At 62.8% G+C, this 57,671-nt stretch carries 53 protein-coding genes (2 of these 53 only partly in view); 37 read left to right on the top strand and 16 right to left on the bottom strand.

What is annotated here, in order from left to right; translation table 11 throughout:
* The 4 genes in view from K3A85_RS16750 to K3A85_RS16735 are tightly spaced (at most 47 nt apart) and all read left to right on the top strand, a layout consistent with a single transcriptional unit that may run on beyond the window.
* A protein-coding gene (locus tag K3A85_RS16750; protein ID WP_058455249.1) for a molybdopterin-dependent oxidoreductase crosses the window boundary here: on the top strand, positions 1-317 show its 3' portion. Its footprint begins 922 nt before the window's first position; only the last 317 of its 1,239 coding nucleotides appear in the window; the start codon falls outside the window, past its left edge; its stop codon occupies positions 315-317.
* Between the two features lie 11 nt (positions 318-328).
* Positions 329-802 carry a c-type cytochrome gene (locus tag K3A85_RS16745; RefSeq protein WP_058455250.1) on the top strand — a complete coding sequence of 158 codons (474 nt, stop codon included), beginning with the start codon at positions 329-331 and terminating at the stop codon, positions 800-802.
* Positions 803-849: 47 nt separating this feature from the next.
* A complete protein-coding gene (locus K3A85_RS16740) occupies positions 850-1,509 on the top strand; it encodes an MBL fold metallo-hydrolase (protein ID WP_058455251.1) in 660 nt (219 codons plus the stop codon).
* The gene (locus tag K3A85_RS16735; protein WP_058455252.1) at positions 1,506-1,955 is read left to right on the top strand and encodes a DUF202 domain-containing protein; all 450 of its coding nucleotides are present in this window, start codon (positions 1,506-1,508) and stop codon (positions 1,953-1,955) included. Before K3A85_RS16740 ends, K3A85_RS16735 begins: the two co-directional genes overlap by 4 nt.
* A gap of 98 nt (positions 1,956-2,053) precedes the next feature.
* On the opposite strand, the gene K3A85_RS16730 is transcribed toward K3A85_RS16735, so the two are convergent.
* From K3A85_RS16730 to K3A85_RS16705, 6 genes are all read right to left on the bottom strand, one after another.
* Positions 2,054-2,827 carry an alpha/beta fold hydrolase gene (locus K3A85_RS16730; protein WP_150426738.1) on the bottom strand — a complete coding sequence of 258 codons (774 nt, stop codon included), beginning with the start codon at positions 2,825-2,827 and terminating at the stop codon, positions 2,054-2,056.
* A gap of 432 nt (positions 2,828-3,259) precedes the next feature.
* On the bottom strand, positions 3,260-4,189 hold the full coding sequence (locus K3A85_RS16725; protein ID WP_225207650.1) for an ArdC family protein: 930 nt from the start codon (positions 4,187-4,189) through the stop codon (positions 3,260-3,262).
* A 132-nt stretch (positions 4,190-4,321) separates the two neighbouring features.
* Positions 4,322-6,385, bottom strand: coding sequence for a ParB/RepB/Spo0J family partition protein (locus K3A85_RS16720; protein WP_225207649.1), 2,064 nt, complete (start codon positions 6,383-6,385; stop codon positions 4,322-4,324).
* 123 nt (positions 6,386-6,508) lie between these two features.
* Positions 6,509-10,726 (bottom strand): strawberry notch-like NTP hydrolase domain-containing protein, encoded by a 4,218-nt coding sequence (locus K3A85_RS16715; protein ID WP_225207648.1) that lies wholly within the window; start codon positions 10,724-10,726, stop codon positions 6,509-6,511.
* A 69-nt stretch (positions 10,727-10,795) separates the two neighbouring features.
* Entirely contained in the window at positions 10,796-11,695 is a 900-nt protein-coding gene (locus tag K3A85_RS16710) for a DUF7146 domain-containing protein (RefSeq protein ID WP_225207647.1), read from the bottom strand.
* A gap of 80 nt (positions 11,696-11,775) precedes the next feature.
* Positions 11,776-12,096, bottom strand: a complete 321-nt coding sequence (locus K3A85_RS16705; RefSeq protein ID WP_225207646.1) for a single-stranded DNA-binding protein — start codon at positions 12,094-12,096, stop codon at positions 11,776-11,778.
* A gap of 748 nt (positions 12,097-12,844) precedes the next feature.
* Between K3A85_RS16705 and K3A85_RS16700 the strand changes: the two genes are divergently transcribed.
* From K3A85_RS16700 to K3A85_RS16690, 3 genes are all read left to right on the top strand, one after another.
* The gene (locus tag K3A85_RS16700; protein ID WP_225207658.1) at positions 12,845-13,939 is read left to right on the top strand and encodes a replication initiation protein; all 1,095 of its coding nucleotides are present in this window, start codon (positions 12,845-12,847) and stop codon (positions 13,937-13,939) included.
* Positions 13,940-14,117: 178 nt separating this feature from the next.
* The gene (locus tag K3A85_RS16695) at positions 14,118-15,320 is read left to right on the top strand and encodes an AAA family ATPase (RefSeq protein ID WP_150426733.1); all 1,203 of its coding nucleotides are present in this window, start codon (positions 14,118-14,120) and stop codon (positions 15,318-15,320) included.
* Positions 15,321-15,366: 46 nt separating this feature from the next.
* A complete protein-coding gene (locus K3A85_RS16690) occupies positions 15,367-16,383 on the top strand; it encodes a ParB/RepB/Spo0J family partition protein (protein ID WP_225207645.1) in 1,017 nt (338 codons plus the stop codon).
* A gap of 7 nt (positions 16,384-16,390) precedes the next feature.
* Here K3A85_RS16690 and K3A85_RS16685 read toward each other — a convergent pair whose 3' ends face one another.
* Positions 16,391-17,311, bottom strand: coding sequence for a hypothetical protein (locus K3A85_RS16685; RefSeq protein WP_225207644.1), 921 nt, complete (start codon positions 17,309-17,311; stop codon positions 16,391-16,393).
* 398 nt (positions 17,312-17,709) lie between these two features.
* On the opposite strand from K3A85_RS16685, the gene K3A85_RS16680 reads away from it, so the two are divergent.
* The 7 genes from K3A85_RS16680 (at position 17,710) to K3A85_RS16650 (ending at position 27,469) form a co-directional block, all read left to right on the top strand.
* A complete protein-coding gene (locus K3A85_RS16680) occupies positions 17,710-18,600 on the top strand; it encodes a recombinase family protein (RefSeq protein WP_225207643.1) in 891 nt (296 codons plus the stop codon).
* A gap of 130 nt (positions 18,601-18,730) precedes the next feature.
* Positions 18,731-19,405, top strand: a complete 675-nt coding sequence (locus K3A85_RS16675; RefSeq protein ID WP_225207642.1) for a response regulator transcription factor — start codon at positions 18,731-18,733, stop codon at positions 19,403-19,405.
* Entirely contained in the window at positions 19,402-20,751 is a 1,350-nt protein-coding gene (locus K3A85_RS16670; RefSeq protein ID WP_225207641.1) for a HAMP domain-containing sensor histidine kinase, read from the top strand. Before K3A85_RS16675 ends, K3A85_RS16670 begins: the two co-directional genes overlap by 4 nt.
* Complete coding sequence (locus K3A85_RS16665; protein WP_225207640.1) at positions 20,748-22,169, top strand: TolC family protein; 1,422 nt, start codon at positions 20,748-20,750, stop codon at positions 22,167-22,169. The genes K3A85_RS16670 and K3A85_RS16665 overlap by 4 nt, the downstream gene beginning before the upstream one ends.
* Complete coding sequence (locus K3A85_RS16660; protein WP_225207639.1) at positions 22,166-23,155, top strand: efflux RND transporter periplasmic adaptor subunit; 990 nt, start codon at positions 22,166-22,168, stop codon at positions 23,153-23,155. The genes K3A85_RS16665 and K3A85_RS16660 overlap by 4 nt, the downstream gene beginning before the upstream one ends.
* A 4-nt stretch (positions 23,156-23,159) precedes the next feature.
* Positions 23,160-26,267 carry an efflux RND transporter permease subunit gene (locus tag K3A85_RS16655; RefSeq protein ID WP_225207638.1) on the top strand — a complete coding sequence of 1,036 codons (3,108 nt, stop codon included), beginning with the start codon at positions 23,160-23,162 and terminating at the stop codon, positions 26,265-26,267.
* Positions 26,264-27,469, top strand: coding sequence for an MFS transporter (locus K3A85_RS16650; RefSeq protein ID WP_318248098.1), 1,206 nt, complete (start codon positions 26,264-26,266; stop codon positions 27,467-27,469). The genes K3A85_RS16655 and K3A85_RS16650 overlap by 4 nt, the downstream gene beginning before the upstream one ends.
* Here the strand turns inward: K3A85_RS16650 and K3A85_RS16645 are convergent.
* The 4 genes from K3A85_RS16645 to K3A85_RS16630 form a co-directional block, all read right to left on the bottom strand.
* Complete coding sequence (locus tag K3A85_RS16645; RefSeq protein ID WP_225207636.1) at positions 27,459-28,067, bottom strand: cation diffusion facilitator family transporter; 609 nt, start codon at positions 28,065-28,067, stop codon at positions 27,459-27,461. The two genes, K3A85_RS16650 and K3A85_RS16645, sit on opposite strands and share 11 nt — an antisense overlap.
* A gap of 138 nt (positions 28,068-28,205) precedes the next feature.
* Positions 28,206-29,393 carry a TniQ family protein gene (locus K3A85_RS16640; RefSeq protein WP_225207635.1) on the bottom strand — a complete coding sequence of 396 codons (1,188 nt, stop codon included), beginning with the start codon at positions 29,391-29,393 and terminating at the stop codon, positions 28,206-28,208.
* On the bottom strand, positions 29,390-30,313 hold the full coding sequence (locus tag K3A85_RS16635; RefSeq protein WP_225207634.1) for a TniB family NTP-binding protein: 924 nt from the start codon (positions 30,311-30,313) through the stop codon (positions 29,390-29,392). Before K3A85_RS16635 ends, K3A85_RS16640 begins: the two co-directional genes overlap by 4 nt.
* The gene (locus tag K3A85_RS16630) at positions 30,310-31,965 is read right to left on the bottom strand and encodes a Mu transposase C-terminal domain-containing protein (protein ID WP_225207633.1); all 1,656 of its coding nucleotides are present in this window, start codon (positions 31,963-31,965) and stop codon (positions 30,310-30,312) included. The genes K3A85_RS16635 and K3A85_RS16630 overlap by 4 nt, the downstream gene beginning before the upstream one ends.
* 184 nt (positions 31,966-32,149) lie before the next feature.
* Here K3A85_RS16630 and K3A85_RS16625 point away from each other — a divergent pair, with 184 nt between their 5' ends.
* The 5 genes from K3A85_RS16625 (at position 32,150) to K3A85_RS16605 (ending at position 36,119) form a co-directional block, all read left to right on the top strand.
* Positions 32,150-33,400 carry a hypothetical protein gene (locus K3A85_RS16625; protein WP_107394499.1) on the top strand — a complete coding sequence of 417 codons (1,251 nt, stop codon included), beginning with the start codon at positions 32,150-32,152 and terminating at the stop codon, positions 33,398-33,400.
* Positions 33,401-33,402: 2 nt separating this feature from the next.
* Positions 33,403-34,614, top strand: a complete 1,212-nt coding sequence (locus tag K3A85_RS16620) for a tyrosine-type recombinase/integrase (RefSeq protein WP_225207632.1) — start codon at positions 33,403-33,405, stop codon at positions 34,612-34,614.
* A 102-nt stretch (positions 34,615-34,716) separates the two neighbouring features.
* A complete protein-coding gene (locus tag K3A85_RS16615) occupies positions 34,717-34,992 on the top strand; it encodes a metal/formaldehyde-sensitive transcriptional repressor (RefSeq protein ID WP_021243461.1) in 276 nt (91 codons plus the stop codon).
* 10 nt (positions 34,993-35,002) lie between these two features.
* Positions 35,003-35,926 (top strand): CDF family Co(II)/Ni(II) efflux transporter DmeF, encoded by a 924-nt coding sequence (gene dmeF / locus K3A85_RS16610; RefSeq protein WP_225207631.1) that lies wholly within the window; start codon positions 35,003-35,005, stop codon positions 35,924-35,926.
* 25 nt (positions 35,927-35,951) lie between these two features.
* Positions 35,952-36,119, top strand: a complete 168-nt coding sequence (locus tag K3A85_RS16605) for a DUF1289 domain-containing protein (RefSeq protein WP_081659631.1) — start codon at positions 35,952-35,954, stop codon at positions 36,117-36,119.
* Positions 36,120-36,147: 28 nt separating this feature from the next.
* On the opposite strand, the gene cueR is transcribed toward K3A85_RS16605, so the two are convergent.
* The 3 genes from cueR to K3A85_RS16590 all read right to left on the bottom strand — a co-directional run bounded on the left by cueR (position 36,148) and on the right by K3A85_RS16590 (position 39,891).
* Positions 36,148-36,534, bottom strand: coding sequence for a Cu(I)-responsive transcriptional regulator (gene cueR, locus K3A85_RS16600; protein WP_021243459.1), 387 nt, complete (start codon positions 36,532-36,534; stop codon positions 36,148-36,150).
* The gene (locus tag K3A85_RS16595) at positions 36,531-38,825 is read right to left on the bottom strand and encodes a heavy metal translocating P-type ATPase (protein ID WP_404822971.1); all 2,295 of its coding nucleotides are present in this window, start codon (positions 38,823-38,825) and stop codon (positions 36,531-36,533) included. Before K3A85_RS16595 ends, cueR begins: the two co-directional genes overlap by 4 nt.
* Positions 38,826-39,003: 178 nt before the next feature.
* Positions 39,004-39,891, bottom strand: coding sequence for an NAD(P)/FAD-dependent oxidoreductase (locus K3A85_RS16590; RefSeq protein ID WP_225207629.1), 888 nt, complete (start codon positions 39,889-39,891; stop codon positions 39,004-39,006).
* A gap of 313 nt (positions 39,892-40,204) precedes the next feature.
* Here K3A85_RS16590 and K3A85_RS16585 point away from each other — a divergent pair, with 313 nt between their 5' ends.
* Together K3A85_RS16585 and K3A85_RS16580 are read left to right on the top strand one after the other, a co-directional pair.
* Positions 40,205-40,477 carry a flagellar biosynthetic protein FliQ gene (locus K3A85_RS16585; protein ID WP_225207628.1) on the top strand — a complete coding sequence of 91 codons (273 nt, stop codon included), beginning with the start codon at positions 40,205-40,207 and terminating at the stop codon, positions 40,475-40,477.
* Positions 40,478-40,576: 99 nt separating this feature from the next.
* Entirely contained in the window at positions 40,577-41,860 is a 1,284-nt protein-coding gene (locus K3A85_RS16580) for a type II restriction endonuclease (protein WP_225207627.1), read from the top strand.
* A 6-nt stretch (positions 41,861-41,866) separates the two neighbouring features.
* On the opposite strand, the gene copD is transcribed toward K3A85_RS16580, so the two are convergent.
* Together copD and copC are read right to left on the bottom strand one after the other, a co-directional pair.
* Positions 41,867-42,802, bottom strand: a complete 936-nt coding sequence (gene copD, locus K3A85_RS16575; protein WP_318248097.1) for a copper homeostasis membrane protein CopD — start codon at positions 42,800-42,802, stop codon at positions 41,867-41,869.
* 4 nt (positions 42,803-42,806) lie between these two features.
* Complete coding sequence (gene copC / locus K3A85_RS16570) at positions 42,807-43,199, bottom strand: copper homeostasis periplasmic binding protein CopC (protein ID WP_051035789.1); 393 nt, start codon at positions 43,197-43,199, stop codon at positions 42,807-42,809.
* A 211-nt stretch (positions 43,200-43,410) separates the two neighbouring features.
* On the opposite strand from copC, the gene K3A85_RS16565 reads away from it, so the two are divergent.
* The 16 genes from K3A85_RS16565 to K3A85_RS16490 all read left to right on the top strand — a co-directional run.
* Entirely contained in the window at positions 43,411-44,007 is a 597-nt protein-coding gene (locus K3A85_RS16565; protein ID WP_017502273.1) for a c-type cytochrome, read from the top strand.
* A 135-nt stretch (positions 44,008-44,142) separates the two neighbouring features.
* Positions 44,143-44,424, top strand: coding sequence for a hypothetical protein (locus K3A85_RS16560; RefSeq protein WP_017502274.1), 282 nt, complete (start codon positions 44,143-44,145; stop codon positions 44,422-44,424).
* Positions 44,421-44,858, top strand: coding sequence for a periplasmic heavy metal sensor (locus tag K3A85_RS16555; protein ID WP_031290470.1), 438 nt, complete (start codon positions 44,421-44,423; stop codon positions 44,856-44,858). Before K3A85_RS16560 ends, K3A85_RS16555 begins: the two co-directional genes overlap by 4 nt.
* On the top strand, positions 44,855-45,427 hold the full coding sequence (locus K3A85_RS16550; RefSeq protein WP_225207625.1) for an RNA polymerase sigma factor: 573 nt from the start codon (positions 44,855-44,857) through the stop codon (positions 45,425-45,427). The genes K3A85_RS16555 and K3A85_RS16550 overlap by 4 nt, the downstream gene beginning before the upstream one ends.
* A gap of 93 nt (positions 45,428-45,520) precedes the next feature.
* On the top strand, positions 45,521-47,416 hold the full coding sequence (locus K3A85_RS16545; RefSeq protein ID WP_225207624.1) for a copper resistance system multicopper oxidase: 1,896 nt from the start codon (positions 45,521-45,523) through the stop codon (positions 47,414-47,416).
* The gene (locus K3A85_RS16540) at positions 47,413-48,666 is read left to right on the top strand and encodes a copper resistance protein B (RefSeq protein ID WP_225207623.1); all 1,254 of its coding nucleotides are present in this window, start codon (positions 47,413-47,415) and stop codon (positions 48,664-48,666) included. The genes K3A85_RS16545 and K3A85_RS16540 overlap by 4 nt, the downstream gene beginning before the upstream one ends.
* On the top strand, positions 48,657-49,382 hold the full coding sequence (locus tag K3A85_RS16535; protein WP_225207657.1) for a PepSY domain-containing protein: 726 nt from the start codon (positions 48,657-48,659) through the stop codon (positions 49,380-49,382). The genes K3A85_RS16540 and K3A85_RS16535 overlap by 10 nt, the downstream gene beginning before the upstream one ends.
* Before the next feature lie 42 nt (positions 49,383-49,424).
* Entirely contained in the window at positions 49,425-49,871 is a 447-nt protein-coding gene (locus tag K3A85_RS16530; protein WP_017502281.1) for a DUF305 domain-containing protein, read from the top strand.
* Between the two features lie 71 nt (positions 49,872-49,942).
* Positions 49,943-50,338: a DUF305 domain-containing protein gene (locus tag K3A85_RS16525; RefSeq protein WP_017502282.1), complete on the top strand. Its 396-nt coding sequence runs from the start codon at positions 49,943-49,945 to the stop codon at positions 50,336-50,338.
* A gap of 46 nt (positions 50,339-50,384) precedes the next feature.
* Entirely contained in the window at positions 50,385-50,828 is a 444-nt protein-coding gene (locus K3A85_RS16520) for a DUF411 domain-containing protein (RefSeq protein WP_017502283.1), read from the top strand.
* A gap of 148 nt (positions 50,829-50,976) precedes the next feature.
* Positions 50,977-51,249: a hypothetical protein gene (locus tag K3A85_RS16515; RefSeq protein ID WP_225207622.1), complete on the top strand. Its 273-nt coding sequence runs from the start codon at positions 50,977-50,979 to the stop codon at positions 51,247-51,249.
* Positions 51,250-51,352: 103 nt separating this feature from the next.
* Positions 51,353-51,637, top strand: coding sequence for a hypothetical protein (locus K3A85_RS16510; protein ID WP_021243444.1), 285 nt, complete (start codon positions 51,353-51,355; stop codon positions 51,635-51,637).
* 135 nt (positions 51,638-51,772) lie between these two features.
* Positions 51,773-53,002, top strand: a complete 1,230-nt coding sequence (locus K3A85_RS16505) for a TolC family protein (protein ID WP_017502287.1) — start codon at positions 51,773-51,775, stop codon at positions 53,000-53,002.
* Positions 52,999-54,492 (top strand): efflux RND transporter periplasmic adaptor subunit, encoded by a 1,494-nt coding sequence (locus K3A85_RS16500; RefSeq protein ID WP_017502288.1) that lies wholly within the window; start codon positions 52,999-53,001, stop codon positions 54,490-54,492. Before K3A85_RS16505 ends, K3A85_RS16500 begins: the two co-directional genes overlap by 4 nt.
* A complete protein-coding gene (locus tag K3A85_RS16495) occupies positions 54,489-57,629 on the top strand; it encodes an efflux RND transporter permease subunit (protein ID WP_225207621.1) in 3,141 nt (1,046 codons plus the stop codon). Before K3A85_RS16500 ends, K3A85_RS16495 begins: the two co-directional genes overlap by 4 nt.
* 11 nt (positions 57,630-57,640) lie before the next feature.
* Positions 57,641-57,671, top strand: the start of a protein-coding gene (locus tag K3A85_RS16490) for a copper-binding protein (protein WP_017502290.1). It continues 362 nt past the right edge of the window; only the first 31 of its 393 coding nucleotides appear in the window; it begins with the start codon at positions 57,641-57,643; its stop codon lies beyond the right edge, outside the window.

The raw sequence follows: 57,671 nt of genomic DNA, 5'->3' as shown, positions 1-57,671 counted from the left end.
GCGAAGGACAGGCCATTGCCTTTGACCAGACGATACCACTCGGTGGCATCGCGATGGGCGGCGATTGCGGGGTCGCCAAGGTGGATGTCTCCACCGACGGCGGGCGTACCTGGTATCACACCCGCCTCGGTCCCGATCACGGCAAATACAGCTTCCGCCGCTGGGACACGCAGGTGCCGCTGCCGGCGCGCGGAAATGTGCGGCTGATGTCGCGCTGCTGGAACACGGCCGGGGTCGCGCAGCCGATGGCGCCGATCTGGAACCCGGGCGGGTTCATGCGCGGCAATATCGAAACCACCAACATCACTGCGTCCTGAGGAGAGCCGAGATGAAAGTCCCTTCGATCGGCACGCTCTCGTTCGGCGCAGTCGGCCTTGCTGCCCTCGTACTAATCGCGATCGGCCCGCCCGGCAGCCGTGTAGCCCCGCCACCTCCGGCTCCCAGCGGGCCGGCGCCATCGAGTGTCGCGTTTGGAGGCTTCACACTCACATCGGACGCGGTCGACCTGCCGCTCGACGACCAGCAATATCCTGACGGACCGCACGCCGACGTGATCAATGCGAACTGCACCTCGTGCCATTCGGCCAGCATGGCGCTGACCCAGCCCGCGCTCACGGCCGACCAGTGGAAGGCGACGGTCACCAAGATGAAGGAGGTCTATAAGGCACCGGTCTCGGAAAAGGATATCCCGGCGATCGTCGACTATCTGACGGCGCTGAGCGCGAAGCAGGGCAGCGCGGCGCCGGCCGGCAAGGAATCCGGAAGTCAGGGCGCTCCCGACGCGTCGGGCGGGACTGGCTGAGTGACTTATCGCCGCGCGCCGCGTTGCTTGAATGAAGGAGGCGCCCGATGCGTATCGAGAAATTTGTGCATAGCTGCCTGCGGCTGACGCTCGACGGCAAGCGGCTGCTGTTCGACCCGGGCAAATTCTCGTTCGTCGATGGGCGCGTCGATCCTCGCGACCTCAGCGACGTGGATTTCATCCTATTTACGCACGGCCATCCCGATCATTTCGACTGCGAGGCGCTACGCACCATCGTCGGCGATGGCGAACCGCGGATATTCGGAGGCAACAAGGTCGCAGCCACGTTGCGCAGCCAGGGCTTCACCGTCAGCGAGGTCGGAGAGGAAGGGCTCGACCTTGGACCATTCACGGTCCGTGCCCTGCCGGTGCGCCATGAGCCGATCCTCGCCGAAGAAATCCCGGCCGTTCTGGCATTCGTCGTCAATGATCGCCTTCTCAATCCCGGCGATAGCTTTGATGAACGGCTCCACCAATTTGCTGGAATTGAGGCGCTGGCGCTGCCGGTGATGGCGCCGTTCCTGACCGAGATCGGCGCCTACGAGTTCGCCAGCTCCATGCGTCCAAGCCATGTGCTCCCGGTCCACGATGGCTATGCCCGCGACTGGTTCCTGACGCAGCGCTACGATACCTATGAGCCCTATTTCGAGAAGGCTGGCATAACCTTCCACCGGCTCCAGCAGCCCGGTGACGGGTTCGACCTGTGACCGACGACACCCCGCCGGACCCGGCAAAGCCCGCCCACGCGGCCAAGCAGTTGGTCAAGAGCGCCGACAAGCTCGCGACCAGCGCCGAGCAGCAGACCAACAGCGCCGATCGCCGCACAGTACTTGCTGCGGATCGGACCGTCCTCGCGGCCGAACGGACCTATGCCGCCTGGGTGCGAACCGGGCTCGCTGCTTTGGCAGCCGGCATCGGTGCTCGCGCCTTGCTCGACAAGCTGGTGCCCGACTGGATGATCGCGGGCACCGGCTCGGTTCTGGTCCTATTCAGCGCCCTGTGCTTTATCGCCGCGATCTGGCGCGAGTTCGCACCGGGTGTGCCGCCGCCCAAGCCCGACACGGCGAAGCTACCCGGCTGGCTATTGATCCTCGTCAACGGATTCCTGGTCATGGTGTCGATCGCAGCGCTGATCGGGCTCTGGCTCGCCTGATCGCGGCGTCGTCAGCTGTAGTACCGGATGCGCGCTCGGCGCAGGATCTTGTCTTCGAGTGAGTAATAGAGCCAGATACCGTGTGCGACGAAGGTGCACTACTGGATTGCGGCAAATATTACTGCAACTGTCTCGTCAGGCTGGTCCAACATTGGAAAATGCCCGCTTGCCTTGAACCAGTGCAGCTCGGCGGAAGGAAAGGCGGCCTTTGCACGCGCCGCTTGTCTTGGCAGGCATAAGCGATCGCGGCGACCCCAACCGATTACGATCCGCCGAGACGGATCGGCTGCTGGACCAATTTGCTCAGGCCCGCTGGCGAGATCATTCACCAGAGCATCGAATGTTGACGTGGCGCTTAAGCTTTCAAGCTCGGTCGCGACAACCGTCGGGTCGAGCGCCCAAGGGCGAGCCGACAGCTGCGCTAACAGCGCCGTGCGTGACGCTGCGTTCTTGCTTAGCGTTGGCAGCATAGGCCGGATTGCCCGAACCAACCGCCCCGAGACTCCGATGGTAACTTTGAAGAATGTGCGCTCCCAGCCGCGCCAGAAGCCGCCAGGATCGAGGGCCACGACGTTGCCGACCCGGCCACGCCGCGCAAGCTCCAGCGCAATCCGCGCACCCATTGAGCTACCGACGACATCGATTCCTTCAAGTCTGCGTTCCGCGATGTAACGCTCGACGCTGCCAACGAGGCCATCGAAGGTCCCGCTATCCTGGCCAGCTGGACTTGCGCCGTGTCCGGGAAGGTCAACCACGATAAGCGACCGCTCGGCACTGAGGGCGTCCATGACGGTGCTCCACGACTTCCAGCTTCCGCCGAGACCGTGAATTAGTAGCAGCTGGCGGCCAGAACCGCGTCGAATCTCATGCATTCAGCAAAACTCCGATTGGTTACCCTGAACCATCGGCATCGGGCTTTGGGGCCGGCGACCGCGCCATCGAATTGATTATACGAATAAGTCAGTTGGGTCATCGCGCGACCGACCGCTTCTGGGTTAGGTGATCGCGGCGTCGAATGACCGCTATTGAGGCGCGTTGCCGCCCGGCAGCTTGATGTCCGCCGAACGGCGGGTCTTGGCACAATCCGACGTTTCCGCACCTCCCGACGAACGGCGTATGGGTGAGCCGCCGGCAAAGTAGGCTCGGCGCTCTGTCGCCTATCGTTCGAATCGAGACTGATCGCGTCGGCGAGGCGAATGAGTGTTACTGCCGCTTCGCGAATTGCGCTCGACGAAGTCACCAGATTGCGAATCAGGAGAAGGACGGACGGTAGCCACCGGGGTCGGGGCAGGCGATCGCCGCGATCATGCTGCTTCACGGATTTGTTCCTTGGCGTCGTCCGACGTGGCGAGGCCAGTTGCGCGGAGCAGAAAGGCGGCGGCCGCTTCGGCTTTTGCCGCAGCCGTCATGATGGCGCGGGAATCCTTGCGCAGCACCGCGAGCCACGAGCCGATATACGCTGCATGATCGTCGATATGGGCGGTCGGGAGGCCAAGATCCGCGCCGAGCAGGGCAGATGTCATCTCGGCGCAAAGCTCTTCGAAAGCATAGGCGTTGTCGCCTAATTTCCTGCCGAACTCACGGTTGAGCCGGTCAGGATGGCCGGTCCAATGCCCTGCCTCATGCGCTAACGTCGAAGCGAAATAGGCACGGGTGGAAAACAACGCCACGGGCGGCATCGTGATGCTGTCGGCAACACGGTCGTAGAAGGCCCGATCGCCGCACTGGTGAACCCTCGCCGGAAGGGCATCGAGGAAGCGCTCTGCGCGATCCGGCAGTTCGTCGTCAGGCGCGACCACGCTGAGGGGGCTTAGATAAAACTTCTCCGGCAGCCCGTCGATCTGATCGGCATTGAAGACGGCGTAGGATCGCAGCACGCGTCGCATTTCGTCCGTGGTGTCGCCGGTGACGGGCGACTCCACGGTTTTGCTGTACGATTTGTAGAAGATCGCGATTTGCGACCGCTCGCCTTCGCGGACCTGGCCGCCCAGTGCCTGTGACTGTTTATACGTCATCCAGGTACGAGAATGGTAGCCGGCGCATTCGGCGCAGAGCCACAGCCAGAAGCAATTGATGCCCTTATACGCGTCGCCGGTCGCGCGAAGGGGACGCCCGCCGAGGCCAGGTCGCCACGGTTTCACCCAAGGGCGTACGCCCGCTTCGAGTTTGTCGATGATCGCGTTGGTGATGGTGTCGGCAGGCGACGGTTTATCGGTGGTCTTGGCCACGGTCATTCTCCTGATCTGGTAGAGGCGAGCCCGGACCAGCACCCTCCCCTCACAGAGCCTGCCGCCGGGGCACAAAAGGAGGGGCGACACTCCGCGAAGAGTGCCGCCCCCAGTCGCCTCGAACCGTTCAAACGGGCGTCAGGCCGCCTCGCTCAAATCGTCCTGACCGTCGTGCGACGCGTCCTCCAGGTCCGACTCGTCATCGACATCGTCACCATCATCGCCGGGATCGACATCATCGGCCTCGTCGATGAACGTCGAGCGCAGCGCTATGGTCTCGGGCTGCTCGATGGCGTCGAAGCGCATGGCATCAGGCAGCCAGGCCGTCGCCTTTTCGCGGATTTCGGCCTCGACGATCCCCTGTCCGTTGCACAGCGCGGCGCAGGTTGCGGCAAGGTCGCTCTTCTTTGCGTCCTTGTAGCGCCCGCGCAGGATCGGCCCGCCAATGTCCTCGAGCGCGGCAAGCATGACCTCCTTTTTGACACGGCCGAAGAAGTTCTCGGCCGTGGGGCGCCACCAATGCTCGACCTGAATGTCGAGCGCGCGACCAAGATGGTCATGGAACCCGTTCGACCGTCCGCCCTCGGCAATGTTCAGGCTCGGTTCCAGCGTGCGTGCGATCGAGAAGGCCACCCAACTGCCGCGGGCCTCGTCGTCGAGCGCGCGAAAGGCGTCGAAACGTTCGGTCATGGTCTTGTGACCGGCCCAGCTCGTATCGAGACGCTGGCGCTGATCCTCGATGGTCTGCGACGCCATCGATCCTTCGTCGCGGAAGCCGAAGATCGGGAATTGCGCGCCGCTCGACTTGAGCGTCGAGTGGTTGCGGACGTAGTTTTGCTCGAAGACGACATTCTGCGCCATCAGGAAGATGGTGAGGTCCAACGCCATCGCCGGATCGCTGGCGATATGGGCGACGAGGATCTGCCGGCGCTGGGTCGCCAGTTCGTCGATCAGCGTAGCACTGAGCTTGGGTCCATGATCGATGTCGCCGGCGCCGTCGTCACCATTGGCACCGCCCGTCACCTTGGGCGCAGCATTCGGATCGACAACGGGCTTCTCGCTGAACATGCGGGTGTGAACGCGGGCTTCGCCATCACCACCGATATAGACGAACGTCCCGATCTGTGCCCGGACCGCCGGATCGATCTCGCGACGGGACTCCTCGATGTCTTCAAGCTCCCGTTCGATCTCCTCGAGGCGATCGTTCGCCGCCTCGGCTTCCGGCGTCCCGTCGGTCAGTTCACACTCAAGCCGCTCGACGAGTTGGTCATTTTCGGCCGAAAGGGCTTCGACACGTGCGCTTTCCTCCTCGCTCAGCGGCCGCGCGGGCGCGTGAAATTCATGAAGCTGACGCTCGAGATCATAGGGAACGTGAGTAGCCGCGATCGGCGTCACGAACGCGAGGCCCTCCGCCTGCGCGAGTGCGGCAGCGGCCGCCTCGAGCTTTTTGCCGGCAAGATCTTCGAGAAGATCGACGTCGATCCAGTTCTCGTCCCCCTCGGCGGCAAAGAGATCACCCTCGATGCGGCCGCCTGCCGCGACATAGGCATCGCGACCGATGAACCGCGCCTTGGCATCGTTCGCCTTGATCGTGCCGTTGAGGATCGCACGCCGGATGTTGTCGGGCTGATCGCCGTAATAGGAGGTGCTCATCTGCGCGAAGACGCGCGCCTGACGATCGATGTCGCTCGTCACGGCATAGGCCTGGGCGACACCCAGGGTGATTTCACCGGCGGCGAGAGCCTGGAACACGCTCGGCGCGAGCTCCGCAAGCCGCACCCGCTGCTCGACGAAGCGGGTGGTGACGCCCTGGCGCTTGGCAACGTCCTCGGCGTTCATCCCCTTCTGGATGAGGAAGTTGAACGCGGTGCTTTCATCCGCCGGGTTCATCGGAACGCGCTGGAAGTTCTCGGTCAGGCTGGCCTCGACCGAGTTGTCGTCGTCGGTAAGGACGAGGACAGGCACGACATGGTCGGCGGGCAACGTGCCCTGTTCGATCAGGCTCTGGAGTGCGCGCAGCCGGCGCCCGCCCGCCTTGACGGTGAAATGGCCCGCCTTCTTGAGCGGGGTAACGATGAGGTTCTGCAACAAGCCTTGCGTTGCAATGCTGGCTGCGAGGGCGTCGATACTGGCCTCACGGCTGGATTTGCGGACATTGTCCTTGGACAGCGAGAGGTTCTTGACCTTTACGGACTGGATCATCGGTTGTCTCCATCTGGAACTGGCGCGCCGCCTCGGCGGTCACGCGAGCCTGCTCATCAGGCCCACAAAGCCGAAGGCTCCCTCCCCTCTCCTGCGCTGACCGCGGAGAGAGGAGCTGGATCGTCAGGCGGTGATGCGCTCGATGACGGCGGCGGCATGCGCGACGGGGACGAACATCCGCGTCCTGTGCTGGATGATGTCGGTAAAACAGCCCGCCGCCTTGAGTTCGGCAAGCCGCGTGTGCGGCCAATCGAGCAATTCGAGGCGCTGCTGGCCGGCGACCAGGCTGCGCTTGAGCCGGTAGGCTCCGACGGACGATATCTCGCCGGTCGTCATCACATGCTTTGCGGTATCGTCGACCGACACGGTGATGGCGGCATTTATCCCGAAGGCATCCGCGAGCTTCGACACCAGCGGTGCAGGGACGATCCGGCCGAGGAAGGACTGGCCGTCATCGGTGTTCAGCCGCCAAACCTGAACGTGATCGTCGGGCAAGCGATCCCAGACCGGCAGGAGCAGGCCCGCGACCAAATAGAGCGTGCTGGTGCGGGTCTTGTTCCGCATCTCCTCCACCTCGGCCTGCCACAGCGCCGAAAATTCCGCCTCGCTGGTCTCTTCCCACATCGTTTCGAGCAGCAAGTCTTGCCGCATCCGCTCGGAACGGGTCGGCCGAACCAGCTCGTAGCGGCGAACGATCTCGCCATCGTCGTCGGTGAGCGAATAGGTGCTGCACCGGATCGCGGCCCTGCCGGACTTGCGATTGACCAGCGGGCGCGCGTCGTCGCCCAAGATCCGCAACGCGCGGTCCAGCGGGACCGGCTTGTAGCGCTCCTCCGTTTCGAGGCGCAGGATCTCGGTTTCCGCGCCGCTCGTCTCGTCGCGCCGGATCACCGTGCGATCGAGGATCGTGATGCGTTCGGCATTGATGCTCTCGACACCAAGATCGAGGGTGCCGGCTTCGCGCGCCGCCTCGATCCGGGCCTCGATCAGACCGAGATATTCATCGAAGATCGCATTCTGCAGCGCGATGCGCAGCGCGAGGATACGATTGAGCCAGCGCTGAATGGGCGGCAGCTCCTCCTTCAGCCCGCCGCCTTCACCCTCCAGCTCAAGTCCGGTGAGGGTCTGGAATTCGTCAAGCGTGGTCGAGCGCAGCTTGCCATCGGCCAAAAGGCGAAACCATGTCTCGAGCGATTCCTTGGCATAGTCGCTTTCAAGATTGTCCCGCGGGTCGAACAGACCCTGGCCGCCCGTCTGGCGCTGGCCCCGTGTCAGGGCGCCAAGGCTGTCGAGGCGGCGGGCGATCGTCGAGATGAAGCGCCGCTCGCCGCGGCAGTCGGTCGATACCGGACGGAATAGCGGCGCGGTTGCCTGATGCGTGCGGTGGGTACGGCCAAGGCCCTGGATGGCCGCGTCAGCGCGCCAACCGGGCTCGAGCAGATAATGGTTGCGGCGCGACTGGTTCTCGGCGGTGAGGCTGGCGTGATAGCTGCGCCCAGTGCCGCCTGCATCCGAGAAGATCAGGATCTTCTTCTCGTTCCGCATGAAGGCGTCGGTCTCGGCAAGGTTTGTTCGCGGCGAACGGCTCTCGATACGCTGGCGACCGTGCGCATCGACGACGATACGCCGGCTGCGTCCCGTAACCTCGGCGACCGCATCGCTCCCGAAATGCCCGATAATATGATCAAGGGCGGACCCCACGATCGGCAGGGAGCAGAACCGCTCGACGAGATTGTCGCGCATCTCGATCGCTTCCTGGCTGAAGATGGGACGGCCTTCCTCGTCGGACATCGGCTCGGAGCGGATCTTGCCAGTGTCATCGACGAAGGTCTTCATCTGTCGGACGGGAAAGGCCGCCGTGAGGTAGGACATGACGAACTCCTTGGGCGAAAGCTCGATGTCCAGATTCGCCCGGTCCTCGGCATTCAGCGCGGCCAGTGCCCGGTTGAGCATCGCCTCGGACGTCGAGACCAGCTGGATCACGACGCTCTCGCCCCGGGCCAGATCGGCACGGATCGCCGGTATCAGCGATGGCAGCTTCATGCCGATCAGGATCTGGCCGAAGAAACGCTGCTTGGTGGATTCGAAGATCGACAGTGCAGCGGCCTTCGCGCCGCTGTTGTAGGTGTCGTTTGAGAAGCTGTCCGTCACCCGGGTGGCATCGAGCGCGGTGCGCAAATTGGCGTGGATAATCGCCCACGCATCGGCATAGGCGTCATAGACCTCGATCTGGTCGGGCGTAAGGCGATGTTCGAGGATGTCATATTCGACACCGGCGAAACTGAGCGCCCTGGCGACGTAGAGGCCCTGCATCTTCAGGTCGCGGGCGATCAATTCCATGGCCGCGATCCCGCCACGACGCAAACTGTCGACGAATGCGCGGCGATCGGCGAAGGCGGTGGTCGGACCCCACAGGCCAAGCCGGGTGGCATAAGCGAGATTGTTGACGTCCGACGCGCCGGTTGCGGACACGTAGAGGACGCGGGCGCGAGGCAGCAGATTTTGCAGGCGCACGCCAGCGATGCCTTGATCGGAGCCGTCCTTGGTGCCGAAACGGCCTTCTCCGCCGGCGACACCCGCCATTTCGTGCGCCTCGTCGAACACCATCATGCCGTCGAAATCGTCACCGACCCAGTCGAGAATCTGCTGAAGACGGGTGCCCTTGTCGCCGCGGTTGGAGCGCAGCGTCGCATAAGTGAGAAATAGCACGCCCTCGGCCGCGCCGATCGGCGTGCCGAGTTTCCACTGATTGAGATGCTGGATGTCGAGCGCGAGACCGCCAACCGCGGTCCAGTCGCGACGTGCATCCTCGAGCAGCGTCTCGGTCTTGGATATCCAGATATGCTTGCGGCGCCCACGCAGCCATTGGTCGAGGATGATGGCGGCAACCTGACGGCCCTTGCCGGCACCCGTGCCGTCGCCAAGAAAGAACCCGGTCCGATAAGGTCGGCCGTCCTGGTCGGGCGCGAGCGACAATCCTTCCTCGGCCGCCTTGAACAGGCCTGAGATGTCTCGCTCGAAGGCGTCACCGGCGTAGATCAGCGTTTCGAGCTGAGCGTCGGACAGCACCCGGTCTGCGACAACACGGGTGGGCAGCTTGGGAACGTAAGAGGGCCGCGGTGCCGTAATCGAGCCCATGGCGATCGATTCCACCAGAGCGGTCGGATGCGCGGATGCACAGGATATGGCGATGCGGCTCGGCCGGTACGGCAAGTAGACACCGACCGCCTCGCCGGTTGGTACGGGTTCGGCAAAGACATGGTAGCCGATATCGAGCGCGCCGAGAGAGGGGGCGGCCTTGGCGATCGGGGCCGAAAGCCGAGGCCTGCTCGAAAGACCGCCGAGCAGGGATCCGTGCGCACGGGTTGGTGCAAGGCGCACTGGCGAGCATCGCGGGGTTGCCGTAACGCTGGTTGCCGATGTGCTGATCGCCGCGAGCACCTCTGCGAGCGAGCTGCACCGGATGAGGGCGACGTCGTCCTGGGAGCCTTTTTCCAAAACGATCAGCTTCACGATCTGGCTGGTGCCATGTTTGGCATAGGCATTCGCGGGCAGTTCGACATGGAGCGTGACCGCGCAACCGTCGGTCGCCTTCGCCCAGGCGCGGCTTGATGTGTCCACGCGATCGGGAAGGATCGCGGCGCAGCGCCCCCCGGCACCAAGCCGCTTCAAAGCGGCGCGCAGATGACGGAACGCGGCAAGCGGGTCGGCATGCCTGCCCATGCTGCGGGAAAAGGGCGGGTTGATGAGCACGGCGGTCGGGCGGATCGACAGCGGCAGCAGATCGTGGATGAGTTCGCCATCGTGGCGACTGACCGATGCGGTGGGGAATCCTGCCTCGAGCATAACGGCACGCGCGGGATCGATCTCATTGAGGACAAGCTTGGCGCCAACGCGGGCGGCGAATGCGGCGAGGAGCCCGGTGCCAGCGGAGGGCTCCAGGACGGTGTCCGCGGCGGTGATGCGAGCGGCGAGCGCAGCAAGATAGCCAATCGCGGCCGGTGTCGAAAATTGCTGGAGCGCGATCTGGTCTTCGCTGCGCACGGTATGCGTCGGCAGGGATGCGGTGAGCGCGGTCAGGGCCGTAAGGCACTCGGCCGGCTCTTGCGGCAGGTCAAGCGTGGCGAGGTGCAGGACCTGGGCCAGCTCCAGTACGTCATAAGCGTCGCGGAGTGACCAATGCCCATCGGCTGCGGTTGAACCATAGGCGGTTTCCATCGTCCGGAGCAGGCAAGGCCGGTCGATGCCGTTGCCCTTGCGCAACACGGCGTGAATCGCCTTGGCCGCGGTGATGGATGGTTCGGTGAAATTGAGTTCGAGAGCAGCGGCTGAGGTGCGCATTGTAAGCCTCCATTGCATCGCCCGGTGTCCATCACCGGATCAACAAGCCGGAGGCCTCCTCTCCTCTCTTCAGTGGGAGTGCGTCTGAATCACGGGGCGAGGAACGGCGTTGCGGGCAAGCCGATCCCGCAGAGCATCGTTCCAATCATCATGTTCGGATGGGAGCCATTCCTCGACCCTTCGCCCGTTGGCGCTAAGATGCTCCCCTGCCCTCTTCAGGCAGATCTTCGCCGCCTCGTTTCGCTGACCGAACACGATGACGCGCTTCACATGCGACGGTATGCCGACATGGGCGTAGCGCTCGGCACCAAGCACGGCCCAGACCGGCAATTGGAACCAGTCGATGGCGGACAAGGCATCTTCGATCCCCTCGGCAATGCCCAGAACGTCATCCGGCTCACCAAAGCGCACGCTGCCCGAGCCGAGCAGCCCCAGCGCCAGCTTGGGTTTGCGGAAGGGGCGCCGCAAAATGTCCGTGGGATCGAGGAAGGTCCGGTGGACCGCGACCAGGCCCAGCTCATTTCTCACTGCGGCGATCATTGCGGGAAGGCTGCGCCGATCCTTCCCCTTCCCTATAATCGTCTGTGGGTTGAAGCGAAGGTCGGACGTTGGCGCGTAAAGGCCCCGAGCATGAAGATAGGCTTCAGCCGGTGTTCCGGCGATCGAGATGCTGTGTTGCCACAATGACCTGGCCAAGCCGCTCAGATCGCGCGCCGGCGCGCTTGGTTCGACATGGACCGGCAATCGGTCGTGTAAGCCCTGACGATCCAGAGCCTTGAGGATATCGGTCGACGTGCATCCCGCGAAGCATTTGAACAGGATCGCCTTGGTCCCCAGGCGGACCGAAAGGCTAGGCGAGTGATCATTATGGGCGGGGCAGCGGCACTCTCCGCGCGAACCTGACCAGCGTCCACCCAAGCTCTCGACGATTTGTTTGGCGCGGACTGCTGCATCGATGGTTGCGGGCATGGGCGAAACTCCTGTCGAAATTCAAGGTCGCTCCGCGCATGCCCCCTCTCCTCTTGCCGATCGGCGCTGCCTCCTGCGATCTATGCCGCCTTTGCCGCGAGCACACCGAACTCTTCGACGATTCGGTCGGTCGTGTAGTGAGTGGTGCCGTCGCGCTCGTAGGAGGTGTCACGGAGCCGTCCGGCAATCCGCACGAGATCGCCAACCCGGGCATTCTCATCGATATATTTCCGCTGGCCGTCGCTGAAAATGACGACTCGGTTCCAGTAGCTATCCTCGATCCACTGATCGCCTTCTCCGCGGCGGCGGTAGTTCGCGCATACCGAGATGTTGGTGACCTTGGGCTTGGCATCGATCTCACCGATCCGTCCGATGATCTCGAATTTGGCAAAATTGATCATGCGACCTCCTCACTGCGTCTGCCCAGCGGCGACGAGCGGTGATGCAGCTACGATCGGTTCGCTGAGGATCTCGTCGCAGGGCGGAGCTGCCGAGGATCGAGACCGTGATGCTATCGTGGAACACCGGCCTGGAGGTATCCCCCCAGCTAGGGGGGCGGGTATGTCCCCGACCGTAAAGGCTCAACGAATCGCCTGCTTGATCTCTTAGAATCATTCTAAAACAACGCCGCTGCTTGCAGCGGAAGGATTCATGATTCTAAGTGATTCAGATTCGGTGCCGAAAAGGTCTGCAATTTCAATGGTCTGTCGCGTTTATCCTGACCGCGCGGGGGATTTTGCCTGACCCGGCGGGGGCATCATCCTGACTGGTCGGGGGGAGATAGCTGACCTATTGGGGCTATCCTGACCGATTGGGGGCGATGGCGTCAGGCGATCTCGCGCTTTCGAACGGTGGCATTCTGGCGCGTTTGTCGCGCGTGAGCGAGCCGAAAACGGACAGAACCCGAATTGCATTGCGACTCGGCGAAATCTCAAGGATTCTGCAGAGGCGTCATACGATTCGAACCTGACCGGATGGGGGCGGCAAAAGCGTTTCAGCCTGCCCTGACTTGACGAGCGAGGACAGGTCAGGCAGCAATTAGACGAATCTGCCCAATATGCGCTCGGCCTATATGACATGGAACATGCGGAAAATCTAAGCGCGGATGCAGCGCAAGAGGCGCAAGCCGATTCGGCCCCTGGCCGTGCTATGCGTGTTGCAGCGGCCTTGCAGGCGAAGGGTGGCGAGGAATTTGCCAAACCCGGCAGCATTGTTGAGATTAAGTTCGTGAAAGGCCAATCGCTCAGCCTGACGGCGTCCCGGTTGCTCGCGTTGATGATCCTGACAGCAGGCGGCGATGCTTGGCAGGACCGGCCGCATCGCATGCGCAAGGCCGATATCCGCCGCGGCCACAAGGGTAACGAACGTATCTCCGACATGCTGGAGGAACTTCACCGCACCCTCTTCGCGATCGACGACCGATCCTGGCGCGGCAAGAAAGCGACGCTGCGCTTTTCCCTGATCTCGTCGTCCCGCGAAGAGGCTGAAGATTTGGACGGTGCGGATGCGGGGTGGATTGAATGGGAGTTTACGCCTGATGCGCGCAAGCTCATTCAGGAATCTGAGAGCTATGCCGTTCTCAATCGACAGGCGGTACTCGGCTTTCGATCGAGCTATGCGCTCAAGCTTTATGAAATCGGATCGCTGCGGCTCCATCGTCGCCAATCGACCTGGAAGGGCGATATGGCGGCGCTGCGTGCGGCGCTGGGCATTTCGCCAGACGTTTATAAGGATTTCGCGCAGCTCCGTCGCAAGGTGCTCGAGAAGGCGAAGGCCGAGATCGACCAGCTGGCCCACTTCCGGGTGGAGTGGAAGGAGATACGACAGGGCCGGACAGTGACCGAGATCGAGTTCCGTTTCGAGCCGAAGGATGCGCCGGCGCAGATCGCGACCGTCGATGAGATTGAGCGGCACTCGACGGGGCGCAAGGCGCGCCGGGAAGGGGCTGTAGAGACGGTTGCCGAGACGGTAGAAGTGGGATCGGTCGTGAAGGCGGCCATCAGCGCACTTGTCGCCCCGGAGAAGAGTTCGGAGATTGTCTTTCCGCAAGGAACGATCCGTTTCAACGCGGAAGGCTTGGCGGCTATCGCCCGGTCACATGGCGGTGGCTGGGATATCGATCTCATTGCCGACGCCTATCGCCAGCAGATGGGCGACCGTCTGGCGAAGCTCAAGGGCGCGAAACTGACCAGTTCGTGGACCGGTTTTTGCGAGAGCTTCGTTGCCCGAAGGGGGCGCCCATAAGCGAAATTGCACCGGTGCAATTTCGTCGTGCCCCCACCGAGTCAGGATGGGCCGCTTGGGAGGCGATCTCGCCGCCATTCCGGCTCAAAGCAAAGTCTCACTTTCGAAATAGCGCTTCTGTTTGACGAAAAAGCGCAAGTAGCGTTACTATGCCCTCAGTTTCGCAAAGGGGCGCCCTGTGGCAGCATCACTAGACATCGATGACACCCATGACCTACTCTCGGTGGCGACGCTTGCCCAGCGGACCTCATCGGTGCTGGAGCGCCTTCGCGATTCAGCGCGCAGCGCACGGGCGGATGAACGCCGCGAGCCCACCTTCCCGATAGGAAAGGCCGCTGATCTCGTCGGACGGACGCCCGCTGCGATCCGCGACGCGGAAAAGGATGGGCGTCTTCCGCCACCCCCGCGAACCGAGAATAATCGCAGGGTTGGCTACACCCTCGCCCAACTCAACGATATGCGAGGTCTGTTCGGAACTCGGCCGTGGCGAGCGGCCGACGATCCATGCTGTGTCATCGCCGTCCAGAACTTCAAGGGAGGCGTCGGCAAATCGACCTTGTCGGTCCACCTTGCCCAATATCTCGCGATCCAGGGCTACCGCGTTGCCCTCATCGACTGCGACAGTCAGGCTTCGGCGACGACATTGTTCGGCTATGTGCCTGATCTCGACCTGAGCGAGGAGGACACGCTGTACCCGTTTCTACGAGAGGAGGAGATGACCTCGCTCGATTATGCGCTGCGCAAAACGCATTTCGACGGTCTCGAACTGATCCCGGCAAATTTGCGACTGTTTCAATCGGAATATGAGATCGCGGCCCGAATGGCGCGAGGGCAGGGGGGGCTTATCGATCGTCTCTCCGAGGGTATCGCCAGCATCTCCGATCGCTTTGATGTCATCGTCCTCGATCCGCCACCAGCCCTCGGAGCCATCTCATTGTCGGTGTTACGCGCCGCGAACGCACTCGTCGTGCCGGTGCCCCCAACCGTCATGGACTTTTCCTCGACCGCGGCGTTTTTGGCGATGCTTGATGAGACCATCGAGACGCTGGCCGAACGCGGTTTCGCGCCGACCCTCAGATTCCTGCGCTTTGTTGCTTCCAAGGTCGATGAAAACAAGTCGATGCAGAAGGAACTGCTCAATCTGATGCGGACGCTGTTTGGTCAGGCGATGGTGCGTACCCCGCTCAAGGACTCAGCGGAAATAGACAACGCGACCGCCCGTTTGATGACGGTCTATGAGCTTGACGGTCCGGTGACGAGCAGCGCCGTCCGCAACCGATGCCTTACCTATCTCGATGGGGTGAATGCCGAACTCGAGTTGGATATCCGGGCCATGTGGCCCAGCCATTTGAGCCGTTTGCGCAAGGAAGGTCTGGCGTGAAACGGCAAAATTGCACCGGTGCAATTCCGGGTGAAGGAACGGCTTCATGAGCAGAAAAAATGCGAGTTTCGCAGCAGAACTGGCCGCTGGAATCAATCCGCCCGAAGAGGGAGCGCCCGCGCCGCGCCGGCCTGGGCTGGGCGCCAATGTCCTAACAGGCCGGGAGAATCGATTGGCCGAACTGGCGGCGGGGACGGTCGTCAGCCGCACCCACGAATTGGTTGATCCCGCGCGCTGCCGGATGTGGGCTGGGCATAATCGCGAATATGCCTTGCTCAACGAAGAGCGGTGCGCCGATCTTATCGAGAGCATGAAAGCGCAAGGGCGCCAGGAGATGCCAGCAATCGTCCGCCGCGTGCGGGGTGAACCCGATTATGATTTCGAGGTGATCTGCGGGGCGCGGCGCCATTGGTCGATCAGCTGGCTGCGCAGCCACAACTATCCCGACTTCCGCTTTCTCGTCGATATTCGCGAACTGTCGGACGAGGAAGCGTTCCGCATAGCGGACATTGAGAACAGGGCGCGCGAAGACCTCAGCGATCTCGAGCGCGCGCGTGATTATCTCCGCGCTCTGGAAGCCTATTATGAGGGCAGGCAGAAGGTCATGGCCGAGCGGATCAATGTCACCGAAAGCTGGTTGAGCCGCTATCTCGACCTCGCGCGTCTGCCGGCCGAACTGATGATCGCCTTTCCCAATCCGCAGGATTTGCGGATCAAGCACGTCACAACGATCAAGCCATTGCTGAAACCCGACGATCGTCGCCAGCGGGTATTTGCCGAAGCGGCAGCGCTGAGGGCGCGATCGGGAGAGGAGGGCGCTCCGGTCGCCGTGCCGGAGATTGTTCGCGCGTTGGCGCTGGCGGCTGATCCCCCCAAGAAGTCAGGATCCCCCAAGAGGTCAGGATCGAGCGAAACCGTGGCCTCGCAGAACGGAAAACCGTTGCTTCGGTTTGAAGGCAAGGATCGCAAGGGAGTGAGAATCACTTTGCTCCCGCATGGCGGCGGTTCGCGGGACGAAGCGGAGGCAGCTATCAAGACCTTGCTCGACACATATTGGCAGTAGCGCTGCGTTACCCGAGTTTGGCCACCAGTTTGCGTGCCCCCTGTGGAGTAACGTCGAGAAGCCGCGCCACGGCAGACGGACGAAGCCCGGGATAGGCGAGCGCAAGCCGGGCAAGGAGTGGTGCCCGGCTGCGACGCGTTGCGGACACCGCCAACGCCTTTGACCCTTGGCGCTCGATCCAGTCGAGATCCCTCAGGCTGGATTGGCAGGCAACGAGCAGTGACCGCGTAATGACATCGGTCAACTCACCTGCCCCGTGTGGCGGGAATTTAGGCAACAGAATGAGAGACGGCAGGATGCCGAGAGTGAGTCCGGCATGATGGAGCATCGCGGGGACATGGCTGGCCACCAACCAGGCGCGATCGCGTGACCGCGGCTCGAGAGTGAGCGTCCGACCGTCGATCGCCGTCACGTCCACCGCAGACTGCTCGGCGACGACGACCGTCTTGAGCATAGCGGTAATCCGATCGGCAACGGAGGGCAGCGAAGGAGAAGGGTAGGGGGCTTGTGCTTCAATGCGAGCCTGCCGCCACGCGGGACCGAAATAGGCCAGGTCGCTGCCTGCCCAGACTTCGGCTTCGGATCGATCATCCAGCACAGTGCGCAAGACGTTGAGCGTCGCGCGCGCCAGCGGCCCGTTGTCGCCAACGCTGGCCTCGATTGCGAGATGAAACACCGCCGCCACCGAGACGGGATCGTTCAACCCTTCAGAGGCGCGAGGAGGAGATGTGCGTCCGGAAATCCAGTCCTGCAGATGCCGGACATCGATAGGCACGCCGGCGAGGCCGGCCAGCTGGGCTGCGCCCTGCAACCGCGCACGGGCTAGCCAAATATCAGCCCATGGGCTGTTCTGCAGTAGTCCATCCAGTCGGCCGAGCAGGAGCATTGCCAGCTCGCTGGAGGCATGGGAAGGGGAGGAGGAAGCCATCAATCCAGATTCTATCGCACCCTCGGGGGAAACCAAAGCGGGCAGTTTGTTTCCATGTCCTGTCTTATCGAAATATGGACCTTTGATAATTGCAGTTATCACATAAGCGGAATTGACCCCTCTCTATAAGGTACGGTACAAGCTGTCGTTTTCCCTAAACCGCCGGACTCCCGCGTTTGCTGCGATTTCGGGCTTCAAAATGTTACCAAACGACCGGATTCTGGGCCCTAAACGACCGGACTCCGTCCTTCCGCCCCATCTCTGTACGTCGCCCGCGCGCTCTCTCTGAGGGCCGGCAGGACGTGGGATGGCTTGCCAGGGGTCTGGCCAAGGGCGGCACGGGAAGCTATCAAACGGGGGCAACCGAACGAATGCCCCCATTCTATGCAATGTGACAAATGGCCCTGATCGGCTACGCCCGCGTCTCGACTGACGAGCAGGACACCGCTGCCCAGCACGATGCCTTGCGCGCGCAGGGCTGCACGCTGATCCTCGAGGACAAGGCGAGCGGCGGCAGCCGCGACCGGCCCAACCTCGCGCGGGCGCTGGAAAGCGTGGGGAAGGGGGATACCCTGCTGGTCGTGCGCATCGACCGTCTGGCGCGCTCGCTGTCGCACTTGCTCGAAATCGTCGAGACCTTGCGCGCCAAGGGCGCCTATTTCCGCTCGATCAACGATCCAATCGACACGTCGAGCGCCCAGGGCATGCTGATGACGCAGATGCTCGGTGCCTTTGCTGAATTCGAGCGTGCATTGATCCGCGAGCGGACGCGGGCCGGGCTGAAGGCGGCTGTCGCCCGCGGTGCCAAGCCCGGCAACCCAAAGATGCGAGCGCGAGACCCGGCGGCGATCGACGACATTCGCTACAGCCTCAAGCAACGCTATCTGTATGAGCTGATCGATGGGCGCCAACGTTGGCTGCCGACGGTCACAAGGCTTCGGCCGCACCTGCCGTGGGCGCTGGTGCTACGTCAGATCAAGGCCATCACGCCGCCTGTCCGCTCGTTTACTGAGCGAACGCTGGTGAAGGCCTGCCGAGAACTCGTCAAAGCCGGCTATGCGGAACCCAATGTTCTCGATCCCGCGCCGCGGCTTCCCCCCGATACACGGGTTGCGAGGCTGGTGGCCGATCGCCTCAACAGTCATCCAAATGCGTCGCTGCGGGATATTGCCGCGTGGCTGTCACGTGATTTGCGCGAGCCAACGCCCAGAGGAGGGCTGACGTGGTCGCCAGAGGGGGTGAGAAGGGTAATCGGGCAGGCCCAAGCGCTACGATTGATCGACGGCTGATGGGTCTTTCAGACTGCCATGGCGGCCAAATTGTTAGGTTACACAATTGTATCCCCCATTGCCCGCGTGAAAAAGCTATCTAGCGCGAATTGGACGAACCGCGCGTCCAGTCAGCGGGGCTATTCTGGGCATGCGCGTCCTTCTTGCCGAAGACGATTTAGACACGATTGAATTCATCGAGACCTATCTCGCTGATCTGGACCATGTCGTGTCATCCGTCGGCACCGGCGAACAAGCTCTGCAGCTCGCGTGCTCGTCCCCATGGGACGTGATCATTCTCGATCGCATGCTTCCGGAACTCGACGGATTGACCCTGCTCAAGACTTTGCGCGGCCGCGGCGTTACGACCCCGGTGCTGATGCTGACCGCGCTCGGGCGGATCGAGGACCGGGTTGATGGGCTGGACGCTGGCGCCGACGACTATCTGGTCAAGCCGTTTGCGCCAGCTGAACTTGTCTCTCGAGTGCAGGCGCTCGGCCGCAGGTATGTCCAGGGCGGAATCGCCACGAGGCTGCATGCAGGGCCGTTGGAAATCGATCTGATCACCCGTACGGTGCATCGCGATGCCAGGATTATCCTCCTTCAGCCCCGCGAATTTCGACTACTCGAAGTGCTGATGCGCCAAGCGGGTGAGTACGTAACCCGGACCATGCTGCTCGAACAGGTCTGGGACTTCCACTTCGACCCGCAAACCAAGATCATCGAAACCCACATGAGCCGGCTGCGTGCCAAACTCAACGAAGGCGGCCTTCCTGATCTCATCGAAACCACGCGCGGCGCCGGTTATCGGATCCGGGCGGCATGAAGTTCGGACGCCGCAGCGCCGCCAATCGCATCGCGCTCTGGGGCTGGCTGGCCTTTGCGGCTGCGACCCTTCTGCTCGGTATGGCAGTCTATTTTGCGACCCATGTTGCATTCTCGCGCCAGATCGATGCGCGCATCGAGCAGGCTACCACTGCCCTTATGATCGAATATCGTGACGATGGGGTGAGAGGCGTCCAGTCCGCGCTCGACCAGCAAGGACGAACCCGCCCGATTGGACTCGGGACCGCCCTGTTTGATGCCCGGGGGACGAGGATTGCAGGCAATCTCGCAATTCCTTTAGCGCAGCCGGGCTGGCGCAACATAGTGTTCACCGATCCGGGAGAAGGACGCGAAAAGGCACGCGCACAAGTGACTGCGCTACCTGGCAACTATCGCCTGGTCGTTGCCGCCGATCTCGAATCCCTTGAAGCGATCGATCACACCATCCTGGCGATGTTCGGCAGCACGGTCCTGGCTCTGCTATTGCTTGGCCTTGCGGGGGCCTTGCTGCTCGCGCGCTACTTGAGCCGCCGCCTGGAGGGCATCGAGACGACTGCCAGCGCAATTATCGGAGGCGACCTTAAACAACGGGCCATCGTCGGCACTGCCGGCGACGAGTTCGACCGTGTTGCCCATTCGCTCAACGCTATGCTCGACCGAATCGCAGGCTTGATCGCCAATCTGCGGCAGGTCACCGCCGATTTGGCGCATGACCTGCGCACACCGCTTTCGCATCTGCGCAATCATCTCGAACGCATGCGCGGCGGCCAGGCACAACCCGCCGCCAGTGGGTCGATCGACGAGGCCGTGGAGCAGGCGGACAATGTGCTGGCTCTGTTCAACGCGATCCTGCGCATCGCGGAAGTCGAGGAAGGCAACTTGCGCCGCGCCTTCACGGCAGTCGACCTGTCCGAACTGGTGTCGGAACTGGGCGAAACGCTTGTACTGCTGGCCGAAGACGAGCAGCGAACCCTGCACGTTGCTGTAGGTTCCGGCATCACGGTCCATGGCGATCGGGAACTGATTGCCCAGGCACTCACCAACCTCGTCGAGAACGCATTGCGGCATACGCCCCCTGGATCGGTCATCGCCCTGCAAGCCCGGTACGACGACGGCGGCGCGCTGGTTACGGTCGATGACAACGGTCCGGGCATTCCCGAAGCTGATCGCGAGCGCGTACAGCAGCGCTTCGTCAGGCTCGAAACTTCCCGTTCGGCCGCGGGCCACGGTCTCGGGCTGAGCCTGGTGCGAGCCATAGCGCAGGCACATGGCGCAACCTTCTCGCTCAGCGATGCACGACCGGGCCTGCGCGCCGAAATCCGTTTCCCGAAGAGGATATCTGCGTGATCTCGCAATCTCGTCCATCGCTCGCGCGCATCGCCCGCCGCCAGAGGCGTCGGCGAATGGGACTAACCGTAGCCGTGCTCGCGCTTGCCGGCTGCACCCACTATGCGCCGAAGCCCGTCAGCGTCGCCGATACGGCCGCCGGGTTTTCTTCACGGACTGCGGACTTGAACGCTGCCGCGAGCGCCTGTCGGACGATGGCGACCCGCGCGCCGTGTGATGCAAGTCATCCCGACAGGCTTGTGCTGTTCGAGGTGCTGCTCGCCAACAACTCTGCTGTCGCGGCCGCTCGCGCCAAGGTGGCCAGCGCCGAGGCGGCGGCGCGCGCTGCGCATGCGCCAGTCGGTCCGACCATGACGCTTAGCACCGAATATGCCGGGGCCGATCCCAAGCCGTGGCTTCTGGGTCTGGCCACCGACTTTCCACTGGATACCGGTGGCCGTCGGACGGCGCGCATCGGATCGGCCGATCTGGCAGTGACAGCGGCGCGCTATGATCTCGCCGACGCAATCTGGACCGCGCGAATGGCGCTCGTGCGTTCCATGGCGGACCAGGCAGTGGCGGATCGGCAAGCCATCGTCGCCAGTCGCTTGCATGCCCTGCAGGAACGACGGTTTGCCGTGCTCGAACGACGAGTCGCACAGGGCGAGGCGTCACGCGCCGAACTGGAGCGGACCCGAGTCGACCTCGCCGACGCAAGCTCGCGCCTTGCGGCCGCACAAGCGAAACGGGAGGCTGCAACAGTCCAGATCGCCGCCGCGCTCGGCGTGCCACTCGATCAGGCGCGGAAGCTGATCGCAAGTTGGCCCGGCCTTGAAGCCCCGGCACTGCTGGCAGCATTTGCGCCGGCCGATCGCTACTCGGCCTTGCTCGGACGGCCCGACCTTCTGAAGGGCATGACCGCATACGAACAGTCCGAGTTCGACCTGCGCGGCGAAGTCGCCAAGCAATATCCGGCATTGAGCGTCGGGCCGGGGTTCACCTGGGACCACGGGCTGGTCAAGATCCCGTTCAATGTCGGCCTCGCCCTGCCGCCGCTCGATCTCAACCGCCGCGCGATCGCCGCCGCCGAAGCGCGGCGCAGCGAAGCGGCCGCACAGCTCGAGGCGCTTTATGCCGGGGCCGTCGCGGGGATCGATCAGGCCATGGCCGAGGCGGCAGCCGCTCGCCGCTCGCTGACTCAGGCGCGCGAACTGGATTTGCCGATAGCCACACGGCTCGCAGCGCAGGCTGATCGCGAACTGGCGGCAGGCGCCATCGACCGAAATGACTGGGCGGCTGCGCAAGCCGGGCTCGAAGTGGCGCGCCTCGCCGAACTCGACGCTCTGGCGCGCGTCCTCGCCGCCGATGCGGCGCTCGAAGAGGTTCTCCGCCGCCCACTGACAGGGCCAGAAACACTGATTGAAGGAGCAGGAGCGTGAACGGCGGCAAGGGAGCGGCGCTGGTCGCCATGGGAGCGGCGGCGGGCGCATCGATCCTTGCGCTTGCACTTTATTGGACGGGCGACCTTGGAGAAAAGGAGGGTGAAGTGGGTCGCGACAAGCCGGTCGCGACAGCCAGTCCCGATCCGGTCCGCGATCCAGCCCTGCGTCAGCGCCTTGGGATCGTTGTTGCGCCGCTCGCCGTCTGGTCCGGGGCGCAGCAGGCCGGCGGCTTTGCCAAGGGGCTCGATGCTGGAGCACTGGCGGCCATCGTCGCCGAGATCGACAGCGCCCGTGCCACTGCGGCTGCCTCACAGGCTGAGGCGACTCGGCTCGATGCGCTTTACCACAACGATGTCAGCGCCTCACGTCGCGCGCTAGAAGCCGCACGGGCGCAGGCTGCTGCTGACCTTGCCAGACTTCGCCTCGCGCGCCAGCGGGTCGGCCTGGAATACGGGCCTGGGCTTGCCAGTCTTGGCGATGCAGCCTTGCATCAGCTCGTGTCCCGGATAGCGGCGGGCGATGCTGCCCTGATCCGGATAGATGTTCCCGGCGTGCTGCTTGCCACTGGCACGACCGTACAAGTGCATGCGGGAGGCCTCGTCGCAAATGCGCGCGTTCTCGGCGCAGCGGCGGCGGCAGACAGCAAACTGCAATCCGCAGGCGTGTTGGCGGTCGTCACCGGTCCGGCGGTGCGCCAGGTTCTGGCGGGACGGGTCCTGTCGGTGCAGGCGGCATCCAGCGGTTCCGTCTCAGGCGTGCTTGTGCCGCGCGATGCCATCGTGCGCTATCAGGGGCAGATGTGGGTGTTCCGCCAGGCAGGCGGAAAGTTCGAGCGCGAGGCGCTGATCGATCCCCAATCGGTGGAGGCAGGCTGGCTGGTGCGCGGCGGCCTTAAATCAGGCGAGACGATCGTGATCCACGGCAGCGCCGGCTTGCTCGCGCTGGAAACCCGCCCGGCGCAGTCCTCCGGCGAGCAGGACTAGGCCCATGCTCAATCGGCTCGTTCGCTGGTGCGTCGGCAATGCCTGGGTCGTCCTCGGCATCGCCGCGATCCTGCTTACCTATGGGATCGTCGTCGTCGACCGGGCGCGCTACGATGTCTTCCCGGAATTCGTCCCCGCGCAAGTCACCGTCCAGACCGAATCTCCGGGGTTAGTGGCCGAACAGGTCGAGGCGCTGGTTACCCGTCCGCTCGAAAACGCGATCAACGGCGCCAACGGCATCGAGACCGTTCGTTCGGAATCCTCGCAGGGCTTGTCGCTGATCAGGGTCACCTTCCGGGAAGGATCGGACCCGCTCAAGGTCCGGCAGATCGTGGCCGAGGCGCTCGCCAAGGTGTCGGGCCAGTTGCCGAGCGGCGTGGCGACGCCGACCCTGTCCCCGCTGACCTCCTCGACGATGGACCTGATCAAGATCGGACTGACGAGCGACAAGCTCGATCAGCGGCAACTCAGGGCACTCGCCGAATGGACGATCAAGCCGCGGCTGCTCGCGACACGCGGCGTCGCCGGCGCTGTGATTTATGGTTCGGCGGATTCGCGCTTCGAAGTCCGGGTCCGTCCCGAGGCGCTGGTCGCGCGGCAGATTTCGCTCGCGGATGTCTCGGCAGCGGTTTCGGCGCTCACCACCATGCGCGGGGGCGGCTTTGTTGAGACCGCGAACCAGCGCATCCTGGTGCGCCCGACCAACGGACGGATCGATGCCACGGCGCTGGGGAATGCACTGATCTCCAGCGGTGGCGGGCCAGCAATCCGCTTGCATGATGTCGCGGACATTGCCCTGGTTGCCGGACCGCAGATGGGCGACGCGCTGATCATGGGCCGCCCCGGCGTGCTGGTCTCGCTGTTCAGCCAGTATGGCGCCAACACGCTTGATGCGACGCGGGCTGTTGAATCGACGCTTGACGATTTGCACCCCACGCTCGCCGCGCAGGGCGTCTCGATCTATCCCGGGTTGCATAGGCCCGCCAATTTCATCGAGACCGCACTGCACGGCATGTCGATCGATTTGGCTGTAGGCGCGGTGATGATCGGCTTCATCCTGATGGCCTTCCTGCGCGATATCCGGGTCGCGCTGATTGCCTTCCTCGCGATCCCGCTGTCGCTGCTCGCCGCGCTGATCGTGCTCGATCTGCTGGGGCAGACGATCAACACCATGACGCTGGGCGGACTGACCGTGGCGCTCGGTGTGGTGGTCGACGATGCCGTGGTCGATGTCGAAAACATCGTCCGACGCTTGCGCGGGGCGATAGGCGGTGACCGCCAGAAGATCATAGCCGAAGCGAGCGTCGAGGTCCGCGCACCGGTGGTCTATGCGACCTATGTGCTGGCGCTGACCATCGCGCCGATCCTGTTCCTGACTGGTCTCCAGGGTGCGTTCTTTTCTCCACTGGCGCTGGCGATCCTGCTCGCCGTGATCGCCTCGCTGTGCGTTGCCATCACCCTGACCCCGGCGCTTGCCTACTTGCTGCTTGCCCGCACCAACCCGCACGACGAACCCGCCCTGCTGGTTCGTGCCAAGACCTGGCATCGAGCTTTTCTGACCCGCGTCTGCGGGAGGCCTTCGCTGGTGCTCGGCGCGACCGCGATAACCGGCCTCGTCGGGATCGTCGGGCTGCTGCTGTTTGGCGGCGAGCTTCTGCCAGCGTTCCGCGAGGGGCACTACGTCCTCAAGGTCAATGGCCCGCCCGGAGCCTCGATTGGTTGGATGCGCGAAACCGGCACCAAACTCTCGCGCGATCTTATGGCCATTCCGGGAGTCGCCACCGTCGAGCAACAGATCGGGCGCGCCGAGGCGGGCGAGGATCCGTTCCCACCCAACCAGAGCGAAGTCCACGTCGAACTCAAGCCCGGCGGCGCGCGTAGTCAGGAAGCCGCGCTGGACGCCATTCGCCACACCCTTGGCAACTATCCATCGCTCCAGTCTGAAACCTTGACCTTCCTGGGCGACCGGATCGGGGAATCCTTGTCAGGTGAGACGGCGCAGTTCGCGGTGAGCATCTACGGCGCCGATCTCGATACGCTCGACAAGGTGGCGATGCAGGTAGCCGATGTCGTCGCCAGGGTTCCTGACGCGGCTGACGTTCGGGTGAAATCGCCACCCGGAACGCCGGTCCTGACGATCGAGCTCGACCCCGCGCGCATGGCCGCGCATGGGGTGACCCCGGCCGATGCCAACGACGCGATCGAGATCGCCAATCAGGGCCATGTCGCGGGCCAAGTCGCCGAGGCCGACAGGGTGACCGATGTTGCCGTGATCCTGCCGGCTGAGCTGCGCCGCGATCCGGAGAGCGTCGGTGATATTCTGGTGCGCTCGGCCGACGGTTCGTCGGTCAGGCTGGGCGATGTCGCCACGATCTATCTCGAAGAGGGGCGCAGCAGCGTCAATCGCGATGGCGGCCAGCGCCGCCAGATCGTGACGCTCAATCCGACCCGCGCCGATGTCGCGGGTTTCGCCCGCGATGCGCGCGCGGCGATCGCGGCCAAGGTCAAACTGCCGGCGGGAGTGACGCTTTCCTATAGCGGGGTCGCCGAGGGGCAGGCAGCCGCAGCGCATCAGGTCATGCTCAACGTGGCGATCGCTGCGGTCGCCATCGTCGGCCTGCTGGTTCTTGCCTTCGGCGGGCTACGCTCGGCTGCGCTTATCCTCGCGGGCACGCCGTTTGCTCTGGTCGGTGGGGTGGTCGCCGTGGTCCTGACCGGCGGTGTCCTGTCACTTGGCGCGCTTGTCGGATTCGTCACGCTGTTCGGGATCGCCGCGCGCAATGCGATCCTGCTGGTCTCTCACCTCGATCATCTCGTTCAGGAGGAAGGCGAGGCCTTCGGCCTCGCAACTGTTCTCAGGGCAACCGAGGAACGCGTCACCCCGATCCTGATGACCGCGCTGGTCACCGCGCTCGGCCTCCTGCCGCTGGCGCTGGAAAGCGGACAGGCCGGCCGCGAAGTACAGGGACCGATGGCGTTGGTGATTCTCGGCGGTCTCGTCACATCGACCCTTATGAGTCTGTTGCTCCTGCCCGCGCTGATTCTCAGGTTTGGGAGGCACGGGACTGCCACGAACGACCTGCTCACATCCGCGCAAGGCTCCGCCTCGTGAGAGACACCCGGCCCGGCCCGGCTGCGCGAGTGCCGCGCACAGTCTGGGCTTTGGGGCTCATCAGCCTGTTCATGGACCTGTCTTCCGAGATCATCCACGCGCTGCTGCCGGTTTTCCTAACCGGGACGCTGGGGGCCAGCGTGGCTATGGTTGGACTGATCGACGGGATCGGGGAATCCACCGCTTCGATCACCAAGATGTTCTCAGGCTACCTGTCCGATCGGTTCGGGCGCCGCAAGCCGCTCATCCTGCTCGGCTATGGGCTGGGCGCCTTGTCGAAGCCGTTCTTCGCGATCGCGGCCGGGCCGATGCCGGTGCTGGGCGCGAGGTTTGCCGACCGGATCGGCAAGGGCCTGCGCGGAGCGCCGCGCGATGCCCTCGTCGCCGACGTGACCCCGCTCGAGATCCGGGGCCGTGCCTATGGACTGCGCCAGGCGCTCGACACGGTGGGCGCATTCTTGGGTCCGCTGGCGGCGATCGCCCTCATGTTCGCGCTGGCCGACAACATGCGTGCAATCTTCTGGATTGCGCTCGTCCCGGCAGTGATCTCGGTCCTGCTGGTGATATTCGGCGTCGGCGAGGCGGAGCGGCGCGAGGCGGGTAGTGCCAAGCCGCCGCTCAAGCTCGCGGACTTGCGATCGTTCGACCCGGGGTTCTGGATGGTCGTGGCGCTGGGCGTTGTCTTTACCTTGGCCCGGTTCAGCGAATCCTTCCTCGTTCTGAGGGTCAATGGCGAAGGGCTGCCGTTGGCATGGACGCCATTGGTGCTGGTAGTGATGAACCTGGTCTATTCGTTGGGAGCCTATCCGGCGGGTGCGATATCGGACCAGGCCGATCCGAGGTGGCCCATGGCTGGTGGACTGGTTTGCCTCTTGATCGCGGATTTGCTGCTCGCATTCGGACCGGGGCTGATTGCGACCTTTGCCGGGGTAGCCATGTGGGGTCTGCACATGGCGCTGACGCAAGGCGTCCTTGCAAGGCTGGTCGCCGACGCGGCACCCGCGCAGTTGCGAGGTTCTGGCTTTGGCTTGTTCAACCTGGCGACCGGGATCGCCATGCTGCTTGCCAGCGTCGTCGCGGGCCTGTTGTGGTCGAGGCTGGGGCCTGCAGCGACATTCCTGGCCGGAGCTCTGTTTGCGCTGATCGCTGGCGGCATGCTCCGCTTCGTTAGACCGGTGGCCGCTTCTGCCGCTAGCCGGTAAGCTTGCGCGCCCTTCCGGCATCACCAAGGATTTCCAGCGCCTCACGAATGACGAAGAGGCCGATCCCTAATCCGACAAGCAGGTCGAAATAGCGATTGCCGGTGAGCAGGACTGTAAGGCCGGAGACAATGACAGCGGCGTTGGCTACCACGTCGGCACGGGTGAATATCCACGTTGCGCGGATGTGCACGTCGTCGCGGTTCTGCTTGCCCAGCATCCGCAGGACTGCCGCGTTGACCATCAGGGCAACAAGTCCCACTGCGATCATGATTGGGCCCTCGGGCTGCTCGGCGCCAAAGTAGCGCCGGCCGACTTCGGCCAGCACGCCAAGGCCGAGCAGCAGCAGGATCGTTCCGCTGGTCATCGCGGCATTGGCTTTGAAGCGCGCACCTTGCCTCACCGCAGTAAGGGTAATTGCATAGGTGCTCGCATCTGCAAGCATGTCGATACCATCGGCGATGAGGCCGGTTGAATGGGTAACAAGCCCTGCGCCAGTCTCGACGATGAACATCATCGCGTTCAGGACCAGCGCAATCCGCAGGACCCGGCGCTGGGCCAAGGTGTCGGTTCTTGCAGAACTGCAGGCACAATCAGTCATGGGGTCCAGTTACGTTGTCGTGTTCAGCGTTGCCAAGCAATTCGGCATGCAACTTCGATATTCCGAGGGCTGGACCCCAGAGCCAGGCCTATCCTGCGCTTCCAGGTTCCGTGCCGCGCCGCCACCTCCCAAATCCGCTCACGCCGCTCGTTCCGCTGCTGCGCCGCTCGCCGCTGTCCTGCTCAGTTGGGCCACAAGGCGTTGCAAATGCCTGACGCAGTCGCCCGATGGCCCGCTGGAGCTTCCCGATAGTCCTGTCCTGCCGGTCTTTTCGTCGCTTGTCCTCGATCCGACGTGCCAGCGAACGCGACCATCGCCCAGGCTCGGCGAGAAATCGGTTAATCGCGGCGTCGTGGGTCGTGTTGAGGAACACCCTGAGCGCCGATGGTTCGTCGGGGCCATATAGTTTGCGCCCTGCTTCATCCGTGGGGTCGAGAATGGCGCAAATCGCCCCGAGCAGGGATCGTCGCAGCCACATGGTTGCCATCGCCAGCGGAAACGGCGAACGGGTGGCCCGAAAGGGCGCGAATACCCATAGGCTCGCATTGCGGCGCAGGGATAGGCGTTCAACGGAATGTTTGTCGCTTCGTGGCCGGTGCTCATGGTGAGCAGCAGGCCGCAGATATCGCGCACTTCATTGATGAGTTGGCTTGCCGATGTGAAGTTGAAGCGGAATTGGTCGGGCGTCCTGCCGCGCAAGGCAACGTGGACCTCGGCTTCGAAGGCAGCGACACAGTCCCATTGGTTACGATATCCGTCGGCATAGGCAAAGGCATCGGGTATCGCTTGGTCCAGCGGGTGCCAGCACTCCTTGCAAAACATGCGCAGTGGGCCCCGCGGGGGAGCGACCAATTTCCATTGGCACGATCGGCAAAAGGGGCAGTGATCGAAAAGCGGCCAGCGGTGTACCTGGCAGAAGCTCGAGGCGGCATCCGCCCATTGCATCCTGATGTGGGCGGGCCGACCCGCCGCAAAATCCTCGGCGAGGCAACGGCAGCACCATGCCTGGGCCAGCTTCGGTGCCGGTCTATATCCCCCCAGCGCCTCGGAAAATGGCGCCCATTCCCAAGCCAGAAAGTCCGCAGGCACTCCGGGCCGCAGTCGGGCGAGCGAATTGGCTGCCAAGACCGCAGCATCAACATGAAATTTAGCAGCGGCTGCTTTGAGCCAGGATCTGGTTGGCTGGATATCCGGGTGTCGCCATGCGCCGCTGCGATCCTGGACCGCTTGCGGCTCTGCATTTGGCCGCGCGCGAAGCTTGTGGCTTCGCCGCGCATACCATGAGGTCAGCAGCTCATCGGGGAGTGGGGCGAGATAGTCGGTCATGCTGCACGCCGCCGCATCGCGCGATCGTTGCCGGCGATGATCTGCATCGAGACCAAGGGCAGCAACAGCTCCTCGTCATCGAAGCTGTCCGCGTCGATCATCTCACGGCCGCTGTGGATCGCTGCGATCGCCACCGCCTCCATCAGCCGAAATATCCGGCCGGTGACGCCGGCGGTAAGCGCGATCACGCGCTGGCGAGCCGCGTTGGTGTCGAGATTGGAGGGACGCCGCAATGGAAGCAGCCCGGCGAAGCTGGCCATCAACTGGCGCAGTGCATGGTCGTTTCGCCAAGGTTGCAGCTCGAAGGCCCCGAAGCGATCGGCAAGATTGGGGTCGGTGAGCACGGCAATCCGCGCGTCTTCGGTGCCGGCGCACACGATCGGGATCTGCAGGTCGTTCGTGAGAAACCGGACCGTGTTGAGGAAGATCCGCTGTTGCCGCGGCGTGCCGGCCAGCATCTTGTCGATCTCGTCGAGCACCAGGACCTTGGCGCCGAATTCTGCGAGCGTGCGGCGTGCGAGGCCCCGCAGCGATCGCAGCGAGATGTGGTCGAATTCGGAAAAGTTCATCGCCAGCAGCAGCTCGGTGTAGAACTCCTCCTCGGTCGGCTGTGGCGGCATTTGCACGACAACGACCGGCATGGTGGTGAGGCCGGCGCGCTTGTCGTAAGCTGACGCGTGCAACTCGGCAAAGCGCCGCAAAATCTCGCTTTTGCCCATGCCCGTTGATCCGAACAGCAGCAGGCAAGGCATGCGCCCGCGCGGCGGATAGGTCACCAGTTCCTCAAGGCGGGACAGCGCCATCTCTGCTTGCGGGAGGGCAACCCAGCGGTCGCGGCGGAGCCAGTCTATACGTGCAGCGTCGGAGTTTTCCGCCTGCTCGCGGTAGGCTGGAAGCAGGTGCTCGTAGAGGACGGTCATGGTCGCTCCTCGATTTCGAATGGCACGATATCTTGGGGTTCTTCCCGCTGATCGCCGGCCGAAATCGCCGGGGCTGGGGTCGGAACGAGCGGCGGACTGCCGATATCCAGGGCATAGGCAATACGCTGAGCGGATTTCCGGGCGATCTTGGTCTTCTCAATCGCTTCGAGAACGATGCGGCGTTGCTCGGCGACCATGTCGAACAGTGCCTGTTCGTCCACGGCCTGCCGTCCGCGTTCGCGCAGCGCCTTGAGCGCAGCAAGATGTTCGAACTTCGTGATCGCGGGCCGGCGGCAGTCACGAAGCGGTACGGTCAGGTGGGTCTGGTCGGGAAGCTCGACGTAGACTGCCGACAGGTTGAGCGGATTGTACTTGATCGGCAGCTTGTGGTCACAATCGGCAACGAGCCCGGTCAGCGCGCCATGCCAGTAGAACATGTGAAACAGTTCGATGCCCTCGCGCCGAACCTTGCGCATCTCGAACGGTAGAAAATCGAGCAGGAATTGCTCCGGATCGACCGGCAGCCGCAAGGGCAGGGGGCGTTTGCCCCGCATCTCCTGCCACGCTTTGATGGGTGGGATGCCAAGTTCGCTATGTTTGTTGCAGTGATAGACGCCGACCTGCAGCGCGAGCCAGCGCTCGAATTCGCCGAGCGTCATGCAGGCTTGGCCTTCGGCGTCGTAGTCGCCTTTGTCCGCGACGCTGGAGAAGGTGGTGCCCGGGAGCAGGTGGATCTCGCCGATGGTGGTTCCGATCAGCCGCTCGATATGGCCGCCGTAGTGGGGGGTTCGTTTGGGCCGATAGCGCAGGTTGATCCCATGTTGTTGGCAGCCGCGGGCAAGGGCGCGTGAGTGGAACTCCCGGGCGTTGTCGACGTGAAGAACGTCGGGGACGCCGAACACCGGGTAATCCATATCGACGGCGCGCTCCTCCAGCCATTGGGCCTTCGGCAAGACCCCGTGACGCAATGCCATGCCGACAGAGGTCGCTGAGGGATGCTCAAGCGAGACATAGAAGCCGGGGATGACGCGCGTTGCGATGTCGATCTGCAGTGTCAGGGCAGGGCGGCACAAGGGCCTGCGAAAATACTCGTCGACGATGATGATATCGGCCGGCGTGTGGTCCATCTGGACGATCTGAAGCGGGTAGTCCGCCTCGTAGTATTGGATCACTGGTCGGAATTGATCGGCAGCGGCCTTCGCGCCATCGCGTGCCTTGATCAATCGCTTCTTTCCGACCGCCGCAACACGCCGGCCAATCGTTTTGCGCGTTGGCGCACACAGACCTTGCTCAAGGCATGCGTGGTTGATGCTGCGGACGAGCTGGGCCAGCGTGGGCTTCGGGCGGGCCAGGTAGAACCGTTCGATTTCAGCGGTGATGACGTCTTCAAGTTCGGGCAGGAGTCGCTGCCGGCCTTTGGGATAACCGTCGGCTTGGTCGAGTAGGGAACTGGTGACTGGCGCCTCGCGATAGCGCGCAAGCAGTTCGTAAAGGCGCGATCGGCTCAAGCCCAGTTCAGCGCCCGCATCGCGGAGCGCAACGCGCGTGATCCGGGGCATTTCATCGAGTGCGCGGATCACCGGTTCGCGGCTACAGGCGACCTGCCAATCAGCAGAAGTGGTCTTCGTCAGCGCGGTGCCTGCATCGGCCATGACCTATCCCCGATTGCATCAGGGACTCGAGTTGCCGGGTCCGGCCGTTTAGTAGCAAAAGTACGCTGGAAATGCGAGAGTCCGGAGGTTTGGTCCCATATGGTCAAAGGAATCCCAATGCCTTACAGTCCGGTCGTTTGGTAAAAACGACACAAGCAGCTCAGACCGGGCAGGGGCTTCACGCGTGGAAAAGACGGTTTTCTGGTCATGGCAGAGCGATCTCGACAGCCGGGTCACGCGCGAGGTCGTCCGTTTCGCGCTCGACGCCGCGATCATGATGTTGTCGGCCGACGTCGAAGAGGCCGATCGACCGAGCCTGACCTCGGACACCCAAGGGGTCGCCGGCACGCCCGATATCGTCGCAACCATTCTTCGCAAGATCGACGAGGCGGCGGTCTTCGTCGGGGACGTCACGCCGATCGCCGTGTCCGAGAGCGGCAAAGCCTGCGCGAACCCGAACGTCCTCCTCGAGATGGGCTATGCGAACCGAGCGCTGAGCGAGCACCGCGTCATCCAGGTCTGGAACACCGCGTTCGAGGGCGCCACGCTCGACAAGCTGCCGTTCGACATGCGGGGTAGGCGCGGACCGATCGCGTTTCACCTGCCGGTTGGCGCCGATACGACCGAGCTACGCCGCGTGCGCGGAGAATTGGCAAAGCAGCTCGCGGGCGCGTTGAAGGCCTCATTGGACGAACTTCCCCCGCTGCCGCCAGAAGCCATTCCCTGGCAGTCGCATTTCCCGGGTGATGCCGACGTCTGGTTTGATCGGTCCGAAGTGCAGACGGTGACCAATCCGATGCACGGCACGACGAAGCTGCGGTGGAAGCCGCACTTCGCGGGCTATGCGCGGATCATTCCGTCGAAATGGGCGGCGAAGCCGGGAGCAAAGCAAGCTCTGGCTGGCAGTGAGGGGCATCCGGCGCTGCTGGCACAGCCCAACGCGCTCAATTTCGGAATCAGCAAGGGCGGAGCGATGGTCTACTGGCCAGGCACAGCGGAGGAGGGCGTCGATCCCACGGTCGCCTTGACCCAGTGGTTCGAGAAGACCGGCGAAATCTGGGGCGTGGGCGGGGGGTTCCTGTTTCAGCGAGATGAAGAGCGGCTCACCCTGTCGACCGGCTATTTCTACCAGCGCTGGCTCCATTTTCTGGAGCGGAACTGCGCGCTGGTGCTCGCCCATGGTGGTTCGCTGCCGATCCATGTCCGGCTCGGCGTCACCGACATCAGGGACAGCTGGTGGCCGCGCGGCCCGTTCCAGTTCAATGACGAAGGCCACGCGGCGGTTGAGGACTCCTACGAGTACGATGCAACGCTAACGTCGATCGGGGTAGAGGAACTCCAGCGCGTCGCCGTCGCGGCCTTCAACGGCCTGGCCGCGGCTTACGGCATGGAGCCGTTCACCCACGACCAGATCATCGAACAGTCGAGGCCCTGAGCGTGGAACAACTGCCCGCCATAAGCCCAGTGACGGACCCGCCATCGGGATCGGGGGTCGATCTGGCATGGGAAGTGACGAAGCTTGGGGCCGGCCAGACGATCACCGTCAACAAGGCGCTCATCGATGCCTATCAGGCCGCCTCCTCGCCCCACAGCATCCGCGCCCTCAAATCCGATCTAGAGGCGTTCGATCTTTGGTGTCGGTGCTCGCACAGGTCGTCGCTGCCAGCGACCCCCGAACTCGTGGCTGACTATCTCGACGCAAGGGCGGGGAAGGGGGCCAAACCGGCTTCGCTCGGCCGCTACAAGGCGTCGATCGCGAAGATCCACCAGCTTCTCGATCTGAAGGATCCGACGCAGACCGAGCTGGTCAAGCTGCGGCTCCGGGCGATCCGGCGCGAGAAGGGGACGGCGCAGGTCCAGGCACGGCCGCTGCGCTTCAAGGGGCCGGTCCGTGATGTGGAGCGCGAGGCACCGCGAGGGCTGAACGTGCGGGCGTTGCTCGAGGCCTGCCCCGACGATCTGCCGGGACTGCGCGATCGCGCGCTGCTGTCGGTTGCCTATGATACGGGGCTGCGCGCCTCCGAGTTGGTGGCGATCGCGGTTGAGCACATTGTCGAGGCGCTCGATCCCGAGGCGCGGCTTCTCACGATACAGCGCAGCAAGGGCGACCAGGAAGGGGAGGGGGCGACCGCGTACCTGTCGCCGCGCTCGGTGCGCGCGATTGCGGCCTGGACGCAATCCGCAGGGATATCCTCTGGTCCGCTGTTTCGCCGCGTCCAGGTGCGGCGCTACAAGGCGCGAGCAGCGGTGAAGGGGCGTCGAATCGATAGTATCTCAAGCCGCGAAACCTGGGATCTACGCAAGACGCTCTCTAAGCCGGCGGTGCCGGCCCGGTTGGAGTTTGATGTCGGCAGTGTTGCCCTGCATCCCGGGTCGATCGGACCGATCTACCGGTCGATCATCCAGCGGGCGTTCGATCGCGGGGCTCTGAGCGATCTCACCGCCGACGATCTCGCGCGACTGCTCAAGGGGGTCAGCGCGCATTCGACACGCGTGGGGCTCAACCAAGACCTGTTCGCAAGCGGCGAGGATCTCGCCGGAATCATGGATGCGCTGCGCTGGAAGAGCCCGCGCATGCCGCTTGCCTACAATCGCAATCTTGCTGCCGAGGCGGGCGCAGCCGGGCGTTTGCTCAATAAATTGGCCTGACTGGTAAGCCGACTATCTGTCCAATCGCGAACTCGCCTAGGCGGCTCCGGGGCCTGAGACTGCTCTGGCTATCACCAACGAGATAGGGTAGGGGGGTATGCTATGGGACATTTGACCGAAGGCAGTGATGAGCTCCTGAAGCGCGTGCGACGTATCGCCGGGCAGGTCACGGCGATCGAGAAAGCGCTGACCGCCAACGCCGATTGCACGACGACTCTGCATCTCGTTGCAGCGGCGCGCGGCGCCATGAACGGGCTGATGGACGAGATTATTGAAGAGCATGTCCGAGCCCATGTGGCGGACCCCGACCTCACGGCCGAAGATCGTGCCGCGGGAGCAGACGAATTGATCGCGGTCATACGCCGCTACGCGAAATAAGGCTGAGATCATGACGACGTCCCACGATATTGACGCCTTTGTGCACGACCATGTGTATCTGGGGGCCTCTCACGACGACAACGCTCGTCGGACGCTGTGGGTGGTGGTGCTGACGGCTGTGATGATGATCGGCGAGATTTTCGCCGGCTATGTCACCGGATCGATGGCGCTGCTGGCCGATGGCTTCCATATGGCAACGCATGCTGGCGCGTTGAGTGTCGCAGCGATTGCTTATGCCTATGCCAAGCAGCATGCATCGAACCGGCGGTTCAGCTTCGGAACAGGCAAGGTCGGCGACTTGGCGGGCTTCGCCTCGGCGCTGGTGCTGGGCCTGATCGCCCTGGGGATCGGGATTGAATCGATCCTTCGGCTGTTCGAGCCCATAAAGGTTGCCTTCGGCGAGGCGACCCTGATTGCCGTCGTTGGGCTTGGCGTGAATATCCTCAGCGCCTTCCTGCTGTCGGGCAGCCACCACCACCATCATGGGCATGACGATCATGCCCACGACCATCATGCCCATGGCGGCGACAACAATCTCCGCTCGGCTTATGTGCATGTCCTCGCCGACGCTCTCACATCGGTATTGGCAATCGCGGCCCTTCTGGCAGGCCGCTACCTTGGCTGGGTGTGGATGGACCCCGTCATGGGGATCGTGGGAGCCGTCGTAATCGCCCGCTGGTCCTGGAGCCTGATGCGAGATACCGCCTCAGTCCTCCTCGACTCGACCGACAGCCATGTTGCCGAGGAAATACAGGATCTCGTTGAAGGGCCAGGCGATGTGCGTATTGCCGATCTGCATGTCTGGCGTGTCGGTCCCGAGGCCCATGCCGCCATCGTCGGAGTGGTCGGCAGTGCGGGGATCAATGCAGGCGTGATCCGCGACCGGCTCGTGCCGGTCCATGAGTTGAAGCACCTAACAGTCGAATGCCACTGACGAGGTTGCTGTTAAGTCGCCGTGCATAGACCTGTGCCGTTTCGATGGCACGACCGGGTGGTGTCGAGGGTGCGGTAGGTCCAAACCCGAATGCCGGGCATGGAAGAAGGCGCAGCCTCAACAGCAACGCAAGATTGCTGCCGATCTTCCGCGCCGGCTCGCGAAACTGGCGGGTCGCGAGTTGCAGAAATGAGCGCGAAGGCCCCGCGCGAAGACTAGATTCAAGATTCCAGATGCGTCAGGATCGGACATTCCGGCCGATTGTTACCGTGACAGCTCCTCGCCAGATCCATCAGCGCTGCTCGCATCGCATTAAGCGCGTCCGCCTTGCGGCCAAGGTCGGCTGCGCGGGACTCTGCCAGTGCCTTGACCTCGGCACTGGCGCGGGCCCGATCGGACCATAGATCAAGCAGCTTTCGGATTTCTTCGATTGGAAAGCCGAGGTCGCGGGCATTGGCTATGAACCGAAGTCGATGCACATCGGCATCCGAGTAGTCGCGATACCCACTATCCCGCCGCGCCGCCGACGGGATCAGGCCGATTTTCTCGTAATGGCGGATCATCCGCTGAGAGACCCCGCTCGCGTCCGATGCCGCGCCGATGTTCACAATTCCACCCGGTTGAGCCGCAATGCGTTCGTCACGACGCTGACGGAGGACAGTGCCATCGCGGCCGCCGCGATGATCGGCGAGAGCAGGATGCCGAAGATCGGGTAGAGCAGCCCCGCAGCGATCGGGACCCCGGCAGCGTTGTAGATGAAAGCGAAGAACAGGTTCTGGCGGATGTTGGACATCGTTGCTTCGCTCAAACGGCGCGCACGAACGATGCCGTTCAAGTCGCCCTTCAGCAGGGTGACGCCGGCGCTTTCGATTGCGACATCGGTGCCCGAGCCCATCGCAATGCCGACATCGGCGACGGCGAGCGCGGGCGCGTCATTAACTCCGTCGCCTGCCATGGCCACGATGCGCCCCTCAGCTTTCAATCGCGAGACCACATCGCTTTTCTGATCCGGCAACACTTCGGCTTCGACATCATCGATTCCAAGTTTCCGCCCGACCGCTTGTGCTGTTGTGCGATTGTCGCCCGTCAGCATGACAACCCGGATGCCCTCCTTGCGAAGCGCCGCGATAGCCTCAGCCGTCGTTTCTTTGATTGCATCGGCAATGGCAAGGATGCCGGCGGCCTGTCCGTCGATCCCGATGAAGATGGCGGTCGCGCCGTCTTGGCGCAGCTCATCCGCCTGCGGCTCAACGGCGCGAACCTCGATCCCGTTTTCTGACAGGAAGCCGGCATTGCCCAGCGTGATGCGCTTGCCATCGACCGTGCCGATCGCTCCCTTGCCGGTTGGGGAATCAAAGTCGGTGACCTCGGGAAGCGCAATCCCCCTATCCTTGGCGGCGGCGACCACGGCCAGCGCCAGCGGATGTTCCGATGCCCGCTCCACGCCGGCGGCAAGCCGCAGAAGCTCGGTCTCCTCATAGCTTGTCGCGGGAACGATGCGGGTAACCGACGGCCGCCCCTCGGTCAGCGTGCCGGTCTTGTCGACGACCAGTGTGTCGATCTTCTCCATCCGCTCCAGGGCTTCGGCATTCTTGATCAGCACGCCGAGCCCTGCGCCCCGGCCGATGCCGACCATGATTGACATCGGCGTCGCCAGCCCCAAGGCGCAGGGGCAGGCGATGATGAGGACAGCGACAGCGGCGATCAGGCCATGGGCCAGACGCGGCTCTGGCCCCCAGATCCCCCACACGCCAAAGGCAATGACCGCGATCAGCAGGACCGCAGGCACGAACCATCCCGCGACCCGATCGGCCAAGCGCTGGATGGGTGCCCTCGAACGCTGGGCGTCAGCGACCATCTGAACAATACGGGCCAGCATCGTGTCGCGTCCGACCTTCTCTGCGCGAATGACGAGGGCGCCGCTCTGGTTGATCGTTCCGCCGATGACCGCATCGCCCAGCGCCTTCGTGACCGGCATCGACTCGCCCGTCACCATCGACTCGTCGAGCGAAGATCGGCCGTCTTCGACCTTGCCGTCGACGGGTACTTTTTCGCCAGGCCGGACACGGAGACGATCACCGACGGCCACCTGCTCGAGCGACACCTCCTCGTCATTCCCATCGGCACCAATGCGGCGCGCGGTCTTGGGCGCGAGGTTGAGTAGCGCCTTGATCGCGCCCGAAGTCCGCTCGCGGGCGCGCAGCTCGAGCACCTGGCCCAGCAGCACGAGCACGGTGATGACGGCGGCGGCCTCGAAATAGATCGCGACTGTGCCGTCCATCATTCGAAATGCTGACGGGAATACCGAGGGGGCGATGGTCGCCACCACGCTGTAGGCCCAGGCCACGCCCGTGCCCATCGCGATCAGGGTAAACATATTGAGGTTGCGCGTCCGAACGGACACCCAACCGCGTTCGAAGAATGGCCATCCCGCCCAGAGCACGACCGGGGTAGCCAGCGCAAACTGAAGCCAACCAGATAGTCGCGGCGGCACAAGAGTGTGCAGCGTCGGGAATAGATGACTGCCCATCTCCAGGACAAAGACCGGGATGGTGAGCAGCAAGCCGATCCAGAAACGCCGGGACATATCCAGAAGTTCACCGCTCGGCCCAGTGTCTGCCGTCACAAGTTCCGGCTCAAGGGCCATGCCGCAGATCGGGCATGGCCCGGGATGATCCTGGCGGACCTCCGGGTGCATGGGGCAGGTCCAGACTGCGCCCGGTTGAGCGGTTGCCGCCTCCTTCTCACCCTCGGACAGGTAGCGCTCCGGGTCAGCGACAAACTTCGTGCGGCAACCCGCGCTGCAGAAATGATAGTCCTCGCCGTCATGCGAGGCATGATGTGACGTTCCCGTCGGATCAACCATCATCCCGCAAACCGGATCTTTGACCGCTTTCACGTCCGTGCCGCCACCGTGCTTGCCGGCGCAGCAGCTATGGGCGCCCGAATTGCTAGCTGGAACAGGATCAGTCACAGGCTCGTCTCCTTATCGACGAAATGAAATCTGGGGTCTGACATCGTGTCAGGGTCAAGCCCGACATGCATATATTTTTGATGGCTGATTCTGCGCTGGCGTCTCAGCCGGGCAACAGATTGTGGATCGCCGTTGCAGCCTTGGCGGCCTGACCGGCCGCAACAGCAATTTGATCCAGCCCTTCGACCATGTCGCCAGCAGCGAACAGGCCGCTGACCGTCGTTTGTTGATGCTCGTCGACGACAATGCACCCTGCCTGGTCCAGTTTCGCACCGGCCATGTGCGCGAGTTCCGAGCGAGGGGAGGTTCCGAGGGCAACATAAAGGGTGTCGAACCGAAGCGATCGGCCATCGGTCAACTGAGCGATCAGATTCTTTCCATCGATCGACAAACCTCGGACAGGGGCGTGTTCGACCGCGATACCGCGTCGAGCCAGATCTGCCTCTTCGGCCTCCGAAAGTTGCGAGCCGTCCTGCGCGAGCAAGGTGACGGTGTCGCTATAGTGCCGCACGAATACAGACTCGGCGGCGCCATGGTCTGAGCACCCCAGCACGGCCACCCGCTTGCCGCGTACCTCATAGCCGTCGCATATCGGGCAATAGCGTATCAGACCTTGCACGAGGCCTCGATCATGCATTTCCAGCGCCATTTGCGGACGATGATTTATCACGCCTTGGGCAAGCAATATCGTGCGGGTATTGACGGCCTCGACACCTGTAGTGACCAGGAAGCCCGTCCGGGTCTGTACAATCCCATTGGCTAAACCATCGGAGAGCTTCGCGCCGTAACGCAGGGCATGCCGGCGCATCCGCGACAGCAGATCGTCGCCCGATATGCCTTCTGGAAAACCCATCAGGTTGTGCGTGGCTGGAATGGAGGCCGCGCGGCCGTCGCCAGCATCGATGACCAGCGTAGAACGCAGAAACCGGCCCAGATAGGTGGCTGCTGTCAGCCCTGCCGGACCGCCGCCTATGATGACACAATCGTACATGCGAGCCTTTCGCTGACCTCGGCCGTCACTGATATTACGCGGTACGACGCCTCTTCCCTCGAACAGAGACGCGCTCTTCCAAAAAAAGATCGGGTCGTGAGGGGTAAACGCCAGCGCTGCGTAAATTCAGATGAAGCACATCGCCTGGCAGGATGGACAGCCGAGGTGCCCACGGGTCGCAGCGTGGCGCCGGGGCGAGCGGATGTGGGGAAGACGGATTGGCATCAACCGATCGCGCTCCGTGTCGCTCGCCCCGCAACATAGGTTGCAGCATCACGGGCAGGGGCGTCCGCATCATAGTCGGGTGGGAGCAATGGAGACCTACAGCCCTTTCTCAACCTCGATGGGCCAGGCGCTTTGGGTGATCATGCTCGTCGCTGGCCCCCCGCTGATAATCATGTTGGTGGTCGGGCTGATTGTCTCGATGATCCAGGCTGCTACATCGATCAGCGAACAGACCGTGAGCTTCGTCCCGAAGCTCCTGGCGTTCATCTTGTTCCTCGCGCTTTACGGGGCAACCGCTGGCGATCTCCTGATCGACTATACCCGTGACCTGCTGACGCATATTCCGGACGATATCAAATAATGAGATCCGATTTTCATTCGGGGCGACCGCGCAAAAACTGGCCGAATACGTGGCGGAGTGCTAGCGTCGGAGAGGATCGGCGCGAAAGGGGAGCGGGGTTTGGCGGAGTTTGAATTGCTGGCGCGGCAACTGATCCAGCGATGGAAGGAAGATCCGAACGCGACGTACCAGAGCTGGTTTCTATGGGACGAGCGCATCAAGAATTTTCGCTCGATCAGGCGTGGTCTGGCTCAAGTGGTTGCCGAGATCGAAGCCAGTCGGTTTGGCGTGGCCTATCGCGGTTCTTCTCTGGAGACGGTCGTTCATTCAGTCGCCGAGCAGAGACAGATATTCAAGGGAGCGGACCATGCGTTTCTCTGGAAGCCCAAATTGCGCATTCCCGACATCTATGAAAACCCGGCAAACCAGCGCGCGTTTGGTCGATTGCTGGACCATTGCGCCTGTTGCGACACCGCGGAAGAGATCATCGCAGGTATTCACACGATCGATCGTCTAAACATCAAAGGGCTGGGGCCAGCGGTGGCTAACCTCCTCTATTTCCTGCATCCAACCCTCGTGCCGCCGTTCAACACGGCGATCGTCAACGGCTATAACAAGCTGACCGGCGGCAAGGTGAAGCTCGGAAGCTGGCAGCATTTTCTCGCAATGCGCTCGGGCGTGCTCGATCTGAACGAGCGTTTTCGCGATCTGCTCTCGAACGATCTGGGCGCCATTGGTGGCCTTCTGTTCGACATCGGCTCGGGCCGCTATCCCGCGCCCCCGCGCGACGAGGAAGACCAGACTCTAAGATCCTGGGCCGCGCGCCTCGAGCAAGCCCGGGCCGAAGCTCAAACCCTCAACAAAGCGCTGCAAAAGCAGGGCGAGAGTGACCGCACCCATTCGGAAATCCAGGCGTGGCTGCGCGATATCGGTCTAGCGCTGGGGTATGACATCTGGATCGCATCCAATGACCGGGGACGGCTGCATGACGGGGTGCGCTTGGGGGAGGGGTGCCTCGAGAGCCTGCCAACTTCCATTTCGACATCGACGGGAGCGGATGCGATCCGCCTCATCGATGTTTTGTGGCTGGAGCAAGGCGGCGACCGGGTCGCGGCAGCCTTCGAAGTCGAACATTCGACCTCCATCTATTCGGGTATCGTCCGGATGCTGGACCTTGCGCTGAGCGGCAGCGATCTTCACGCGACAGCCGGATTGTTTCTTGTCGCTCCTGACGCTCGCGAAAGCGAAGTCCGCGCGCAAATCGCAAGGCCCGCGTTCAACCGGATCGCGGACCTCGAAATCGCCTATCTTCCCTATGGCGAGCTCGAACGGCACAAGGAGGCGATTTCCCGGTTTGGCTCGGGTCTAAAGGCGATCAAGGCGATATCGCGCGCGCTGCCTTGATGCCTTTTACATCCCGGAGGCAGGTGGCGCCAACAGCCCCAACCAGGCAACTAAGATAAGAATGGTAACGGCGCAGCCGGTCTCGATTGCGAGGCTGCGGCGGAGCGACCCTATCGCCGAGGAGGTGTTGCCTGTCTCGATCGCCGCCGCGAGCGACGGCGTCAGAAAGTAGCGATTGGCCGCCGCCAGCAACAGCATCAAGCCGAACAGCAGCAGCTTTGCCACCAGCAGCAGGCCATAGAGGCTGGTAAACATGGATCCCAGATTGGAGGGGCCGATCAGTATCCAACTATTGATCAAACCCGACACGATAAGCAGCGCCACGACCACCGATCCGACCTTCGCAAATCCATCCAGCGCGCGGTGCGAGAGGTGAATGTGATCCACCGCCATGCGCGCGGCAGGGCGGAAAACGAGGAGGCAAAGCGCGAACAACGCGCCTACCCAGATGCCAGCTGCCCAGAGATGGATGATATCGGCACCAAGATGGACCCATCCCCGCAAGCCTTCGTCGGCAGCGCTATGCCCCGTCCAGGCCAAGGTCGCCAGAGCGACAGCGGCGGTCGCTGACAGCGACCACAGGGCGAAAGCGGGACGCCGCCAACCGACGATGGAAAAATAGAGCACGAGCAGGAGGGCCGCGACCCGTACCTGCCAGACCGTCCCGATCGCAGTGCCCGATATGAGAAGATTGACCGTGGCGCGGTCTACCTGATCGAGTGGCACGCCCCCCATCGAGGCCGCCAAGACCATCATGCCCAGGATAGATAATACGATACCGGCCAGCGCGATTGTCGCCAACACCGACCGGAAACGCAGGACCGAGCCGGATGCCCGCTCAGTCCCGCGCAACGTGTAGAGGCCGAACATCGGCAACCCGAAGAGGAGCATGAGATCGAGGAAAAGTCCCAGCCTCACTGCGATCGCTATGATGTCCGGCACGGTCTTACTGGACCTTGAAGGTGTAGCTGCCCTGGATGCGATGGGTGTCAGCAGAGACGACGTGATAGTCGACCTTGTAGGTTCCAACCGGCAACGGCTTGGCAAGCGTCGCGACGAGCGTCTTGCCATCGGCGCCCACGGTGGCCTTGACGCCGTTCATCTTCATCGGCGCCATCTTCATGCCTGGCATTTCGGTCATCGTCAGGTCGAGCCCGGAAAATTGTGCGACGAGCGCTTCAGAAAAGACGAGCTGAATTCTGGTCGGGGCGGCGACCACGGCATTTGCGGCAGGGGTGGCGGCATTGAGCTTAGGGTGAGCCTGCGCAGCGGTAGCGGTGAGGACAGACGCCGCCATGGCGACGGCAAAGATTGTTTTACGAAACATCGATTTCTCCATGGGCGGCGAGACTGCCGACACATCGAATTACGCACCACGCGGCGCCACCCCTCATCAGGCGCGCAAGAATTCTGCAAATCAGAACCCCGGCGGGATTTGCGAATGAGATCTGCGCGACAGATGAGGGATCGAAGCTTGCAGTGCGTATGGACAATTGGATGGGTGTGAGAACCACCCGGATCCAAGGGACGCTGCCGCTCGGGAGGAAGCTATGGAGAATGCTAGGACGACTTGGCTGCGCAGGCACTTTCCAAGTGTAGGTTTTATCGCTGCGACAGCGCTGGTCGGCGGCGCGCTAGCGGGGATCGTCGTCTATGTGGGTGCCTATGACATCGGGGCGGATTCGCCGCACACCAAACCGGTCTATTGGCTGATCGAGCAGCTCCGAGATCGTTCCATCGCCGTGCGATCTCGTGATGTGAATGTCCCGGCCAACCTTGGGGACGTGAAGCGGCTGCAGAGCGGGGCGGGGCTCTACACCGAGATGTGCAGCGGCTGCCATCTCGGGCCAGGACTGGAAAAGTCCGAAATCAGCCAGGGACTCTATCCGAGGGCGCCGGAGCTTTCCCGCGAGGAGCAAAGATCGCCAAAGGAGCAATTCTGGATCATCAAGCATGGGGTCAAGCTGACCGCGATGCCAGCTTGGGGTAAGACCCATAGCGACGAACTGATCTGGGATATGGTGGCTTTCGTAAGGCAACTTCCGCGTATGTCGCCCGCCCAATATCAGGCGGCAATAGCCAGTGCGCCCGAAGACCATGACGCGATGATGAAGGATATGCCCGGCATGACGAAGACGGCGCCATAGCGTTGCGGCTGCTCCGTCGCTGTTGCTCAGATCTGCCCGCTATGTGCGATGCTTTGACGGACAGGCTGATAGAGGGGAAAGTAAAGAACACGTCTTGGGCCGTTGCCCCGGATTGATTGAGGATTGGACTTTTCGATGGATACCGACCTGGACCGGCTGCTGAGCCGCTTACGCAACGAACCGACGCATCCGGGGCTGATTGGTCTGGAGGATGCTGTGTTCCGACGCATAGCGGCATTGCCGCAGGTTTCGACCGCGTCTCAATTCCGCCTCGGTGCGGTCGCGGCTTTCGGAGCGGTACTGCTGGGTATCGCCAGCAATGGCTTTACGCCGCGTGCCGAGGCGTCGGTCACGCTATCGCCTTTCGGGCCATCAAATCCGCTTGCCCCTTCGACGCTGCTGGTAGGTTCTCAATGAAGCCCAAATTGCTCCTCCTCGTCGCCATCGTCGCCTTTGCATCGGCGGTTGCGGGCGTGTTCCTGGGCCGCTACTTTTTCCCGCAGCCCAAGGCAGCCGGCGTCGAGCTCCACGATGTCTTGCACAGCAAGCTCGATCTGGATGATCGTCAGAAGGCCAAGATCGAGCTGCTAGAGCAGGGTTTCGCCGTGCGTCGGCGCGCGCTGGAGCTTGAACTGCGATCGGACAATGCGCGTCTCGCAGCCGCGATCGAGGTCGAACATGGCGAAGGGCCGCGTGTGACCGCGGCCGTCGATCAGTCGCATCAGGCAATGGGCGAACTGCAAAAGGAAACGCTCGGGCACATCTTCGCCATGCGGCAAATCCTTCGCCCCGATCAGGCCAAGACCTTCGATCAGGCGGTGGTTCATGCGCTCACCGACGATGCACGGTGAGTCTGGATCTCCAGGCGTGTTCGGACGGTGAACTAGCGGCACTGACGCTTGCCGGTCGGCAGTCGGCTTTCGCCGAGATCATGCGTCGGCACCAGACAGCGATATTTCGACTGGTGCGCGGCCTGGTCGGGAATGCCGAGGAAGCACTTGATCTCACGCAGGACTGCTTTGTATCCGCGTTCAGCCATCTGCGGAAATATGATGGTGCGCGTCCGTTGCGCGCCTGGCTATCCCGGATCGCGATTAACAAATGTCGCGATTGGCGCCGCCGCCAGAGGGTGCGGCAGCTCTTCACATTTGGCTCCGCGCCGTCGGATGATGAGATTGAGCAAGTGCCGGATGACGCACCCTCCGCACATGCCAGTGCTGAATCGAAAATAGAGGTGGAGCGACTGTCGGCGGCGATCAGCGCATTGCCTAGCACGTTGCGTGAAGTCCTGATGCTCAGGACCGTCGAAGGACTCAGTCAATCAGAGGCTGCCAAAGCGCTTTCCGTCAGTAGCAAGGCTGTGGAGACGCGCCTGTATCGCGCGCGCGCGCGCCTTGCAGAAATACTCGCTGAGGAATGAGGGGTGCGCGCTGCTCGCGCGTAAGGATAAACAGATACCGCGCTTGAGCGTCTTTGCGGACCCAAAGTGCTGCATGTTGAACAAGGAGATATTATGTCCCCCGGATTGAACCGCCGCGACCTTTTCCGTGGCGCTGCGCTGGCCGGCGGCGGCCTCGCATTGTCGGCATGGCTGCCGGCATGGGCTCAGCCCGTATCGTCCGGCATTGCCAAGCCACTGCCAACGGTCAGCGGCGATGATATCACGCTCAAGATCGCGCATCAGATGATGACGATCGATGGTCGGCAAAGCCATGCCATCGGCATTAACGGCACGGTTCCGGCGCCGCTCATCCGTTTGCGACAGGGCCAAAACGTCCGCCTGTCGGTGATCAACGATCTTGAGGAGGACAGCTCGATCCACTGGCACGGTCTGCTTTTGCCATTCCAGTTCGACGGCGTGCCCGGCATTAGCTTCCCCGGCATCAAGCCCAAGTCGACTTTTGTCTACGAGTTCCCCATCGTCCAGGCTGGCACCTATTGGTATCATAGCCATTCGGGGCTGCAGGAGCAGTTAGGTCATTACGGACCGATTGTCATCGACCCGGAAGGCGAGGATCCGATTCAGTCGGATCGAGAGCATGTCATCGTGCTCTCCGACCATAGCCAGATGCATCCGCACGCAATTTTCCGGAAGCTCAAGCAGGTCGGCGGTGGCTATTTCAATTATCAGCGGCAAACGCTGGCCGGTTTGCTGGCCAAGGAAGACCAACCCCTCAAGGACCGACTTGACTGGGGCAATATGCGGATGGATCCGACCGACGTGTCCGATGTCACGGGCTCGACCTATACCTATCTCGTGAATGGGCATGGCCCACGGGACAACTGGACCGCGCTTTTCAAGCCAGGTGAGCGCGTTCGCCTGCGTTTCGTCAATGCCTCCGCGATGACGACGTTCAATGTCCGGATTCCCGGTCTCAAACTTACGGTTGTTCAGGCCGACGGGCTCAATGTCAGGCCGGTCGAGGTCGACGAGTTTCAGATCGCGGTTGCCGAGACCTATGATGTCATCGTTACTCCGACCGATGATCGCGCCTACACGCTGGTCGGTGAATCCGTTGATCGTTCGGGCATGGCACGCGCCACACTGGCTCCGCGTGAAGGCATGACGGCCGAAGTTCCGCCGCTCCGCAAGCGGCCCCTTGCCGATATGAAGGACATGGGCATGGGGGACATGGATATGAGCGGCATGTCCGGCATGGACCACGCAGCAATGGGGCATCACATGTCTGCCGGCGGAGCTGCCGCGGGCGGGATGGCAGGCATGGATATGGGGGCCGGCGCGTCGATGCCAAGCATGCAAAAACCGGCGGATAGTTCCATGGCCAACATGCCCGGAATGGGCAGCGGGTCCGGTGATACAATGGGCGGCATGGCGATGGGCGGAATGGGCGGCATGAACATGCGCGACGCCAGCAAAGCGCCGCAGGTTAAGATGGGACCGGGTGTCCAGACGATCTCGCCCATGCCGATGGATCGCACGGGAGAACCGGGACAGGGTCTCGAAGACGTTGGCCACCGGGTTCTTGTCTATCGCGATCTCATGGCGGTGGAGCGCAACCCCGATGTTCGCGCGCCAGACCGCGCGATGGAAATCCACCTGACCGGGAATATGGAACGCTATATGTGGTCGTTCGATGGGGTGAAGCTCAGTGACAAGCGCGAGCCCATTCCCTTTATCGAAAACGAAAGGGTCCGCGTCACGCTCGTCAATGACACGATGATGTCGCACCCGATCCATCTTCATGGGCATTTCTTCGAGCTGGTGACCGGGCATGGCGAGTATTCGCCGCGCAAACACACCGTCAATGTCGCACCAGGAGGCAAGGTAAGTTTCGACGTCACCGCAGACGCAGTCGGCGACTGGGCGTTTCACTGCCATATGCTCTATCACATGCATGCCGGGATGATGCGCGTCGTCTCTGTCCGTCCCCGGGGAGATGCCGCATGAAGTCGCTTTTCCTTCTGATCGGCGCGGCCCCGCTCGCCTTGGCGACCCCCGTCAGCGCGCAGTCGATGCAGAATATGCCGGGCATGAACATGCCTGCTGCTCAGCCAGCGGCGAAGAAAAAGCCGGTGGCCAAGCCAGCAAGCCAGCCCAGGCGTGCCGCTGCGCCCACGCCTAAGGGCAAGCCTGCGACCCCGAAGCGTCGGGCTCCGGCAGCAAAACCCAAGTCGGCGCCGCACGACATGTCGGGGATGGGCGCTATGCCCGGCATGGAGATGCCCGGTGACAAGACGCCTCCAACGGCCGACCCTCATGCCGGCCACGACATGTCTGGCATGCCTGGCATGACCATGCCCGATGGGGCGGGCGGTACGATGAAACACGACATGCCCGGCATGGACATGCAGGCGGCACCCGGCGGTCAGCCGATGCAGCACGATATGTCGTCGATGCCCGGCATGGCGATGGACGGGCCGATGGCAGGCCATGGCGCTGGTGGCACCAGTCTCATGCCCGGCAACGCCCCTGCACCCCAACCTCCTACCGACAACTATGCCGACCGCGTCTACAAAAACGGCGAGATGGCAGATTCGCGTACCATGCTGCATAAGGAACATGGCGGCACATCCAGCTCGATGATCCTGTTCAATCTGGCGGAATATCAGGCCAAAAATGGCCGCGACGGGTATCGCTGGGATGGCGAAGCGTGGTTCGGCAAGGATCTCGACCGGCTCGTGGTCAAGACTGAGGGCGAGGGGGCATTACGCGAAGGTGTCGATAGTGCCGAGATCCAGGCCCTCTACAGTCGCGCGCTCGATCCTTATTGGAACCTGCAGGCTGGTATCCGGTACGACTTCAAGCCAAACCCGTCCCGGACATATGCGACGATCGGGATCGAAGGCCTCGCGCCTTATTGGTTCGAAACCGAGGGAGCCTTGTTCCTGTCGAATAAGGGGGAGGTGCTTGGGCGCATCGAGGGCTATTATGATCAGCGCATAACCCAGCGCTTGATCTTGCAACCCCGGGTCGAACTGAACCTCTCGGCTCAAAACGTGCCCGAGACGCGGATTGGAGCGGGGCTGTCCAACGCCGAGCTGGGGCTGCGCCTACGCTACGAAGTCCGCCGCGAGTTCGCTCCCTATATCGGCGTTTCCTACGATCGGAAGTTCGGTCGCACGGCAGACTATGCGCGGGCGGATGGCAATGACGTCAAGTCGGCGAGCTTCGTCATCGGCGTTCGGACCTGGTTCTGAGAAGCACCAAACTCCGTCTCCACATCGGGGCTAGCCGCGTTCATCGCTGGCTGGCCCTGATCATCGGGGTTCAGCTGCTGCTTTGGTTTGCCAGCGGTCTTGTCATGAGCCTGTTGCCGATTGAGCGAGTCCGCGGTGAACATCTTATCGAGCGATCGTCGTCGGCCACATTGAAACAGTCGAGATTGCGCGCGCCGTTGGACCTAGTGTTGCGCGTGGCGACCAATCCCGTGCGTGAAGTTCGATATCGCGCGCTGCTCGGCCGCGAGATAGCGGAGGTCGAGTTCGTTGATGGCACGATATCACTTCACGATGCAGAGACGGGGCGTCGCCTTCGCCCCTTGGACGCTGCAATGGCTCGCGCGGTGGCGGTACAGGCCTACCGAGGCACGTCGGAGCCGCCGAGCGTCCGCCTAGTTGCGGCGGCGACCTCAGAATTCAAGGGCGTCCTGCCGGCCTGGCGGGTGGACTTCCCTGACCGCGAAGCGACCCGCGTCTATGTTGCCCAGAATAGTGGTCGGATCGTCGCTGTAAGAAATGGAACGTGGCGCCTGTACGATTTCTTCTGGGCGCTCCACATCATGGATTGGAAAAACCACGAAAATTTCAACACGCCGTGGTTGATGGCGTTTGCCGCAGGTGGTCTCGCATTGGCGATCGCGGGTTCGGCACTTTTGTATCTTCGGTGGCCGCGAAAGCGACGCCGCACGGGTTGAATAGTCAAGCAGGATCGGGGCGGGGGCCAAAGGAGACGACCAATGATGAAAAATGCCTATGCGAGCCTCGCCCTGCAGACCTTGGTTGGCGGCGTCATCATGTATCTGGTGATGTTCGTCATGATCGACAGCTTGGGGAGCTTCTACAACAACCTGAATATGCTCTACATGACGCTAATGATGGTGGCGCCCATGGTGGTGCTGATGGTCCTCGCGATGGGCCATATGTTCCCGTCGAAAAAGGCAAACGCGGCCCTTATATTAGGGTCAGTTGCGATATTCGCCGGATCATTTGCCCTCATCCGCACGCAAACAACGATCGGCGATACAGCATTCCTCCGATCGATGATCCCGCATCATTCGGGCGCGATCCTGATGTGCCGCGAGGCCTCCTTGAAGGATCCGGAAATCGTTCGTCTGTGCAGCGGCATCGAGGAATCTCAGCGCCGCGAAATCGATGAAATGAAGGCTATTCTAGCCCGCAAGTAGGCTTCGCGCTCCCGTTCCCGTAAATTTTGTGCCGCCTCACGAGGGAAATGGCGCGCCCATGCGTATTATCAATGCGGGGCGCTGAGGAGAGAATTGTGAAGAAAATAGTCCCCATCATCATCGCTGGATTGGTGGCCGCGCCGGCGATCGCCCAAATGCAGGGCATGGACCATAGCAAGATGGACATGCGCCAGACCATGAACCCCACGCCAGCCAATCCTTACCCGCCTGCAGAAATGGAGATGCATCAGAAGATGATGTCCGCCACGGGCAGCGATGCAACGGAGACCTGGGTGCGCAAGATGATCGAGCATCATCGCGGTGCGATTGCGATGTCACGCATCGTTTTGCGCGACACCAAGGACGCGCAGGTCCGAATGATGGCGAACAAGTCAATCACCGAGCAAACGCGAGAAGTGGGCGAGCTTCAAGGCTGGCTGAGAGCCCACAACAAGCGCGCCCAATAGACCTTTCCTCCCCCGCCCAGGGGCGGGGGAACCAATAAGGGATCGTATGACACTCAAATTTGCCCTCGCTGCGTTCATAGCAGCCTTCTCCGTCGCCAGCGCCGAAGCTGCCCCGATCATCATGCATCGTGACCCTGGTTGCGGTTGCTGCGAACAGTGGGCGGCCCAGGTGCGCAGACAATTTGGACAAAGCGTCAATATCGTCGACGACCAGCAACGCGGCCGCTTTCAACGCGCTCAAGGCGTGCCCGCTGCGCTGGCATCATGCCATACTGCAATTGTCGATGGCATGGTTTTCGAGGGCCACGTTCCCATTGCCGACATGAAGCGCGCGATCGCGAAGCGCCCGAAGGGCGTAAAGGGATTGGCCGTAGCGGGCATGCCGCTGGGTTCTCCGGGGATGGAAGTCCCCGGCCAAAAACCACAACCCTACTCTGTCATCGCCTTCGGATCGGCGGGTCAGACGGTATTTGCCCGACACGGCGGGTGACCATCTCGTTGATCTTTGATGCTACGAGGCGTAATAAATAACGGCTGTGAAACGCGTTTTGCAACTTCTTCTCCTTCTGGGAGCCATGGTTGGCTTGATTGGCCAAGCGGCGGCCTTTGCGTCCGCTCCGCCTGCGATGTCCGCCCCAATGGCCACGTCTGTGCAGGCCGTGGCTGGGATGTCGGAAGACTGCATGAAGATAATGGCACAGCAGCAACAACCTGCTCAGAAGCCTTGCAAGGGCATGACCCTGGAATGCATCGCGGCCATGGGCTGCGTCGTTCCGCTGGCCGTTCGTAATGACGCGCCTATGCTGGAAGCACGCGAAGCCAGTCCAGCTCTGCCCTTCTGGGCAACCATCACTGTCCTGCACGGCAGTGACCTCACTCCCGAACCGGAACCACCGACTCTCCTTGGCTGATCGACACCGGCTGCCAGGCTGACAGGATTCTTGCGTCTATCGCGCATCTGAAAATCCTGTCTGACCCGCGGCTACCACGATATTTTGCCCAAGGATTACAGTCATGAAGAACCGTGTTTTCTATGCCCTGCTGGGCATTGCGCTTGCCGCTCCCGTTGCCGCTTTCGCCGGCGAACCCAACACAAACTCGCAGTCTGGCCATTATGAATGGCGTCAATCGCCAAACTATGGCCCGCGTGCGCCATCTATGAGCCCCCGTCGCGTCTGGGTGCCCGATGCTCCGCAGATGGCGAACTGCAACTGCGACATGATGAAGATGAGCGCGGCGGACTGCATGAAGGAGATGCATAGCATGGCATCGCCTTCGTCGGCTCCCTCGGCCGGCTAGGCACAGCCTCTGGCCGTGTAAGGTCGCATAGACGGCCAGGCCAGCAGTGGCGGCGGGATTGCCCCCATCCCGCCGCCACTGACATGCCTGCCAGAGTGCGCGACGCCGGCCTGATCCTCCGATCAGGAGTTTTCCATGCGATTGTTTGTTTGTCTGCCGCTGCTCGCGGCGATCCCCGGCGTTGCATTCGCTGGTCCCCTCACTTTCGACGCTGCGCTCCAGCGCGCGCGGCAGGAAGCGCCGTCGATCAAGGCCAAGGCGCTCGCCGCCGAGGCCGCTCGTTCCGCTCGTGGCGGCGCCGGATCGCTACCTGATCCGACTCTGGCCGTTGGGCTCGACAGTTTCCCGATCTCGGGGCCATTGGCGTTTGCTCCCGGGCAGGACAATTTCACGATGGCGCGGGTGGGCGTGTCCCAGGATATTCCCAACCTCGCCAAGCGCCGTGCGCAACGCGCCCGCGCTGACAGCGATATCAAGGCTGCAGATGCCGACACCGCATTTGAGGCGCGTTCGGTTGAGGTCGGCACTGCGCTTGCCTGGATCAACCTTGCCTATGCCGAGCGCCGGCTGACCGCGCTTGATGATCTTCTAGCCCGTCTGGAGCGCGTGGTGCGGACAACGCCCAGTGCCGTCGCGTCGGGCAATGCCCGGCCTGCGCAGACTCTTGCCGGCCGACAGGCTATCGCCTCATTAGAAGATCGTCGCAGCGAACTGGTCTCAAACATAGCGCGGGCACGGGCTGCTCTGACGCGATGGACGGGTGACCCGGCGCCTGAAATTGCCGGATCTATTCCCGACTTCCCTGTCGATGGGGCCGAACTGCGCGCTGGCCTGGATCGCCTTCCCACCATGGCAATGATCGACGCCCAGTCCGGTCAGGCAATGGCCGATGTGCGTATGGCCGATGCCAACCGCCGTTCCGACTTCGGGGTGAACCTTGCCTATCAACGCCGCGACCCTCGTTTTGGAGATTATGTGTCAGCCGGTGTGACGGTCAGTCTGCCCTTCTTTACCCGCAGTCGACAGAATGCGGGCATTGCGGCGGCCCAGGAGAATGCCGGACGCATCCTGGCCGAACGCGACGCGGCCCTGCGGGCGCTGGCCGCTGATCTCGAAACCGATCTTGCGGACCATATCATGCATCATGAACAGTGGCTGCGCGCGCGGGACACATTGCTGCCACTCGCCGAGCAGCGGGTGACGTTGGAGACGGCAAGCTACGGGGCAGGTCGCGCCAATCTTGTCGATATCGCGGATGCCTATGCGGCCCTTGCCGACGTCACCCTCAACACTCTCGACCGTGAAGCCCTTGTCGCTGCTGACGGTGTTCGACTGAACCTTACGTATCGGAGCGAATCGCAATGAGCCATTTCACAATCCCTCGGGGCGGCCTTTTCGGTGCCGCGGCGCTGCTCGCGGTCGCCGCTGGCGGGGTCGGTTTCACCATCTCTGAATGGAGAGGAGGATCACCCGACGCTACGGCCGCCAAACCGCCGGCACGCAAGATCCTCTATTGGTATGACCCGATGATCCCCGCTGAGCATCATGACGGTCCAGGCCTGTCGTCGATGGGAATGCAAACAATCCCGCGCTATGCGGATGAGGTGGGGGCAAGCGCGGCACAGCCGGGAATATCGATCGACCCGTCCGCCTCCCAGGCGCTCGGGATGCGAACGGTGGCTGTGCGGCGCGGCGAATTGGCGAGCAGTCTCACCGCCACCGGCACGATCGACTTCAACCAGCGCGACGTTGCGATCGTTCAGGCGCGTGCAGGCGGCTTCGTTTCCCGTGTCTATGGCCGCGCACCTGGTGATGTGATCGGTGCAGGCGCGCCGCTTGCCGATGTTCTGGTGCCGGAATGGGGCGGCGCACAGACCGAGTTTCTGGCGGTCCGCCGCACCGGCAACGCCGCTCTGATCCAGGCCGCGCGTCAACGGCTCATGCTGCTCGGCATGCCCTCCGGCACGATCGCATCGGTCGAGCAAACCGGACGACCGCATAATGTGATCACCATCTCCACGCCCACGGGCGGCGTGATCAAGACGTTGAACGTGCGGGGCGGCATGACCTTGATGGCAGGCCAGACGCTTGCCGAGGTCAACGGGCTCGGCACGGTCTGGTTGAATGCCGCCGTGCCGGAAGCGGTCGCCGGTCCCTTGAAGCCTGGACAAGCGGTGCGAGCCGCGCTTGCAGCCTTCCCCGGCGAAACCATCTCCGGGCGCGTTTCGGCGATCCTCCCCGAGACACAGGCCGACAGCCGCACACTCACCGTTCGGATCGAGCTGCCCAATCGCGGCGGGCGACTGCGTCCCGGCATGTTTGCGACCGTCTCGTTTGGCGGGAGCGCGCAGCCGGCGTTGCTGGTGCCGTCCGAAGCCCTGATCCGCACTGGCAAGCGCACGTTGGTCATGCTCGCGCTCGACAAGGGGCGCTACCGCCCTGCCGAGGTGCAAACTGGGAGGGAAGCTGGCGATGATACGGAGATTCTGGCGGGCCTGAGCGAAGGCGAAAAGATCGTCGCTTCGGGTCAGTTCCTGATCGATTCCGAAGCAAGCCTCTCGGGCGTGGAAGCACGGCCGATCGGTGCTGACATGCCAAAGAGTCCTGCCAAACCTATGCCGACCGGCGCAGTCTATGAGACCGTCGGTACGATCGAAAAGATCACCGCCCAGTCGGTGACGCTGAGCCATCAAGCCGTGCCAGCCATTGGCTGGCCAGCGATGACGATGACGTTTCAGCTCACAGACCCGAAAGTCGCGCGCGGCTTAAAGACGGGCGACCGGGTCCGGTTCGGGTTCGATCAACCACCGAGTGGACCAACCGTGCGACGCATGGCGAAGGTAATGGGCCAGTGATCGCCCATCTCATCCGCTGGTCAGTCAGAAACCGCTTCTTCGTCATGATCGGGGTGCTGACGCTGATCGGCGTGGGCGTCTGGGCGGTGCGATCGACCGCGATCGATGCGTTGCCCGATCTCTCGGACACGCAGGTGATCATCCGCACCTCCTATCCCGGGCAGGCGCCGCAGATCGTCGAGAACCAAGTCACTTATCCGCTCACCACCACAATGCTCTCTGTGCCCGGCGCAAAGACCGTCCGCGGCTATTCCTTCTTCGGCGACAGCTTTGTCTATGTGATCTTCGAGGACGGCACCGATCTCTATTGGGCGCGCAGCCGCGTGCTCGAATATCTCAACCAGGTACAAGGCCGGCTGCCGGCCAGCGCCCGCAGCGCGCTGGGGCCGGATGCGACCGGGGTGGGCTGGGTCTATGAATATGCGCTGGTCGATCGCACTGGCCGCCACGATCTCTCGCAGCTTCGCGGGCTTCAGGACTGGTTCCTGCGCTACGAGCTGAAAACGGTAACGGGGGTCGCAGAGGTCGCCAGCATTGGCGGCATGGTGAAGCAATATCAGGTGCTGCTCGATCCGGTGAAGCTCGCCGCCTACGGCGTGACCCGCGCCCAGACGGTCGATGCCATTCAGAAGGCCAATCAGGAGAGCGGCGGCTCGGTACTGGAGATGGCCGAGGCCGAATATATGGTCCGTGTCTCCGGCTATCTGAAGACGCTCGACGATTTCCGCGCCATTCCCTTAAGGACCGCAGCCGGCGGTGTGCCGGTGCGACTGGGCGACGTTGCCACGATCCAGGCCGGCCCCGAGATGCGGCGCGGGATTGCCGAACTGAACGGTGAGGGCGAGGTCGCGGGCGGCGTTGTGATCCTGCGCTCGGGCAAGAATGCGCGCGAGACAATCGCGGCGGTCAAGGACAAGCTCGCAGAGCTCAAGAAGGGCCTGCCACCCGGCGTCGATGTGGTTACGGTCTATGATCGCTCGCAGCTCATCGACCGCGCCGTTGAGAATCTGACCCACAAGCTGGTCGAGGAATTCATAGTCGTTGCGATCGTCTGCGGGCTCTTCCTTTGGCATGTCCGTTCGGCGCTCGTTGCAATCCTCACGCTTCCGCTTGGTGTGCTGGCAGCCTTCGTCGTCATGCGTTTCCAGGGGGTCAATGCCAACATCATGTCGTTGGGCGGCATCGCGATCGCCATCGGCGCGATGGTCGATGCCGCGGTCGTCATGATCGAGAATGCCCATAAGAAAATCGAGCGATGGGAGGAGGATCACCCGGACGAACATCTCGAGGGGGATACCCGATGGACCGTCATCACCGAAGCGGCAGCCGAAGTTGGGCCAGCGCTGTTCTTCAGCCTTCTGATCATCACCCTGTCGTTCATTCCGGTGTTCACGCTGGAAGGACAGGAAGGGCGGCTGTTCGCACCGCTCGCTTTCACCAAGACCTATGCGATGGCGTCGGCGGCGATCCTGTCGGTGACCCTGGTGCCGGTGCTCATGGGTTTGCTGATCCGGGGCAAGATTCCGCCCGAGCAGTCCAACCCGGTCAATCGCTGGCTGACGAACATCTACCGGCCCGCGCTCGACTGGACGATGCGGCGGCCAAGGACCGTACTGCTGATCGCGGCGCTCGCTTTTGCAACAACCGCCTGGCCGCTCACCCAGCTTGGCGGCGAGTTCATGCCGAAGATGGAGGAGGGTGATCTGCTCTACATGCCCTCGGCGCTGCCGGGTCTCTCGGCGGCGAAGGCGTCGGACCTGCTCCAGCAGACCGACCGCCTGATCAAGACCGTGCCCGAGGTCGAGAGCGTGTTCGGCAAGGCCGGCCGCGCCGAGACTGCCACCGATCCTGCGCCGCTTGAGATGTTCGAGACGACGATCCAGTTCAAACCTCGCGACCAATGGCGACCGGGCATGACTCCGGACAAGCTGGTCGAGGAGCTTGATCGAACGGTAAAACTGCCCGGCCTCGCCAATGTGTGGGTGCCGCCCATTCGCAACCGGATCGACATGCTGGCGACCGGCATCAAGAGCCCGATCGGGGTCAAGGTGTCGGGTGCTGACCTCGCTGAGCTCGACCGCATCGCGCACGATGTCGAGACGGTTGCGAAAACCGTGCCTGGGGTCAGTTCGGCGCTCGCAGAGCGCTTGACGGGCGGGCGCTATGTCGATGTCGATGTCGATCGGGCCGCTGCCGCCCGATTTGGGCTCAATATTACGGACGTGCAGCGGATCGTCTCTGGCGCGATCGGCGGCGAGACGATCGGCGAGACGGTCGAGGGGCTGGCACGGTATCCGATCAGCGTCCGCTATCCGCGGGAGCTACGCGACAGTCTTGACGGAATACGGATGCTGCCGGTCCTGACCCCGTCCGGACAGCAGATCACGCTCGGCACCATTGCGCGCGTCTCGATCGCTGAGGGGCCCCCGATGCTCAAGACCGAAAACGCCCGCCCATCGACCTGGGTCTATGTCGACGTGCGCGGACGCGACCTTGCGTCGGTCGTAAGTGACCTGCAGCATGCGATCGCAAGACAGGTGACGCTCTCGCCAGGGGTTAGCGTCGCCTATTCGGGACAGTTCGAATATCTCCAGCGTGCCGTTGCCAAATTGAAGCTCGTCGTGCCGGCGACGCTGCTGATCATCTTCGTGCTGCTCTACATGATCTTCGGGCGGTTCGATGAAGCAGCTTTGATCATGGGGACGTTGCCGTTCGCGCTCACCGGCGGCATCTGGATCCTCTATCTGCTCGGCTTCAACCAGTCGGTCGCCACCGGGGTAGGTTTCATCGCGCTCGCTGGCGTCTCCGCCGAATTCGGCGTCGTGATGCTGATCTACCTGAAGAACGCCTTGGAAGAGCGCACCGATCCGGATGTCGCCGAGGTCGAGACGGCAGTGCGCGAAGGCGCACTGCTCCGCGTTCGGCCCAAGGCGATGACGGTCGCCGTGATCCTCGCTGCCCTCTTGCCGATCCTGCTGGGATCGGGCGCCGGATCCGAAGTCATGAGCCGGATCGCCGCGCCGATGATAGGCGGCATGCTGACCGCGCCGCTGTTGTCGATGTTCGTCCTGCCTGCCGCCTATCTGCTGCTTCGGCGGCCGAAGATGAAGCCCAATGACCAACACGTTTCATTATAAAGGAGAAGACCATGAACTACGGACGACTGACCTTTGCCCTCG

The sequence above is a fragment of the Novosphingobium huizhouense genome (assembly GCF_020179475.1).
In the GTDB taxonomy this organism is placed as follows: domain Bacteria; phylum Pseudomonadota; class Alphaproteobacteria; order Sphingomonadales; family Sphingomonadaceae; genus Novosphingobium; species Novosphingobium huizhouense.
The sequence above is the reverse complement of the archived record's forward strand: the minus strand, read 5'-3'. Positions and strand labels throughout refer to the sequence as shown.

Bases quoted from the DNA above. Each gene is read 5' to 3' on its own strand.
- K3A85_RS16560 (WP_017502274.1), top strand. From the start codon at position 44,143: ATGGATACCGACCTGGACCGGCTGCTGAGCCGCTTACGCAACGAACCG.
- K3A85_RS16685 (WP_225207644.1), bottom strand. From the start codon at position 17,311: ATGGCTTCCTCCTCCCCTTCCCATGCCTCCAGCGAGCTGGCAATGCTC.
- K3A85_RS16585 (WP_225207628.1), top strand. From the start codon at position 40,205: ATGGAGACCTACAGCCCTTTCTCAACCTCGATGGGCCAGGCGCTTTGG.
- K3A85_RS16730 (WP_150426738.1), bottom strand. From the start codon at position 2,827: ATGCATGAGATTCGACGCGGTTCTGGCCGCCAGCTGCTACTAATTCAC.
- K3A85_RS16670 (WP_225207641.1), top strand. From the start codon at position 19,402: ATGAAGTTCGGACGCCGCAGCGCCGCCAATCGCATCGCGCTCTGGGGC.
- K3A85_RS16510 (WP_021243444.1), top strand. From the start codon at position 51,353: ATGAAGAACCGTGTTTTCTATGCCCTGCTGGGCATTGCGCTTGCCGCT.
- K3A85_RS16675 (WP_225207642.1), top strand. From the start codon at position 18,731: ATGCGCGTCCTTCTTGCCGAAGACGATTTAGACACGATTGAATTCATC.
- K3A85_RS16500 (WP_017502288.1), top strand. From the start codon at position 52,999: ATGAGCCATTTCACAATCCCTCGGGGCGGCCTTTTCGGTGCCGCGGCG.
- K3A85_RS16680 (WP_225207643.1), top strand. From the start codon at position 17,710: ATGGCCCTGATCGGCTACGCCCGCGTCTCGACTGACGAGCAGGACACC.
- K3A85_RS16565 (WP_017502273.1), top strand. From the start codon at position 43,411: ATGGAGAATGCTAGGACGACTTGGCTGCGCAGGCACTTTCCAAGTGTA.
- K3A85_RS16705 (WP_225207646.1), bottom strand. From the start codon at position 12,096: ATGATCAATTTTGCCAAATTCGAGATCATCGGACGGATCGGTGAGATC.
- K3A85_RS16745 (WP_058455250.1), top strand. From the start codon at position 329: ATGAAAGTCCCTTCGATCGGCACGCTCTCGTTCGGCGCAGTCGGCCTT.
- copC (WP_051035789.1), bottom strand. From the start codon at position 43,199: ATGGAGAAATCGATGTTTCGTAAAACAATCTTTGCCGTCGCCATGGCG.
- K3A85_RS16555 (WP_031290470.1), top strand. From the start codon at position 44,421: ATGAAGCCCAAATTGCTCCTCCTCGTCGCCATCGTCGCCTTTGCATCG.
- K3A85_RS16720 (WP_225207649.1), bottom strand. From the start codon at position 6,385: ATGATCCAGTCCGTAAAGGTCAAGAACCTCTCGCTGTCCAAGGACAAT.
- dmeF (WP_225207631.1), top strand. From the start codon at position 35,003: ATGACGACGTCCCACGATATTGACGCCTTTGTGCACGACCATGTGTAT.
- K3A85_RS16630 (WP_225207633.1), bottom strand. From the start codon at position 31,965: ATGGCCGATGCAGGCACCGCGCTGACGAAGACCACTTCTGCTGATTGG.
- K3A85_RS16690 (WP_225207645.1), top strand. From the start codon at position 15,367: ATGAGCAGAAAAAATGCGAGTTTCGCAGCAGAACTGGCCGCTGGAATC.
- K3A85_RS16725 (WP_225207650.1), bottom strand. From the start codon at position 4,189: ATGACCGTGGCCAAGACCACCGATAAACCGTCGCCTGCCGACACCATC.
- K3A85_RS16525 (WP_017502282.1), top strand. From the start codon at position 49,943: ATGCGGGGCGCTGAGGAGAGAATTGTGAAGAAAATAGTCCCCATCATC.
- K3A85_RS16545 (WP_225207624.1), top strand. From the start codon at position 45,521: ATGTCCCCCGGATTGAACCGCCGCGACCTTTTCCGTGGCGCTGCGCTG.
- K3A85_RS16700 (WP_225207658.1), top strand. From the start codon at position 12,845: ATGCGTGTTGCAGCGGCCTTGCAGGCGAAGGGTGGCGAGGAATTTGCC.
- K3A85_RS16640 (WP_225207635.1), bottom strand. From the start codon at position 29,393: ATGACCGACTATCTCGCCCCACTCCCCGATGAGCTGCTGACCTCATGG.
- K3A85_RS16530 (WP_017502281.1), top strand. From the start codon at position 49,425: ATGATGAAAAATGCCTATGCGAGCCTCGCCCTGCAGACCTTGGTTGGC.
- K3A85_RS16655 (WP_225207638.1), top strand. From the start codon at position 23,160: ATGCTCAATCGGCTCGTTCGCTGGTGCGTCGGCAATGCCTGGGTCGTC.
- K3A85_RS16590 (WP_225207629.1), bottom strand. From the start codon at position 39,891: ATGTACGATTGTGTCATCATAGGCGGCGGTCCGGCAGGGCTGACAGCA.
- K3A85_RS16645 (WP_225207636.1), bottom strand. From the start codon at position 28,067: ATGACTGATTGTGCCTGCAGTTCTGCAAGAACCGACACCTTGGCCCAG.
- K3A85_RS16515 (WP_225207622.1), top strand. From the start codon at position 50,977: ATGGCCACGTCTGTGCAGGCCGTGGCTGGGATGTCGGAAGACTGCATG.
- K3A85_RS16540 (WP_225207623.1), top strand. From the start codon at position 47,413: ATGAAGTCGCTTTTCCTTCTGATCGGCGCGGCCCCGCTCGCCTTGGCG.
- K3A85_RS16740 (WP_058455251.1), top strand. From the start codon at position 850: ATGCGTATCGAGAAATTTGTGCATAGCTGCCTGCGGCTGACGCTCGAC.
- K3A85_RS16505 (WP_017502287.1), top strand. From the start codon at position 51,773: ATGCGATTGTTTGTTTGTCTGCCGCTGCTCGCGGCGATCCCCGGCGTT.
- K3A85_RS16520 (WP_017502283.1), top strand. From the start codon at position 50,385: ATGACACTCAAATTTGCCCTCGCTGCGTTCATAGCAGCCTTCTCCGTC.
- K3A85_RS16615 (WP_021243461.1), top strand. From the start codon at position 34,717: ATGGGACATTTGACCGAAGGCAGTGATGAGCTCCTGAAGCGCGTGCGA.
- K3A85_RS16635 (WP_225207634.1), bottom strand. From the start codon at position 30,313: ATGACCGTCCTCTACGAGCACCTGCTTCCAGCCTACCGCGAGCAGGCG.
- K3A85_RS16715 (WP_225207648.1), bottom strand. From the start codon at position 10,726: ATGCGCACCTCAGCCGCTGCTCTCGAACTCAATTTCACCGAACCATCC.
- K3A85_RS16710 (WP_225207647.1), bottom strand. From the start codon at position 11,695: ATGCCCGCAACCATCGATGCAGCAGTCCGCGCCAAACAAATCGTCGAG.